Here is a 56,899-nt window from a genome sequence, read left to right as displayed (position 1 = left end):
TGCCGTGTTAGGTGTCGCCTTGCTGAATATACAGGAACAGTACAACTTTGCTGAAAGCCTTTTTTTTGGTTTTGGTGCAGCACTCGGTTTTACCCTTGTCATGGTAATTTTTGCAGGGCTACGTGAACGCTTAGCTTTAATGACGGTCCCTGCAACTTTTGTAGGGACACCTATCGCGTTTATAACCGCTGGTATTCTTTCGCTGGCATTTATGGGTTTTGCCGGACTTTATCATTAATCGAGGGAGAGCTATGTACGTTATTTCTGCCATTATTAGTTTGACTTCATTAGGTTTATGTTTAGGTCTTTTATTGGCCTTTGCGGCACGTTACTTAAAAGTTGAAAGTAGTCCTGTCGTTGATGAACTTGAAGCTTTAATGCCTGGATCACAGTGTGGTCAATGTGGCTTTCCCGGTTGCAGACCGGCTGCTGAGGCCGTTGCCAAGGGAGACGCACCCGTCACTTTATGTCCACCGGGAGGCAGTGCCTTGGCAGAACAGTTTGCCAGAATATTAGGAGTGGATATTGATTTAAGTGCCTTAGCAGAGCCTGAATTATTGGTGGCAAAAGTAAGTGAGGCTACTTGTACAGGATGTACGCGCTGTTTTAAAGTTTGTCCTACTGATGCGATTGTCGGCGCACCAAAACAAATTCATGCAGTTGTTGCTGATGCCTGTATAGGCTGTAAAAAATGTATAGCTGTATGTCCAACCGAATGCCTGCAAATGCACGCTGTTGAAGTGACCTTAAAAAACTGGCATTGGCAAAAACCTGAAAAACCACAATGGGAGGCAGCGGCATGATCAGCTTGATGGATAAGCTTCGAATCAGGGGAGGGGTTCATGCTGCAGAGTGTAAAAGTTCAACCTCTGAAGTGTCAATTGCAACAGATTTTCCCCTGGCAAAAAAATTGTATATTCCTTTGCAGCAACATGTTGGTAAAGCAGCGGAACCCGTTGTAAAAGTAGGGGATAAGGTTTTAAAGGGGCAGCTATTAGCGCATAGCCAAGGTATGATTTCTGCGCCAGTTCATGCGCCAAGTTCCGGGCTTATTGCGGATATTAATTTTTATCCAGGCTCTCATCCATCGGCTTTGCCGATTCGCATGATTGTGCTAGCAACGGATGGTTTAGATGCCTGGGGAGAGCGTCAATGTGTGAGCGATCCCTTTGCCTTAGACCCTGAGGAGATTTCTTTACGCGTCGGTGCTGCTGGCATCGTTGGAATGGGCGGAGCAACGTTTCCTGCCGCTGTTAAATTAAATCTGGGTAGACAGAGTAATATTCATACACTCTTAATTAATGGTGGAGAGTGTGAACCTTATCTTACTTGTGATGACAGGCTTATGCAGGAAAGAGCTGATGACATAATTGATGGTATTCGTATTATGTTGCATGGTATGAATGCAAGGCATGCCAAGATAGGGATTGAAGACAATAAACCTGAGGCGATTAAAATCATGCGTAAGGCGTGTGAGCCTTATGACCATATTTATGTCATTACCGTGCCGACTCGCTACCCAATGGGTTGGGACAGACAGATGATTCGCTATGTTACCGGTAAAGAAGTGCCCGCCGGATCTCGAGCAACGGATGTAGGAGTGGTGATGCATAATGTTGCTACGGCCTACGCGATTCATAAAGCGATACGTAAAGGTGAGCCTTTAGTGAGTCGTATCGTGACTGTCAGTGGTGGCGCAACGATGGCACCGAAAAATATTGAAGTGCCTATAGGTACGTTGATTTCAGAATTATTTGCAGTTTGCCAGGTTGATGCGGCACAAACTGCACGTATTGTTATGGGTGGACCGATGATGGGTGATGCCTTACCGCATAGTGATCTGCCTATAGTGAAAGCAAGCAGTGGTGTATTAGCACTGAATGCTGATGAAATTAAATCAGGAACAGAACAACCGTGTATTCGTTGTGCGAGTTGTATACAGGCTTGTCCTGCAGGCCTGTTGCCCGTGGATATGGTCAATCGAATTCGTAGTAATCAGCTGGATGCGGCGGTTAGCATTGGTCTTAAAGATTGTATCAGTTGTGGTTCCTGTTCTTATGTGTGCCCCTCAAATATTCCGTTAGTACATTATTTCAAATATGCCACGGGTGAGTTAGTAGCTCGTCAGCAGGCGCAGCATAAAACGGAGCAAACAAATAAATTAATGGACGATCGCAATGCACGCATGGAAAGAATAGAGCGAGAACAGGCCGAGGAGGCTGCGCAACGTCAAGCTGAAAAAGAAGCACGGAAGCGAGCTAAAGCTGAAAAAGCAGCACGGGAGGCGGCAGAAGTATGAAAATAAAACCTGTTAGTGGACCACATACCCAAACAAATAATCAAGTTTCAGGCATTATGTTGCAGGTGATTATCGCTATTATTCCTGCGCTAGCTTTTGGCATCTATTTATTTGGCTGGCCTGCCTTAAACCTGGTTGTTATCACGCTTTTATCGGCCTTGATATTTGAGTATTTTTGCTTGCGTTTAGCAGGAAAATCCCCGCGAGTCTTATATGATTACTCAGCCGTATTGACTGGCTGTCTGGTGGCTATGACATTGCCGCCCTGGGCACCCTGGTGGATTGGCGTGGTCGGCTCAGGCATTGCCATTATTCTAGGTAAGCAAGTTTACGGTGGCTTAGGGCAAAATGTATTTAATCCTGCCATGTTGGCCAGGGTTGCCTTACTTATTTCTTTCCCTGTTGAAATGACCACCTGGGCAAATGTGACCCCGTTTTTCTCCGAGCAAGCTCCGAATTTTGTAGAAGGTTTAGAAATTACTTTTTTGGGATTGCAGCAAATGGACGCTTATACAGGAGCGACCCTATTAGGGCATGTAAAAACCGAGCTTTCACAAAATCACTTACTACCCGGGATCTTAAGGGGTGTTTATACAGAACAATCGAGCTGGTTTGGCTTTATGCGTGGAAGTTTAGGAGAAACATCTGCGATATTCCTGGCTCTAGGTGGTCTCTGGTTATTTTTTAAAGGTGTTATTAGTTGGCATATTCCGAGTGCTATGTTGTTCTCTGTGTGGATTATTTCAGCGATTTTCCACTGGTGGGACCCCGCACATTATTTGAATCCCTGGATACATATCAGTTCAGGGGCTTTGATATGTGCGGCTTTTTTTATAGCCACTGATTATGTGACTTCACCTAATTCAGCAGCAGGACAGATAGTGTTTGGGGTGTCTTGTGGACTATTAATTTTTATTATTCGTACCTGGGGTGCCTATCCTGAAGGTGCGGGTTTTGCAGTGTTGTTAATGAATGCTATGACGCCATTAATTGATCATTATATTAAGCCACGTATCTACGGCAGGAACCGTAAGGGTATGCCGCTGGAGTTAAAAGAATGAGTAAATTAGAGGAATTTAAAACCCGTATCAGCTATCAATCTTTACTGTTAGCAGGCTTTGCTTTATTGGCCAGTGCTTTATTAGGATTTGCTGACTATAACACGCGCGATGTTATTAAATTGCGTATGGAAGAAGATTTGCGTGCTTCATTAGCTGAAGTGATTCCTGCGAATATATATAACAATAACGTGCTTGAAGATATTGTTATTGTTTCTTCTAAAGACGATAAATTAGGTGCAGATGAAACCTCAGTCTATATGGCGCGTATGGATGGAAAAGTGAGTGCTGTGTCATTTCGTTTACAGGCTTTAGGTGGATATTCTGGTGCAATTAGTCTCATTATGGGTGTCGATAAAGAGGGTAATGTATTGGGTGTCAGGGTTATTTCGCATGCTGAAACGCCAGGCCTGGGGGATAAGATTGAAGTGAGTAAATCCGGTTGGATTTTGAATTTTAATGGCTACTCTTTGGATAATTTAAGTGTTGATCAATGGGCGGTGAAAAAAGACGGTGGTAAGTTTGATCAATTCAGTGGTGCGACAATTACGCCGAGAGCCATCGTAAATGCAGTACACCAAGGACTAGAGTTTTTTAAACAGCATCAGGCCGAGCTTTTGGCCGCATAACTTGTGGAAACGCTATGAGTATTTTCTCTGCAACAATTAGAAAAATAGGCCGCGATGGGATTTGGGATAATAATGTCGTTTTTAGTCAGAATTTAGCCTTGTGTCCATTATTGGCTGTAACGGGTACTGCGACTAATGGATTGGGCATGGGCATAGCGACTTTAGTGGTGCTGGTGTCTTCAAATGCAGTGGTATCGTTAAATCGTAAATTGATTTCTCCTGAAGTACGCATTCCTGTTTTTGTCTTATTAATCGCAACCCTGGTGACTTTAGTTGATATGAGTATGAATGCCTGGATGCATGAAATGCATAAAGTATTAGGTTTATTTATCCCATTAATCGTGACGAATTGCGCAATACTTGGGAGAGCGGAATCATTCGCTTCACGTCAGCCAGTACTGCATTCCATTTGGGATGGCTTGATGATGGGCATGGGCTTTACCTTGGTTTTGGTTATTTTAGGTGCTACGCGAGAAGTGACCTCAGCGGGTACCTTGTTTGCAAATGCATCGCTATTATTAGGTCAAAATTTTTCTTTTTTAGAGCTTACTCTGGTTTCTGATTATCAAGGATTTTTATTGATGGCTTTACCGCCCGGTGGCTTTATTATGCTGGGATTTATTATTGCAGGTAAACGCATGCTGGATAAAAAAATGGCTAATAGAGTAGTGCTTGTCCCAACAATTGAAGCAGCAGTCGTTAAAAGTTAAGGAGCTAAACATGAATGTAGGTGTGTGTTATGCCGAAGCCGATAGACAATTGTGGATGCGACTGGAAGTGCCTGATGACAGCGATATTGAAAAAGCTATTGAACTTTCTGGCATTTTACAACAATATCCGGAAATTGATTTGAGTACCCAAAAAGTAGGTATTTTTGGTAAATTGGCCAAGCTCAATGCCAAAATTCGGGAGGGAGATCGTATTGAAATTTATCGCAAGATTACAGTTGATCCCGCGCTTGTTGAGCGCAGAAACTCCGAATCTGACTAACTTATGTATATATGTATCTGTAAAGCGGTTACAGATCAGCAACTGGAAACCGCGATTAGTCAAGGGTTGTGCACCCGAAAACAGTTAATTCAATGTTTCGGTGTCGGGAGAGATTGTGGTAAATGTAATAAAGACGTTCATCAGTTACTACACTGTCATCACAGTCAAAAATTGATGAACGCATCGAATGAAACGACCATTTAATAAATTTCACAGGTGATTACTATGAAAGGCGATGAGAAAGTTATAAGCTATTTGAATCAGGCGCTAGAAAATGAACTAACGGCTATTAATCAGTATTTTCTTCATGCACGCATGTATAAAAACTGGGGTTTTAACAAGTTGAATGAAAAAGAGTATCACGAATCAATTGATGAGATGAAACATGCTGATCAACTTATTGAGCGTATTCTCTTTTTGGAAGGATTGCCTAATTTACAGAATATAGGCAGGATATTGATTGGTGAACATCCTCAGGAAATGCTGAGCTGTGATTTAAAACTGGAATATATTGCTGTTCCCTTATTGAGAGAAGCAATTGCCTATTGCGAAAGTGTCAGCGATTTTATAAGTCGGGACACTTTTCAGCATATTTTAGACAGTGAAGAAGAACATATTGACTGGCTGGAAACCCAGTTGGAGCTTATTGACAAAGTAGGTATACACAATTATTTACAATCGCAAATCTAGCACCCTCTATCAGGCTACTCCTGTTAAAAGTCGAGATTTTACGTCGGCCTGTTAATATTCCTACCTTTTCGGGTTGCATTTTTCTTCTCATGAAGCTTTGTGCTGGTTCGAACAGAACACTGTAACGCACAACCTTTATGAGAAACTTTGCTATGCGTATCTCCAAAACCAAGGAAGTTATTAATATCAGCCATGATAACTCACTTTGGTTACAATTCTGGCGCGATCAGCGTAATGATTTCCATCAATTGGCACTTAATCCACTGCTCAGCAAATTTTGGCCTGGTCTTGGCCTGGCTCCTGGAAGTCGGGTCTTTGTCCCTCTTTGCGGGAAAAGTTTAGATATGCTCTGGTTGCTTGAGCAAGGGCATGAAGTGATAGGTGTCGAATTAAGCCCCGTTGCCGTGCGTGCTTTCTTTCTGGAGAATCACTTGAAACCTGTTAAACAGCGAGTAGGTAAATTCACGCTCTGGAAACATGGCAAACTCAGTATTTTATGCGGTGATTATTTCTCTCTGACCCCGCTGGAATTAGGCGTATTTGATGCTGTTTATGATCTAGCAGCACTGACTGCTTTACCCGAAGATATTCGCCAACGTTATATTGTCCAGTTAAGATTAATCGTACCAGAAACTGCCATCATTTTTTTACTGACGACGGAGGATGCAGAAGAAAATCAAACTTTGAGTCAGGCATTAGGTGTAGATGAAGAAATTAATAACTTATATTCGGAAAATTTTGATATTGAATTAGTCTGTGTTGAAAGTGTTTTCGAATCTGCCCCTGATTTACTCCAGCAAACTGCAAAACGTGTTGAATATAAAGTGTATCAAGTTTCTGGACGACTAAAAAAATAGCCGGATTGTCTGTATTATCAGTTCAGTTCTATACTTCGTGTTTGGTCCATGATTCAGGATTCCTGCTAAGGTCGGATGACAACATGCCTGTTTTTCTAGACGGTTTTGAGTTTTCACACAGTCTGGCCCCATAGCTACCGTTGAATTTTCTCAGTAAAGAGGCTGTAAATTATTTTCTGTAAACAGCTACGACCCCTTTTTGCTCTTTTTGCTAGTTATTGGGAGCCAATGTGGAATCTGAAGGAAGCTCTAGCCAAATCGAGAGATAGTTGACCACTACAAATCGATCGGGAAAGGTAGCTAGGTGCAATCTAGCTGTTCGGGCCACCTGGCTCAAATGTTTTGGATAGTTGTAATAGCTTTTTACTTTGTATATGTATTTGTTCACTAACATTTTTATTCAGTCGTTCTAGCCAGCGTTGCGGTATTGATGCTAATCCATATCTGGCACCGGCAAGCATACCTACCAATGCGCCTGTGGTATCCGCATCATCCCCTTGATTCACCGTCGCTATCAGGCAGTCTTCAAAATTATCAGTCGTGAAAAAATAATGTAAAACCGTTTGCAGCGTATGCACAATGTAGGCAGAAGCCCTACCCGGGTAGGGGGTGTAGCCAAATTCAGGATATTGCCAGATGAGTTTAGCTGCCTCTTGCTGACAGTCCGAGAGATTACCGCCTTTAACCAGGTGTTGCACCATGCGTCCTAAAGACAAAGTAGCGGCATCAGATAAAGGGTTATTATGGGTGATATGGTTTTGTTGCAAGCTCCACTCGGTAAAATAATATGGGCTATTCAATGTTGCCAGTGCAACGGGTAGATTACGCATACAGGCACCGTTGCCGGCATCATCGACTCTTATTGAGCCAAATAATTCCCCTTGGTCACGATAACGTAGAATACCGCGTTGGCAGGTATCGCCAATATCGGGTGGATCAGAGTCCAGCCAGGCGACGAAGTTATCTGCAACCGCTGCAATATTCCAGCCTTGATGCTCAATAAGTGCCTGTCCGAGAGCCAGTGACATCTGCGTATCATCGGTCACTTGACCTGCTTCAAGGCCAAGCCAGCCCCCGCCGATAATATCCTTGTGTACTCCGTAGTGTTTTTGAATACGCTTGGGTGACATAAATTCCACCGTAGCACCCAGGGCATCACCACAGGCAAATCCCAGATAGGCAGATAATGCATGGTTTAAATAGGGTTCTGTTGTCATTTTTATGCCTTAACGTGTTATTTTTACCCGGTAATCACCGCCAATCACCAGATATTCAGCTTCACCATGCAAGGCATGGCGAGGCAGCAGTTCATTAAAAAAAACCAGTTTAACCATGGGCACTTCTACTTCAAGTATATAAGCACCAAATTCGGAGGCAATGCTGTGCTTATCGGTAAAAGAAGAGATGTTGTTGAACCGGAAGGTTTTATGCGGCGTGCCATCAATATTAATTAAGACATACTCATCTAAGGAATTAACTCCGCGGTAGAGGGTTTTATATTTTTCCGCGGGAAATTGAAAGTGTTCAATGATCCACTGACAAAATTCGTAGAGCAGGTCAAGTTGCATATAGATGCAGTTATTGTGATAGCGGCAATTCATTTTTTCTTCAATATAGGACGCCCAGGTTTTACCGATAAAACTGGCTATATTTTCTTTATGATAAGTGGGGAACAGGCCAAATCGACTTTCTACCCAGCCTTTAAATACTGCACCCTGGGCATTGTTTGAATCCAGGCCCCAATCCTGAATAAGTGTGAGATAGCTGCTTTTATAGCGCCGTCTCCCTGAAGAATCGTTGTGTAATCTCTGTTCGGTTTCAAAGCCAAAGACGACACACATATAATCTTGAAAGAGATGGCCACAGGCTAAGAGGGTGGTTTGCGTGCTTAATTTTTCAAATAAACCGGTGGCGGCTTCCCGAGTACCTGCAATATGTAATGACTCAGGCTGGTCATTAAAAGCCAGACTAGCAATATAGGCAGGCGATAAGCCAATTAAATTAGTACTATGTCCATATTGAGTGATATTCGGCATGGGTTAATTAGATTAGCCTTAGGTGAATAATAAGTATAGATCATTTTTGGCTCATGTAATATAACTTAACAAATATAGGGTTTTTAAAGATTGCAATATCAGAGTAGGGTATCTATTGCCTATTTTTAGAGAGGCACAAAGGTATGCGCTCACCTCAGTTCAGGATAAAAAACAGCGGCGATGTTTAATATTGGAAGTAGGGTGGGCCGCACGTCCCGACGCTGCTTTTATCGCAAAAAAACATCAAACAAAGTGCCAATTTGACAATTGAATAAACACCGCGCCTATCGTTGATGGCTTTGCGTTTTGCTCCGCCCATCCTACACTACAAACTATCTGGATTTCTTATCCCGAACTCAGGTTACACGAGACTATAACGGAAGCATTAAGCACTTGGTTCAAGTTCTTTAGCATAGCTCACGCATTCAAGAAATTCTTTGACATCCATATCAATAATTTCCAGGCCAATTTTCGCACAGTAACGCACTTCTTTAGGCGTTGGCGATTTATTGAGTACCCAGCCTCTTTTAGATTCCATTGCTCCATAAGTAATATCACTCATGACCATACGCTCAGAATCACGATTTAGCGGCATACCGAGTAATAGGTATTGTTTTCCTTTGCGATATTCCTTAAGAAAATCAGGAATCGCAAAACCACCCATTAATTCGGTAATGTAATCCACATAATCAGCATCGGAAGCTATGTAGTTAGCGTCTGGCAGAGGCGTGCCCATCGGTTTAAATAAAATGGGTAGCTTTGGATTAACTTGCTCCTGAGGGGTTTCGAAATAACTTTGACCATCATAAAAATAAAGTTTAAAACGAAAACCGGTAGAGACTCTTGCTATGCCACAAATCAGCAGATGCTCTTCCTTTGCGTAGCTTTGTTGTAGTTGAGTATCGCGATTGATGTCGATAATATAATTAGGCTTCCATTCTGCAAGCCAGTCATGTATAGCGGCACGAGTCCATTCGGTCTCTGCATACGTTCTATTAAAAAATTGGCCAAGAAAATTACGCCCTTTTTTTAATTCTTTATTCATCGCGGCACGCGGGAATTCATACATCAGCTTGGGTGCCATAGGCTTGCCATCATTCATTGCATAAATCAGGCTTTCGCTATCCGCCGGCATTGGTTTGCCAGTAGCCTTGTTAACGGCATCAAATAAAACACCTGGTCCAAGATAAGGAACAACTTTGTTGTCATATAGACCGCTAAGAATTTCTTCAATCACATTGGAAGACATAAATACTCCATATATTAAGGTAATAATAAAAGAGTGAAGCAAGTATCAATCCAATGTACGTAATTAAATTATGGATATTACCAAGTGAGAAGTAAGTCTTTATTTTATAGGAACTATATTTTCGATGTCTTGAAAGAACAGGTATGTGTTAAACGAAAAAATAGCCAGTATTTTTTGTCATGTTTAGCACAATCTAACAATATAGAGGATTTTGAGTCGCTTGCAGCGAAAGCATAGGCAAAATTGGGTGCTATATACTTAATATAAGACACGAAGAAAATGTAGTGCTTATATGTCTTATACATAACCCTACTGTTAATAAGCTTACAAGAAAACTCACAAAATGTTTGTTATGCCTCCATTAAAAATAGACTATTTAACATCTCATGAATAAAATAAATACTTATTATTCAATTGCTTATATGTTTTTTCATAGATTGGCACAGTGGTTGCATTAACTCTTGTGTGTTAACTTGAAGTCATTACAACAGGAGAAGACCATGGCGTTACGTCAATGTGCAATATACGGTAAAGGTGGTATAGGTAAATCAACAACAACTCAAAACCTGGTTGCAGCGATTGCTGAACAAGGTAAAAAAGTAATGATTGTTGGTTGCGATCCTAAAGCGGATTCTACACGTTTAATTTTACATTCAAAAGCCCAAACTACTATTATGAGTTTGGCTGCTGAAGCGGGTAGTGTTGAAGATTTAGAATTAGAAGATGTATTGAAAGCGGGTTACGGCGGCATCAAATGTGTTGAATCAGGTGGTCCTGAGCCAGGCGTTGGTTGTGCGGGTCGTGGTGTTATCACTGCTATTAACTTTCTTGAAGAGGAAGGCGCTTATGATGATGAACTTGATTTTGTATTTTATGATGTTCTTGGTGACGTTGTTTGTGGTGGTTTTGCCATGCCAATCCGTGAAAACAAGGCGCAAGAGATTTATATTGTTTGTTCAGGCGAAATGATGGCGATGTATGCGGCGAACAATATTGCTAAAGGTATCGTGAAATATGCGACCTCAGGTAGTGTTCGTTTAGCGGGTTTGATTTGTAACTCACGTAATACAGCGCGTGAAGATGAATTGATCATGGAATTAGCAAGCAAAATGAATACCACTATGATTCATTTCGTACCGCGTGACAATATCGTGCAGCGTGCTGAAATTCGTCGTATGACGGTTATTGAATATGATACGACTGCAAATCAAGCAGATGAGTATCGTGCTTTAGCTAATAAAATCATCAACAACACTGACTTCAGAATTCCTACGCCTATTACTATGGATGAATTAGAAGACTTGTTAATGAACTTCGGTTTAATGGACGAAGAAGATGAGTCTATCGTAGGTTTAACTGCGGCTGCGGAAGCTTAATTTTAATTAGGCTGTAACCAGAAGGGTGGGGGCATTGTCCTTGCCCTTCGCATCCTTAAAAAGCTAGTCGGGAGATTACCCGCGGCAATAGGAGAACATTATGTCTGCTTTAACAAAAGAAGAAACAGAAGCGCTGATTCAGGAAGTATTGGAAGTTTATCCTGAGAAAGCGAAAAAAGATCGTGCTAAACATTTAGCCGTCAATGATCAAAGTCTTGAGAAATCAAATAAATGTATTACTTCCAACCGTAAATCTCTACCTGGCGTTATGACCATTCGTGGTTGTGCGTATGCGGGATCCAAAGGGGTTGTTTGGGGACCTATTAAAGATATGATTCATATCTCTCATGGTCCGGTGGGTTGTGGTCAGTATTCTCGTGCAGGTCGTCGTAACTACTACGTAGGGACAACCGGGGTGAATACGTTCGGAACAATGAACTTTACTTCTGACTTTCAGGAGAAAGATATTGTTTTCGGTGGCGATAAAAAACTTGCTAAATTAATCGATGAGATTGAAGTTTTATTCCCTTTAAACAAGGGTATTTCTATTCAATCAGAATGCCCAATCGGTTTGATTGGTGATGATATTGAAGCGGTTGCCAAACAAAAGAAAAAAGAGCACGGTAAAACGGTTGTTCCAGTCCGTTGTGAAGGTTTCCGTGGGGTATCACAATCACTTGGTCACCATATTGCTAATGATGCAATTCGTGACTGGGTTTTAGAAAACCGAGATGGTGATGAAAGCTTTGCAACGACACCTTACGATATCGCTGTTATTGGCGATTACAATATTGGTGGTGATGCATGGGCTTCGCGTACCATTTTAGAAGAAATGGGACTACGTGTGGTCGCACAATGGTCTGGTGACGGTACCATTGCTGAAATTGAAAAAACACCTAAGGTTAAATTGAACCTGATCCATTGTTATCGTTCGATGAACTACATCGCGCGTCATATGGAAGAAAAATACAACATTCCCTGGATTGAATATAACTTTTTTGGTCCAACTAAAATTGCTGAATCATTACGTGCAATTGCAGCGCACTTTGATGACACCATCAAAGAAGGTGCTGAAAAAGTCATTAAGCGTTATGAGTCTGAGTATGAAGCCGTTATCGCTAAATACAAACCACGTTTACAAGGCAAACGTGTGATGTTGTATATCGGTGGACTACGCCCTCGTCATGTGATCGGTGCTTATGAAGACCTTGGCATGGAAGTAGTTGGAACAGGTTATGAGTTTGGTCATGGTGATGATTACGATCGTACTATTAAAGAAATGGGTAATGCTACGCTTTTATATGACGATGTAACAGGTTTTGAGTTTGAAGAATTCGTTAAGAAAGTGCAGCCTGATTTGGTGGGTTCTGGTGTTAAAGAAAAATACATCTTCCAAAAAATGGGTGTGCCATTCCGTCAAATGCACTCCTGGGATTATTCAGGTCCTTACCATGGTTATGATGGTTTTGCTATCTTTGCCCGTGATATGGATATGACCATTAATAACCCATGCTGGAGCAATGTTATAGCGCCTTGGCATAAAAAAGCGGCTAGTGATGAAGCAGTGATTGCAGCCAGCGCCTGATTTTCATGAAAGTAGGGTACGCATTGCGTACCTTATCGTTCACGAAAACAGTTACAGTCGGTACGTAGCGTACCCTAACAGTCTTTAGAACGTAGTCCACAGATTAGTGGCACGTAGGAGTCTATCATGAGCCAAGATGTAGAAAATATTAAAGCCAGTTATCCTTTATTCAGAAATGATGAATACAAGGCCAACTTGAAAAATAAACAGGATACTTACGAAGAAAAGCATCCAACGGAAAAAATTGATGAAGTTTTTCAATGGACAACGACAAAAGAATATCAAGAAGTTAACTTTAATCGTGAAGCTTTAACGGTCAACCCGGCTAAAGCTTGTCAACCATTAGGTGCGGTACTTTGTGCCTTAGGGTTTGAAAAAACCATGCCTTATGTACATGGTTCACAAGGTTGTGTCGCTTATTTCCGTACTTACTTTAACCGCCATTTTAAAGAACCCATTTCTTGTGTTTCTGATTCCATGACCGAAGATGCAGCGGTTTTTGGGGGTCAGAAAAATATGATGGATGGTCTTGAAAATGCTAAAGCATTGTACAAGCCTGACATGATTGCGGTATCAACCACGTGTATGGCAGAAGTTATTGGTGATGATTTAAATGCTTTCATCAATAATGCTAAAAAAGATGGCTATGTCGAACAGGAATATCCTACACCTTTTGCGCATACCCCTAGTTTCGTGGGTAGTCATACGACAGGTTGGGATAATATGTTTGAGGGTATCCTGAACTACTTTACCCGCAACTATATGGAAGATAAAGTCGTAGGTTCGAACGGTAAAATTAATATCGTACCGGGTTTTGAAACCTATTTAGGTAACTTCCGCGTTATGCACCGCATGATGAAAGAAATGGGTGTCGATTACACGCTGCTAAGTGATCCGACTGAGGTTTTAGATACACCCGCTGATGGTCAGTTCCGCATGTACGCCGGTGGCACGACTATGGATGAAGTAAAAGATGCGCCTAACGCGATTGATACTTTATTACTGCAGCCATGGCAATCGGACAAAACGAGAAAATACGTCAAAACCATGCTGCATCAGCCGGCAACGCCTATCAATATTCCCATGGGATTAGAGTGGACTGATGATTTTCTCATGACGGTTTCTGAATTAACGGGCAAGCCTATTCCAAAATCTTTGGAAGTTGAGCGTGGTCGTTTTATGGACATGATCACCGATTCACATGCCTGGTTACATGGTAAAAAATTCGCGCTTTATGGTGATGCTGACTATGTATTAGGTATGACTAAATTCCTGTTGGAATTAGGTGCAGAGCCCACCGATGTTTTATGTAATCATGCGAATAAACGCTGGAGAAAAGCGATAGAAAAAATCCTGGCAGATTCACCTTATGGACAAAACACTCAAGTGCATATAGGTAAAGATTTATGGCATTTCCGTTCTTTAGTCTTCACCAATAAACCAGACTTTATGATTGGAAACTCCTACGGTAAATTTATTGAGCGAGATACGCAGCATAAAGGTGAAGAGTTCCACGTGCCATTAATCCGTATTGGTTTCCCGATTTTTGATCGGCATCATTTACACCGTATGACCACGTTGGGATATGAAGGTGGTATGTACATCCTGACGACGCTGGTGAATGCAGTACTAGAGCAATTGGATAAAGAAACAATAGGTATGGGTACGACAGATTATAACTACGACCTGATACGTTAAGTCAGAGTACGGTCGGTGGATTTTAGTTATCGGATTAGAATTCATCGGCCCCCATTTTTTGGAGAGTGTTTATGCCCAGTATTATGCTGAGAATGAGAGAAGATGGGAAACTACTTTTCTATGTTGCAAAAAAAGATTTAGAAGAAACGGTTGAGTCAATTGAGTTTGATACACCCGATAAATGGGGCGGGGAAGTGGTTTTAGGCGATGATTCTCGCTATTATTTCGAGCCCATGAGTCCTCCGCCAAAGATTCCAATTACGTTACGCGCTAAGCGTGTAGATTAAACAGACTAGTATAAAAATCAAGCTTATACCTTAATATATTTCAGGAGTAATACAATGGCCAAAATTGGAATTTTCTTCGGAACTGATACTGGAAATACACGTAAAATAGCAAAAGAAATTGCTAAGAAAATAGGCGATGAAGCGGCTAAACCGCTCAACATAAATCGCGCAAATTTAACTGAAATGCTTGAATATGATTTTCTGATTTTAGGTTTGCCAACATTAGGTGATGGTGAATTACCTGGGTTGACCGCGGGTGCAGAATCTGAGAGCTGGGAAGAGTTTTTACCTGATCTAAGTAGTGAAGATTTAACGGGTAAAACCATTGCTCTTTATGGTTTGGGTGATCAAGTGGGCTATCCGGATAATTTTGTTGATGCTTTAGGCATTCTTTATGAAGAACTTGAAGACAGTGGTGCCAAATTTGTGGGTGCATGGTCTACAGAAGGATATGAATACCAAAGTTCTCGTGCAATTAATGATGATGATGAATTTTATGGTCTTGTATTAGATCAGGAAAATCAGAGAGATATGCACGAAGAAAGGTTGACTAAATGGGTTGAGTCAATCAAGCCGGAATTTGGACTTGCTTAAATTATTAAGTGTGATTACTGCATCATACAACTAATGGAGGAGGCTGATGGCCTTATATATTGAGCAAGCTGAATGTATATCCTGCGGTGACTGCGAACCAGTATGTCCTACTCGATCAATTAAAGAAGGGGCTATTGTTTTTGAAATTAACAAGCAAACCTGCAATGAGTGTCAAGACACCGGATATGATGTTCCTGAATGTGTACGTATGTGTCCTATTGTTAATTGTATTTTGCCTTTAATAGAGTAGTTTTTATGAACCAGTCAGTTTTGTCGCGAGAATTGGCTTTGAGTATCGGGCTAGCTGCAAGAGCTTTGCCCGATATTAAACCTAAACAACTGATTAATGCTTTAGTTAATAGTCTCAAGCTTCCTATAACGGAACAAAAACTTAAGTCACTTACGCTTAAAAGTTATCAGGGTGCGCTGAGTAAGCTATTGCATAAATCTTACAATTTAGATCTGCTAAGAAACTCATTAGCCTATTTGCACTCAGTTGAAAAAACTGATCTTCCGGAAATTTGTAGACCGCCAATAAAACCTTATCATGACGGTGACTTGCCTAATTCAATACGTGTTGCTATTGTGAGTGAAGATGGTGTTCATATTGACAGTGCATTCACTATTTGCGAGCAAGTTTATATCTATCAGGTTTCAGCCTTGAAACAACAGCTCATTCAGATTCGAGTGACTGATACACCTACTGCAAAAAAAGCAATACAGAAAAATCACTATCGCGCCGAACTGGTTCAGGATTGTCAGGTGCTATATTGTTCATCCATTGGCGGATTAGCGGCAGCTAAAGTCATTAAACATGGTGTACATCCATTGAAAGTAAATAGTATGGCAGTTATCACTGACATACTTGAGCAATTACAATTTGTTTTGTTAACATCCCCGCCGCCCTGGTTAGCAAAAGCCATGGGTGTGGTTAAGGATCCTTTAATCCATGCGCTAGAGGAAAAAACGCTATGATCAGTCAAGAAACACTCGCTCAAATCTCGCAAAAAATAATAGCTACTGGTATTGATGAAAGTATTATTACATTACTGCGCAGCGAATATTCTCCAGTACATTTTACGTATTGTAGTGATGATGATATTCCTAATAATGATCCCGTTTTAGAGCATGAGCACTTTAATCTTTATCTTATCGATGGTCATGATCATTGTATGTGCCTAACGAACAATTTTGAAAGCGCTACAGGTGTAGTCGTCGCAGAAATATATTCTGATTGAGTATTGTTGATGAGTAAATCTTCTTCAAATACACCCATTGCCGATTGTAGTTTGTGTCCTTTTCGATCTAAAACATTGCTTACCGGAAGATGTATGCCTGGCGATACCTGTTTGACTGTTGCAAGCGGTCGGCAGATTGACCGATTTTTTCGTATCAATCCACAGTATGCTCCACAGTATTTACACGATCCTTTTTGGGAAAGAAGAGCTATAGCCGTACGCTATTCGCCCCTGGCAACTTTATCGGCGGTCATGAATGATGAAGATGAAGTAGTCAGGCGTGCCGTGGCCTTTCGTTTACCTGTGCACCAGCTGAGTCAATTTATTGATGATCCCGATCGTGAGGTGAGAATGACTGTTGCGGATCGAATTAATCCGGAAAAACTGGAACTATTGGCGAATGATGTTGATTATATCGTGCGCTTGACCGTCGCAAAGCGATTGCCGCCCGGACGTTTATTCCGTTTTATTACCGATGACGATTTACAGGTTCGAAAAGCCGTAGCAGCGCGTTTGCCGGAAGTCAGCTTAGGGTTGATGAAACATGACAAAGACCCTGAAGTAAGGCGAATTATTGCGGAAAGAATTGCTGATGATGAAGCCATCGAGTTTCTAAATGATGAGGACTGGATGGTGCGCTATACTGCAGCCAGGCATGTACCCATATATGCATTGGATATCCTTTTAGTGGATGCTGAACCTGATATACGTAACCTTGCCGAACAAAGGTTAAATAAAACGAATTAGGATATTAAAGATGACTAAGCAAGCCGTCGAATTAAGTGGTCAAAAAGTCAGTGAATTATGCAAAAAGCTCATTCCTGGCAAAGATGATTTATCTTTATTAGCTAAAATACAGGCTTTGATCCCTGAGCATACTGTGCGTTTAGCCAGAACAGGTGATGAATGGTACAGAATTGGTGGTGTTGTTGATAGTAATGGCAATCGTATTGCCAAAGATTTAATTGAGTGGGTAGAGCGCACCTTTCTTGAATGTGGGCAGAATTTTCAAACACTGATTGATCATGTCCTGGAGCAGGAATATTTGGCCACTCGCCAAACGGGAAAAACGTTATACTTTGTTATTGAAACCGGTGCGTTAGCAGAAGATTTTATTCTCCTGGAAATAGATAAGACGCTCGAAGTAGTAGATCGATTATTAGTCAATGAAGAGGTATTGCCGGAAGACCTGGAAGATATTATTGATCCGTTAACGCCTGCGACTATTGATCGCTATAGTCTTGGGCATTCGCGTTATCAATATCGGCGTAAGACGGATATAAAAATCTTTATGCAGACGCTTAGTCAACACCATGCATTGGAGCATCCGGTACAGCGTTTTATGGACGACTGGAATCGTAGTAGCGCAGCAAAAACACTCTTTTCGCAAGACTGGATTATTCGTCCTTATCAGCATACAGGGAGATATCGAGAGCAAATTATTAATGCTGAGATCATTAATCTTCAGACAGGGCAATTACCCCATTTAGAAGATATGGTAGGCAAGCAGGGTAGTACTTTAAATAACTTATTAACGCGTTTTGACCGTCAGGCCGGTTACTCCTTTGCCTGGTTTTTCTATATGGTTAAAGGTAAGCTGGTTTCACCGTATAATGGCGAAGCTGTCTATCACGATATTACGGGTGATTTTGCTTATTTATCTGAACGTGATGAAGCCATACTACGAGACTGGATAGCTTCGCCGTATAATGTCTAGTTTATAACAGCCTGTAGGGTAATTGTTGTGAACCTTATTTTGAATAGCAGTATATTTATAATCTAGATAACAGCTTAGTTCCGTAGGTTGGGGAGAGATTGCGAACCCCAACAATCAATAGCTTACCTAGCCTCAGTGTTGGGGTTCATGCTTCACCCCACCCTTGTATATTAAACATATCTCTTAAACACAAGATTATTTAACACAAAACAATTATAGTAACCTGAGTTCGGGATAAGAAAAGGTGGGCAGTCTTTTGAAAATCTGAAAAAATAGAAACAACCAAGAATTTATTTTTTCTAAGACTGCCCAATGCTAAGTTTAACCCGATTATTTTGTGATGTAGATGATTTTTGTAAAACCTTTTTACCCCACTGGGAGAAAACCCAAATAGAAAACGGTGAAAAGAAAAGACGGAAAAAGCGTTGCATTAGCCCCAGTGAAATAATTACTTTGATTGTTTACTATCATCAGTCAGGGTATGACACATTTAAATGGTTTTATTTACGCTACTTGCCCAAAAACTTATCTAAAGCTTTCCCAAAGGTGCCGAGTTATAACCGTTTCATTGAATTATTGCCCGATATTATCGGTCCTTTAACGGCTTTTATGCAAACACGTTGTGGCCGAAGTGAAGGTATTGCATTTGTTGATTCAACACCCCTTTGCGTTTGTAAAAATATTCGTATTCCGCGCCATAAAACTTTCAAAGATGTGGCCCAACGAGGCAAGTCTTCTACGGGCTGGTTCTATGGGTTTAAATTACACATTATTGTGGATGATCGAGGGGAAATACTTTCTTTTTCAATCACGAAAGGGAATGTTGATGACCGTAAACCCGTACCAAAATTGGCTAAAAATCTGATTGGAAAGCTTTTTGGCGATAGAGGATATATTTCTAAAAAACTCACTGAACTTTTAGCAACCGATGATGTTGAGTTAATCACAACTCTCAAGAAAAATATGAAACCACGAGTCATAGCTGCTTTTGATGCACTTTTATTGAGAAAGCGTAGCATTATTGAAACTATCAATGATCAACTTAAAAATATTTTTCAGCTTGAGCACTCTAGACATCGTTCGCTTACGAATTATATGATCAATATTGTTGCTTGTTTAGTTGCTTATTCTTACCAGGAAAAAAAGCCTGCACTCAACTTACGTAGAGAAGATTTATTACCTTTGTTATGACGTCTTATCCCGAACTCAGGTTATAGTAATAACTGATTTTCTGGGGAAGCCGGCCCAACCTTAAGCTTTGAGCTTGCTCGTAGATTGGCTCCCCACCCTCGTCATCCATGCCGTGGAGTATCTGAGACCTGTAAGCTATGCTTCTGAGTCTGCATTCACAAGGACGGTAGGTGAAGTGTCAGGGTTGGGAAACCAGTGATCATTATAATACTTAATATGGGATAAAAAATGAATACTGTCGGAATTGATGTGAGTTGCAAGGAATTAGTTGTTGTCGTCATGGTTAATGGTAAGGCACGTAAAGCGAAATCCTTTGATAATACCCCTTTAGGTCATCAATCAATTATTCAGTCTTTAACAAAACTTAAAGGAGAAACAAAGGTTTGCATCGAGGCAACGTAACTTCTCATTATCCACTGGCAGCGGCCGCACGAATGACTTCCGATAACGGAGGAATCCCTTCTAACTTCAGTAAGCGACTTTTTAAATAACCCCAAAATGACATGCCGTGCTTTCGGCAGGTCTTCTTGAGACTGGCAAAAGTATCACGGGCTTTCCGCCCTGCATCACTTCGTGTACTCCCGCTGATTTTTCGTTTCTTGACGTAATCCCTTATATCCCGTTCGCTTAAATTGTTATGAAGTGGGAGGTAGGGTTTGTCGAGTACACGGAGGAGTTCATGTTGATTTTTCCCCATGCGCCCGAGAGCCTGGTTAAGCGTTTCGTAACAGGTTTTGGTGCTGCATAGGATTTGAAAGCGCTGCCTGATACTGCTCGCCTGTTCGGTAACAGGATTAAGTTTATAAGCTTTCAGGTCATGGTAAATCGACCAAAGCTAGTCGCGTGCGTCATCGACTGCCTTGGTATGGCTGTCATTTAAAGGAATCAGGCGATTAATTACTCGTTCGGCATGGATCCAGCACAAGGCATGATCAAAGACGTTAAACTGCCCTGCATCATCACTGATAATTGAAAAGTCAGAGGAAATGCCTTGGTCTAGCAGCCCTCCCATCAAAGCACCTTCCGTGACTATTTTTCTGTGCCGAGGTTTAACGATGCCTTGCTGATCCAGCCATTCGCACCAGTCAGGTGCCGTGTTAATGCAGACACTGATATTTTCCAGTGTCGCCAAGATTACAACAGACAGCTTATTTTGTGCCATGTATTCAATGGCACCTGTGTTCAATGTATAAAGCGTTGTTTTGCCTTGTGATAGACAGTTTAAAAAATTGATTCTGCTTTTACTTTCTGTACTACTGAACCAGGCAAAAAAATCATTGCCAATATGTGTGCAATAGCCATTTTGCCCTTTATGCCGTGCGCCAGTATCATCTGTATGAATATATTTAGAAACGGATAATCCCGTCTTCAGTAATTCATCTTTTTCGGCATGAAAGTCGTCCAGATCTTCTGTTAGTATATAACTGAGCTTACCGCTCGAAATATCGACGCCTAAATCACGAATTTGTTCCAGTAGTAATGGCTGTGTGACATGTTGGTGATGGTATTGATAGAGAATAAAGGCAATAAGGCTTTTACCAAAGCTACCTCCCTGAATGTCTTCGGGAAGCTGACCTAAAATCGTAAGACCCTCTGGCGTTATATATTCTGCTAAACGATAACGAATGTTATGAGTTTGAAAGGTAATATCCTGAATAACACGATCCTGATACCCTTTAAAGCGTGAACCCTCTGGGATTTCATCCGGCTGAATAATTTGGGTTTCATCTATTTTGAGGTTGCCTTTTTTACTGCGCCTTGGGCCTTTTTTCCTTTTTGATGAGGAGTCATCACTTCCTGGGGCACCCTCCTTATCCATTGTACTCGGTTTGATTTTAGGCTTTGTGGTTTCGCCTTTAAGCTTGAGTATCTCTTGTGCTAACTCATCAATCTGCTTTTGTTGCCAGGCAAGCATTTCCAATAACACATCGACTAGCGGTGTGCGATCTTCTTTGTTTATCTCTGGTAATTCAGGTTTAGGCGAGTTCATAGAATATATTGTAAAGCAACTTTTTAATATTTTCCCGTGGATAATGAGAAGTTTCGAGGCAACAGGCATCTATCATTTTGATTTAGCTGTCGCTCTTAGTCGAGCAGACGGTATTGAAGTGATGGTGATTAACCCCAAAGCTGCACACAACTTTGCTAAAGCCTTAATGACGCGCAGCAAAACCGATGCGATTGATGCAGAGAATTTAGCGATTTATGCTGAAAGAATGCCTTTTGAAGCCTGGGAGCGTCCAGCCGATGAATGTATTAGCTTAAGAGCGACTGCGCGTCGTATTGCCGCCTTAAGTAAGCAAAAAACACAAACTAAAAACCAGCTTCATGCTTTGGAATCAACAGTGGAAACACCCGTGCTAGTGATTGAACAGACAGAGCAGTTGATTGATATTTTAGACGCACAAATTAAAACCTTGCGCGACAGTGCACTTAATATCATTCATCAAAATGAAGATCTGAAGCAGGCTCATTCATTAATCACCGGCATCAAAGGGATTGCACAAGCCTCAGCGGTACAAATACTGAGTGAACTGATGATCTTGCCTAAGGATATGACTGCGCGGCAGTGGGTTGCTCATGCAGGGTTGGATCCAAGGATATTTGATTCAGGTAGTAGCGTATCTAAAAAGCCACGCATTAGCAAAGTGGGTAATAAATATATTCGTCAGGCCTTGTATATGCCAGCTTTGGTTGCCAGCCGATTCGAGCCGAATATTCAAGGCTATTATCATCACTTGATTGAGGATAATGGCTTAAAGAAAGTACAAGCGGTCTGTGCTGTGATGCGTAAATTATTACACGCCATCCATGGCATGTTACGTACTAACAAAAAATTCGATGGGGCTCGTTTTTATACGTTACCTATCACTATAAATGCATAAAAATATAAATTTTTATGCATTCACGCTTGCGTTTTAATAGAGTATCTACGCATAATACTTTCACAGTCTCTAAAGCTATTGCACTCCTTATCAAAAGTCGAAGTTAATAAATACTCATTCCTTAGTTAACTAGTTATTGCCTGCAATGCTTTTTCTAGATTATTAACAGTACGCTCTGTATTATGCAATTTATCCAGGCCAAATAAGCCTATGCGAAAAGTCTGAAAATCTTCTGGCTCATCACATTGTAAAGGGACTCCCGCCGCGATTTGCAAGCCCTGTTGTAAAAATGCCTTGCCGTTATGCAGGGTTACATCTTTAGTGTAATAAACGACAACGCCGGGTGCTTCAAAACCTTTTTCTGCAACACTTTTAAAGCCTTTACTCTTTAACAGGCTACGTACACTTTCGCCCAATACTAATTGTTCGGTACGCACTTTTTCAAAGCCATAGGCTTTAGTTTCTTGCATGGTTTTATGAAATTTTTCTAAAGCATCGGTCGGCATAGTAGCATGATAGGCATGACCGTCGTTTTCATAGGCTTGCATAATTTGTAGCCATTTTTTCAAATCACAGGCAAAACTGCTACTTGTACTCGATTCTACTTTTCCTAATGCGTCAGTATTCATCATCACCAGACCACAACAGGGTGAGGCACTCCAGCCTTTTTGCGGAGCGCTGATTAAAACATCGACCCCCGTGGACTTCATATCAACCCAAAGCGTACCGGAAGCAATGCAGTCTAAAACGAACAGGCCTCCGACAGCATGGACAGCATCGGCAACCGACTTTAAATAATCGTCAGGAAGTAGCATGCCTGATGAAGTTTCCACGTGAGGTGCAAACACAATATCAGGTTCTTCCCGTTGAATAGTCTCTACAACTTCTTCAATCGGGGGAGGAATAAAGGGAGCCTGATGGTCTTTATTCACAGGACGTGCTTTTAGTACAATAGATTCAGAAGCAATTTGTCCCATATCCAAAATTTGAGACCAACGGTAGCTAAACCAGCCATTACGAATAATCAGGCATTTTTTATCGGTCGCTAATTGACGCGCTACGGCTTCCATGCCATACGTACCACCGCCTGGCACCAGAGCAACAGCATCAGCATTGTAAACTTGTTTTAGTGTTGAAGAAATATCCTTCATGACACCTTGAAATTTTTGGGACATATGATTTAGTGAACGGTCAGTAAATACCACTGAATATTCAAGTAGTCCATCAGTATCAACATCAGGTAATAAACTAGGCATTATTTTTTTCAAATCTCAATGAGTTATATTTAAGTTAACAAAAGCAAGGCTTATGCCAAAACAGATGATAACGGTGGTGGGTTTGCAGTAAAAGTTATTTTCTTTCACTGGCGAGGTCAAAATATCGTTAATTATACCACCTGAAGGTCGTTTTTTATTTTTACACAGTACAGGTTTATAGTGAATCCTGTCGTATCTACATTATCAAAGCACCACTCAGGTAAATTGCTGTGTACTTGATTAAAAAAACAGGCTATTTATCCTTTTTTCGTTATTACCTGACTTGCAGTATTACTTATATGTATTTTTGGGAAAATACCAGGATCCATCTTTCATTTATCTGTTTTTATGAAACAGTCTATCTCCTTAATCTAGTGTAACAATTCATAAAAAAATGCTTTTACAGAGGTATAATCAGACTCAGCAAAGTTAGGGTTGACTTTACCTTTAATCTATATTAAGGATTAAAGGTGCGTCGTTTTTACTTGCTTGCAATTCGGTTAGTTCAGTAATTTGTTACCTTCTTTAGGAGGAGATCGATATGTTAAATGATTTCATATCCGGGCTTACATCGATGATAATTCTGTATCAAGAATGGTTAAATTTTCTTGGCGGTATTGATATACCCATAATTATCTTTCTGATTCTTGTCACTTTAATGTTTGTAGAAATGATCCTGGTCGTTTGTCTTGAATCCAGAACCAGAATGATCCAATCCTACATAACAAACATGGCTACTTTTGTGTTCAATAGTCTCATTTTATCGATACTATCTATTTCATCCTTATTAGTATTGGCAGAAAGTTATCAGCATAATGGATTGTTGAGTGCTTACAATCAACAGGATAAGCTTTTGTTTGCATTTATCCTGTTTGATCTAACACTTTACCTATGGCACAAAGCAAACCATAAATTTGATTGTCTGTGGTGGTTTCATAAAGTTCATCATTGTGATAAATCAATGAATTCCACGACCGCTTTTCGTGTACATTTTATAGAAGTGATCCTAAGCATTTTGGTTAAAGCACTGTTTATTTTCATCACAGGTATTGAAGCCTCTTTGGTTGCAATTTGTGAAGGTGTATCCACACTGTTTGTTATATTCCATCATTTAAACTTGCCAATTCGAGGCGAAAAATGGTTCAAATGGCTATTTATTGTCCCATCCTTACACCGAGTTCATCATTCTTCTCTGCGCAAAGAACATGATAGTAACTATGGGGCCGTTTTTTCTATATGGGATCGACTATTTAGAACGTTGAAAGAGACACGGCCAGATGAAATTGGCTTAATCAATGTTAAAACTCTAAGCTTTTTTGAATTATTAAAATTTGGGCTTTTACCTGATATATCCAGCCTGGCATCTGACTCAGGTAAAATGCCAAAACCAGAAAATATCAACTGGATGGTAGCTGAAGCGGCCTACTATTTTGCTGAGCATCGTGGTTTTGCTTCTGGTTTTGATCAATTAGACTGGTACAAAGCAGAGCAACAGATAAGAGAGTCCATTGAAATGCAGAAGATTCATCATGTAAGGGAATACACTGAAATGCAGAAGATTCGTGAGCCTCATTTTGACTTTTTTAAGCAGATTGGTCATGCGTTGGTAGCATTCAACAATCATATAACTCTGCAGCAGAAAGATCAAAATCAAGGACATCAGGGTATTACCTCATAGGACTAAAAGACGTTGTTCCTATAAGCGGCAAAATACCTGATTGCCATAAGGCTGCGTAAGATAATTTGCGCCGTTGTTGTGTATTTTCAGACGAGCGATAGAACGCTTTTGCGGCTTAGAATGTGCGAGGTCGGTCGGTGCCTGAAAACGCTTTATCAGAGACATAGTTATTGTAAAATCGATTTTATAACACCGCTGGTTTCCCGTTAGCATCTGCATAAAGAGATCTTAAGCACTTCAATATCAGCACAGTTGCTGGTACCTATACTTCCTCGCAGCAATGGCGTATTTTTTGCTTGAGTTTAGTTTTTCCAATCAAGACAGGACCTATTCTATGCGCTACGAACCTTATGAAGATGAATATGCCGCTGTACCTAATATGACAGATGCTGAACTTTTAGAATATTTCTTATACCGATTTTTTGAAACAGAGGAAATTTGGGGGCTAAAGGAGAATGCATTTAGTTGGGTAACGCGTGAGATTAATGGTCAAGTAACACAGCCGATATGGCCATATAAACGTTATGCAAACGAAGCCGCCGTGGGAGACTGGGAGGGTTTTGTACCCGTTGCAGAATCATTGGAGTTTTTTCTTGAAACCTCTTTACACCAATTGGTCGCACAGGATGTATTACTGGAGGTTATGCCGCGTAAATTTGAGGCAGGTTGTTTAATTAGCGCACAACGTCTGTGCGGCATTATGGAAGGCATGATGGAGTCGGGTGAATATACTTTAGATGGTTAGTTTGCGGGTTAATCTGCTTCACGTTTATCTTTGCCGTCAAACGCGGGTGAAAAAACGGCAAAAACAACATTGGCGTTAGGCGACGTATTTTCAACCCAATGATAGGTTCCTTTAGGGATATAAATCACATCACCTGCTTCCAGCTCTACTTTGTAATCTTTAAAATGAATAATGCTGGTGCCTGATAAGACTGAGACATTAAGATCATGAAAGTCATGGTAGTGCGGGGATTCTTTATTTTTCAAACGAATGATATGAGTGCTTGAGTCTCCATTTCGGGATAAATGATGAATAGTGATATTCTGTTCAAGCTCAACTGCTGACCATTCCGGCTGCGGGTAGATACCCTCTGGATAGACTAGCCTGGCCTGTTTTGTGGGCTGACAGGCAACTAAAAGTAAGGCGATTCCTGTAGATGCTATTAATTTCATAAGGCAGACTCTTTTAATGTCGTTAAATAAATAATTTTGTAAAAACATTGTCGCATTACTGCTCCGCTAATTCACTCATTTTGTCGTGTTTGCTACAAAATATTTTGCTATAAAACAAGCAAATTCAGTCTCTTATTAAGATGGCACATTGGTTGCTTTATCTCTTAATAAAAATAGAGGTGATGTGCATGAAATCGACAAAAGATATTGCAGAGTTATTAGACGAGCCTGCTTGTGAGCATAACAAAAAGGAGAAATCCGGTTGTGCTAAACCCAAGCCCGGATCGGCAGCCGGTGGTTGTGCTTTTGATGGTGCTCAGATAGCATTATTACCTATTGCTGATGTCGCACATATAGTGCATGGTCCTATCGCCTGCGCCGGGAGTTCATGGGATAACCGGGGCACACGATCATCGGGTGCGCAGTTGTACCGGATAGGTATGACCACTGATTTGACCGAGCAGGATATTATTATGGGGCGCAGTGAAAAGCGCTTGCTGCACTCTATTAAGCAGGCGATAGACAGTTATCAGCCACCTGCTGTGTTTATTTATAATACCTGTGTACCTGCCCTGGTTGGTGACGATCTCAACGCCGTGTGTAAATCGGCTGAAGAACTCTGGGGAGTGCCGGTTGTCCCGATAGATTGTGCGGGGTTCTATGGAACCAAAAATTTAGGTAACCGTATCGCAGGCGATGCGATGGTCAAACATGTGATAGGTACGCGTGAACCTGATAGTTTGCCCGTTGGTTCAGAGCGGGACGGCATCACAGTGCATGATGTCAATCTAGTCGGGGAATACAACATAGCCGGCGAATTCTGGCATGTTTTACCCTTGCTTGATGAACTCGGTTTACGCGTGCTATGTACTTTATCTGGCGATGCCCGTTTCCGCGAAGTACAAACCATGCATAAGGCCGAAGTCAATATGATGGTCTGTTCTAAAGCCATGGTTAACGTTGCCCGTAAATTACAAAGTAGCTATGGAACGCCCTGGTTTGAAGGCAGTTTCTATGGTATTACCGATACCAGTCAATCTTTACGTGATTTCGCCAGGGCTATTAATGATGCTGATTTAACGGCAAGAACGGAAGCTTTGATAGCGCGTGAAGAAGCAAGAATTAGAGAGCTACTGATTCCATGGAAAGAGCGATTAAACGGTAAACGGGTTTTATTATTTACCGGTGGCGTAAAAAGCTGGTCAGTCATTTCAGCCTTACAGGATTTAGGAATGGTTGTGGTCGCAACGGGAACTAAAAAATCTACCGAAGAAGACAAAGCGAGAATCCGTGAATTAATGGGCGAAGAAACGATGATGATCGATGATGGTAGCCCCAAAGCATTGTTGAAAGTGGTTAAGGACTATAAAGCTGACATACTTATTGCCGGCGGTCGAAACATGTATACCGCACTCAAAGCCAAAGTTCCTTTTTTAGATATTAATCAAGAACGCGAATTTGGCTACGCGGGTTATGCAGGGATGCTGGAGTTAGTCAGGCAATTATCATTAACAATTGAAAGTCCGGTTTGGCCAGCAGTGCGCGCGCGTGCACCGTGGAAATCAGAAAAGGTGGCTTAAGATGGTTGAAATCATTAAACGTAAAAAAGCGCTATCGGTTAATCCGCTAAAAGCGAGTCAGCCTATTGGTGGTTCGCTGGCAACCCTGGGTTTTAATCATGCAATACCTATGTTGCATGGCTCACAAGGGTGTACAGCGTTTGCAAAAGTCTTCTTTGTGCGTCATTTTCGTGAACCTATTCCTTTGCAAACAACCGCGATGGATCAGGGCAGTTCAGTCATGGGCGCTGATGAAAATGTAGTTGAAGGTCTAAAGAATATTGCCGAGAAAAGCAAGCCTGCTTTGATTACTGTGTTAACCACTGGTTTAGCTGAAACCCAAGGCGCAGATGTGCAGCGCAATGTGCTCGAATTTCGTGAAAAATATCCTGAATATGCTGATGTTGCCGTAGTCGCGGTGAATACCCCTGACTTTACGGGATGTGCAGAAACAGGATATGCCGCGACGGTGACAGAAATTATTCGTGTGACGGTTCCAGATGCAGAACAGGCAGGGACGACACCCGGTAGTCGAAAACATCAAGTCAATGTTTTGTGCAGTGCGATGCTGACGCCTGGTGACATAGAAGCCTTAACCTATCTGTTAGAGCAATTTGAGTTACGACCTGTGTTTGTACCCAATATTGCCGACTCTCTTGATGGTGCTTTAACTGAAGATGAATTTTCACCCGTAACCATTGGCGGTACGCCTGTTTCAGAAATGGCAACTTTAGGGGAAGCGAAGGCAACTCTGGTTATAGGGCCGTCAATGCACAAAGCCGGCGAACTCTTAGCACAGAAAACGGGGGTACCCAGTTACGAATTTGAACATCTATATGGATTAGCCGCGAATGACGCTTTGGTGCATGCATTGGCAAATATCAGTGTTCGTGAGGTGCCTGAACGTATAGAGCGCCAGCGTATGCAATTACAGGATGCCATGCTGGATACGCATTTTATGTTAGGTCAATTACGGGTTGCCTTAGCAGCGGATCCGGATCAACTCAATGCGTTTGCTTATTTTCTTAAAGAAATGGGCTCTGAAGTGGTTGCGGCAGTATCACCCAGTCCCGCCGCAAGTTTAGCCGGATTACCCGTAGCTCAGGTGAAGATTGGTGATTTGGAAGATCTGGAGTTGATTGCTAAAGAGCACAAAGCGCAATTAGTGATCGGTAATTCGCATGCGACAGCAACCGCTGAAAGGTTAGGTGTTCCGATTCTACGAGCAGGATTTCCGCAGTTCGATATTATCGGCGGTTACCAGAAAACATGGATAGGTTACCGCGGCTCTCGTCAGACACTGTTTGATTTAGCCAATTTGGTCATCAATTTTACACACGAGGAAATACCTGAGTATCACTCGGTGTATGCACAGAAACCTTTAAACGAGCAAACGCAGTCATGTCATTAACCAGACGTATGCAGGTCGTGCATAGTGAACAAGAGGAGTTGTCTATGAGTACTTCATTGAAAGTTGCTTTTGCAAGCACGGATATGAAACACGTTAATCAACATTTTGGATCAGCTAAATCCTTTGCTATTTATACGCTGAATCCCGATAAATTTGAATTTCTTGAAGCGGCGCAATTTGGTTCATTAGATCAGGATGGCAATGAAGATAAGCTCGCCGTCAAGTTTGATTTGTTGCAAGGTTGTGCTGCTGTGTATTGTCAGGCAGTCGGTGCTTCCGCTGTTAAACAGTTAGTTGCGCTCGGTATTCAGCCCGTTAAGGTCAATGATGATAGCCCAATAGAAAAGTTACTCGATGACCTGCAGAGCGAATTACGTGCAGGGCCTTCAAGTTGGCTGGCGCGTGCGATAAAGCAACAAAGTTCAGATGATCCTAAGCGATTTAATGACATGGCCGAAGAAGATTGGCAGGAATAAATTCGCAAAAAATAACATGCCCTGGTTCCCACGGTCTGCGTGGGAATTCGTACGAGAACGCTCAGCGTTCCGTGACGCAGAGCGTCACAAACTGTATTCCCACGCAGAGCGTGGGAACGAGATTATATAGCGTGTAACACAATCAAAAACAACCTGGAGAATTAACGTGAGTGCAGTCTTACAAGTAGTAGAAGAAAATGATCCATTTCTGGATAAATTTTTTGTTGGTGAAATGTTAAAACAGTTAAAAGCTTTAGATTCGTATGGGACTTATGATGGCTGGTCAAATGCAAAGATTCTTGATCCTTTAATTTTAACCAAAGAGCGTAAAAAAGAAATTCCTGTTATTGGCGATCCTGATGAGATTACTTTAGCCAGAGTCAAAGCTTATTATAGTGCGCTTGCAGCAACTTTAGAACATGAAACTAATCTGATGGCCGTCACCTTGGTAAATATTTCACATGAAGGCTTTGGGCGTGCTTTAGTCATGGTGGGCAAGTTAATTGTTATTGATAAAGTGTTACGTGATACGCATCGTTTTGGCTTTTCGAGTGTAGAAGCCATGTGTGAGCAAAGTGAAAAACTGATAGCTAAAGCGAAAGAGTTATTAGAAAAATACCCTGGTGCAGCGACTGACTAACGGAGACAACGATGAGCCCTGAAGAAATAAAAAAGCTTGAAAAGAACGTAAAAAAAACCAAACGCCTGGCGAGTGAACAGGCAATGGAGTTGCATGATTTGATTGAAGATAGCTTACCAGCAGCTTATAAAGACCTTATGGGCATTGCAGAGGCAACTTTTGAGGCCTGTAAAGCATGGGATGAAGCAAATCAGGCGTTGATGGCAGCTCAGTCAGAAACTGCATAGGAGAGAGCCATGGCAGATAATATTACCGGAGTAACCTTTGGCGGAACTGTATGGACGCCAGCGTATGTCTCTGATTTGAATCAAGAAACCTGTATAGGCTGTGGACGTTGTTTTAAAGTGTGTCCGCGTGATGTATTTGACTTGGTGGAAAAGTCTGAGGCACTTGACCCTGAAGATTTTGATGATGATTATGGGGATTTTGAAGATGATGACGAAAACAGTATGGTCATGAGTCTGAAAGATCGTATGGACTGTATCGGCTGTGAAGCCTGTTCAAAAGTCTGCCCTAAATCATGTTTTACGCACGAACATAAACAAGCAGCATAGAGGAATAATCATGCCTAGACCAGAAAAACACGTATTTGTTTGTACTCAAAGTCGTCCGGAAGGACACCCTAGAGGTTCATGTGGTATTAAGGGGTGTGCTGAGGTGATGAATGAGTTTATGACTCAGATGCAAACCCGCAATTTGTTTGAAAAGATAGCGCTGACCAATACAGGTTGCCTGGGGCCGTGCATGATGGGCTCAAGTGTACTCGTTTATCCAGAAGGCGTGATGTATGGAAAAGTTACGAAAGCGGATGTGAAAACCATTATCGAAGAACATTTGTTAGGCGGCAAACCAGTAGAAAAGCTCATCGTTCCAGCTGAGGTTTGGTAGACATGGCGGGTATGGGGTTAATCGATGAGGCAGTCATGTTTAGCCCAAATATGCCTGAATCAGTGAATGCATTACTTCAGTCTGCTGTTATTGCAAGCAGAAATGATAAGGTAAAAGCTGAAGCCTTGTTTATGCAAGCGTTCGATCTTGATTCACACTGTTTACAAAGTTATTTCGCCCTGTATAAATTTTATTTTTATCAGGCCCGTCTTAAGGAGTCTGAACATTTTATTATCGCAGGTCTTGAAGAAGCGGCCAGGCAGGGCGGTTTTCCGTCAGATTTTCATCGTTTATATCGTGAACAGTCGAAATGGGATTTGTATGCGAATGAAGCAACGTTGTTTTATTTATATACGTTAAAGGCACTCGCATTTATAAAACTTCGCTTAGATCAAAAAACGCAGGCGCATACTATTTTAGATATTATGCTGGAACTGGATCCTGAAGATCGCTCCGGGGCTTCAGTGATCATGGATCTGGCTAAAGGATTGAAGGAGGATAAGTGAACAGGGAAATTGAAGTACAAAATCAATTTAAAAAATACCAGGCACTTGGAAATCAGATTTGTCAGGAAATGCTAGGTGCTATCTTTAAACTTGGTTTTTCTTTTGATGATATTGCTGGCTGTCTTGTTTTTGATGGCGCCCAATTTTCTCTCACTAAAGATCCATATACTGCTGAAGAAAATCTGACCGGCTGTTGGTACGATGCACATAAGCAACGCATCGGGCAGATTCAGTTTAATAGTGATGCTTCCTTTTATGCGGAATACGACATTGTTAAGCCGCACCCAACCAGCAAGCAATGGTTTGTCGAAGCAATGAGCGCCTGGGGGAATGCCGATGGCATCAAAACGGAAGCTAAATTATTACCCGCTTTGGAATAGCCGATCATTATGGAAGATCCCAAGCGAATTTATGAATGTTTATTAGATTATTGCAGTAGTACAAAAATAATAGAACGTGTCAGTATCGGTTTAGTCTGGACAGTCTGCCAGACGCTTCAACATGAAGCCTTGCATTCCGGGCTGTCCATGACGCCTGTAGCCCCGACACGCACACTAAAATGGCCGGGAACACTTGCAGGTAAACCGCTAAAAGATGTCGCTCAAGGAATAATGCAATGGGAGCCCTACCAGGCAACAACGGCAATGGCAGCAATTAATTGCAGTATTAATCAGGGTTCAGACCTGCCCGAATGTGAGTTATTGACAGCGCAAAAAGGCTCGGCTAATTTAACAGTCTTTGAATATTTTTTACCGTTAATCCAGAATCAGAAAGTGGTTGTTATTGGCCATTACCCCGGGATTGAGCATTATATTGAGCAATATGGCTGGCAGGTTTTAGAACGTACACCTGTGACTGGTGACCTGCCTGATCCCGCCTGTGAATTTTTATTACCTGATGCAGACTGGATTTTCTTATCGGCAAGCAGTTTAGCCAATAAGACTTTTCCTCGCTTAGCTGAACTTTCACAGTCTGCTAAAACGGTATTAATGGGACCTACAGTGCCCTGGTTAGCTGAGTTGTATCAATTTGGTATTGATTATTTAGCAGGTGTAGAAGTGGTTGATCCACAGGCTTTATATCAAACCGCCGCTGAAGGCGGGGGTGTGCGTATTTTTGAAACAGGCGTTAGATATAAAGTTCTGGCTTTAACTGAAGAAAATAATTTACTTTGGTTCAAGAAAAAAATCGCAGCGACCTACACAAGAAAACAAACACTTTCGCAAGCGATGGATCAATGGTACAGCCAGGGAAATAATAAGCGTTTTCCTCAATATGCTGAATTACATGACACGAATCATCAGCTATCGCTTTTAGATAGCGGATATAAAACACTTTTTGATCAACAACAATCAACCTAGGCATTTTTGTGTCTTTAAACACTCACGCATATGGAAAATAATTCCCACCTCATTATTAGTTACAAGGGTGATATCAGTGCACTAGTCCTATTTTGCCAGCAACAAGAGGGCGATATCTGTTTTCCACCTTTACCCAAACTTTCCAGTATCGTTGAAGAACAAGACCGGGTTATGCAATCGATCGACCTATATCCAACACAGCTTATTAAAAAATTAAATGTACAACTGGATTTGGACGATGATTTACTGGTTGCAGAGCCTGGTTTTTACGAACAGGTTGAAACGCCGAAAGGGATAGTGACGGTGTATATGGCGCGCTTTAAGTTACTTGATCCTCCTCATGAATTGATGTTGCAAAGGCACTGTAAAATGCAGAATTTAACCGCGTTAAGAGGTGGCTCTCCCACTGAGATGGCCTTATTACGCAAAGCGTATAGTTATTTTATGGGTGATTAATAATGTATGAGCTAATGGATTTTGACCAGAGTGCCGGAACCTACATACCACCCTCAGGGCCTATTATTCCCGATGCAATGGACTGTATGCGTTGTGGCATGTGTTTAAGTTCATGTCCCACTTATCAACTTACTCAAGATGAACAAGAAGGTCCCCGGCAGCGTGTACGCACTTTAAGTCGTTTACTGGTTGGTCAAGAAACATTAAGTAACGAGGCTGTAGAGCATTTACAGAACTGTCTGCAGTGCCGTGCCTGTGAAGCCGTATGCCCCAGTAAAATGGATTATGGTGAACTATTTGACCAGGCACAGTTGCAGTTAGCAAGCCCGGAAACCAGGCATTTCTATGGGCGTATAGCCTTGAATCTGGTGGCTAAAAAGCGGTGGTTTAAGAGCGTACTGCCACTGGTGAAATTTTTCCAGCTCAGCGGTTTGCAAGCCTTATCGAGAAAACTGGGGATATTAGCGTTAATAGGCTTAAGCCGTGCCGATAATATTGCCCCCGTGCCTACTTTAAAGTGTTTAAAGCCAAACTATCCAGTAGCGGAAAAGCGAGGTGTCGTTGCTTTATTTAGTGGTTGTCTCTCTGATCATTTCGACCGTCAAACCTTAAACGACGCCATTCAGGTATTAAATGCCCTGGGCTATGAAGTGTTGGTTCCTGAGCGACAAAGCTGTTGCGGGGCTATGCATCTGCATAACGGCGAAGCAGAAAACGCAAAACAATTGATGCGTCATAACCTTAAGGTTTTTAATGCCTTATCGATGCAGGCTGTTATTTATTGCGCGACTGGCTGTGGCAGTCAATTGCAGGAATATCAGCATATTTTAGCGAATGATGAGCAAGAGTTGCTTGCTTTTCAAAGTAAATTGCAGGAAGTGAGCGAATTTATTAATCATAACTGGCCCGCAAATCTGGCATTAGAGCCTTGTGCCAAAGAGGTTCTGGTGCATGAGCCCTGTAGCCAGCGCAATGTCTTAAAAAACCAGTCTGCAGTGTATGCCATGTTAAGCAGAATACCTGAACTTGACGTGCGCGAACTTGCTGAAAATAACTTATGTTGCGGGGCGGCGGGTAGCTATATGTTAACCCACCCGGAAAATGCTGATGCACTGCGTTATTTAAAGTGGCAGCAAGTTGAGAGCAGAGGTGCGGACTATTTAGTAACCTCTAATATTGGTTGTGCTTTACAGCTAAAGACCGTTGCGCAAAGCAATACCCGTATCGAAATTATACATCCCGTCAGTTTGCTTGCCAGACAGATAAATAGAAAGATATAGGTCGTAGAGTATTAGTAATGGGCACGGGATAAAGCCCCTTTGCTTATCCTAAGACGGTTGCTTAAGTTTACCTGATTTTTGCCCATAACTCTCAGCTATATTCGTCATTCCTGCATGCTTTAAGCAGGAATCTCGTGGGGTAAGCAAAGATTCCCGATAAAGCTTGTGCCCACGCTTGACTGGGTAGACTTCGGGAATGACGAGACTCTTAATATACTGATATTTTGAATTTTATTTTAATATGGCTGTGAGTTGTACGTAATCAGGTAAGTTTAAGTCGTTAGCTTACAAAGTAAGTGTGAACATAGGCAACAGAGATATTTGCTCTGTATCACGACTTTCAGTCAATAATCGCAGCAGATTTAATCTGCGCAGAGACTGATTTGCCCACTGAAAGATCTAATGCATGGGCTGACCGGCTGGTTAACCGACAGAGTAAAATGGATTCTCCGACTTGAATTCTGGCGAGTGTTATTGCTGGATGTTCACCTGTTACCAGCTCATTGATGACCGCAGGTAATACATTGACAATACTACTTTTGGTTTGTGATTCTGTTTGCTCCAGCTCCAGAGTCAGACTGACATCGCGAGCAAGCACACGCAAACGCACTGAGCGGCCTATGGCAAAGCCCATATCTCTCATCCACAAACTGCCGCCAGGAAATTCGGCGCGCGCAAGATGCCATTGCTGATCACGTTCTGCAATAAAGGCTTTAAGCACGACACCGCTTTCCTCATTAAGCTGTATAGGTAGATCCAGGCGTGACAAGGTTTCGGTAAGTGAACCACTCGCAATCGCTTTGCCTTCTGTCATAACAACAAGGTGGTCGGCTAGACGTGCCATTTCATCGGCTGAATGCGTGACATACACAATGGGAATTTTTAGCTGGTCACGTAAGCGTTCCAGGAAGGGTAAAATCTCTTTTTTACGTGCCATGTCGAGTGCGGCGAGTGGCTCGTCCATAAGTAAAATACGAGGGTTAACCGCCAATGCGCGCGCAATAGCGACTCTTTGTCGTTCGCCGCCAGAAAGCCTGGCAGGTTTACGCTCTAATAAATGTCCAATGCCTAATAATTCAATGGAATGTTCCAGAGATGACGTTGAATTAGCCCCCGATACGCGCTGCATTCCATATTTCAAATTACCCAGTACGCTTAGATGCGGGAATAAACTGGCTTCTTGAAAGACATACCCTAGCGGACGCTTGTGGGTGGGTATAAACAGCCCGTTATTTTGCCAAACTTCACCGTTTATGCAAAGATGTCCGGCTGCTCGCTCAAGCCCCGCGATACATCTTAACAGGGTGGTTTTACCTGAGCCGGAGTGACCGAATAAAGCACTAACGCCATGGGAAGGAAGCGTAAGATCAACATCTAAAGAAAATTTATTGAAATCCAGCTTAAAGCAGGCGCTGATATTTTCGGTGCTCATATGCTAATCTTTCTTGTGCGGATTTATGGTATATAAGGCCAGCAATACCAAAAATGAGAAGCCCAGCATTAAGCCAGATAACTCATGCGCCTGGGTATATTCCATGGCCTCTACATAGTCATAAATCTGTACAGAAATAACACGCGTTACACCAGGAATATTACCGCCAATCATTAATACCACACCAAATTCACCAACGGTATGAGCAAAACCAAGAACCGTAGCGGTAAAAAATCCGGGCAAAGCTAAAGGAATAACGATAGTAAAAAAACGATCCCACGGTCCGGCACGCAAAGTCGCCGCGGCTTCTAAAGGGCCTTCACCAATGGCTTCAAAAGCATTTTGAATGGGCTGTACGACAAAAGGCAGGGAATAGAACACTGACGCAATAACAAGACCTGCAAAGGTAAAGGGTAAAGTGCCCAGGCCCAGGAATTGGGTAAGCTGACCTACTGGCCCATTTGGCCCCATACTCATTAATAAATAGAAGCCGAGGACGGAGGAAGGCAATACGATTGGTAAGGCAACAATCGCACCAATCACGCCTTTTAATCGTGATCTGGTTCGTGCCAGCCACCAGGCTATTGGCGTACCGATAAGCAGCAGCAGGCAGGTAACAATCGTCGCTAGTTTAAAAGTTAGAAAAATCGCAGTCAGATTGTCGGGGCTCAACATAACATTATGGGTTAATTCTACAGATGATAGCCATAGGATTTAATAATGTCAGTGGCTTTAGCTGATTTCAGGTAATCCATTAAAGTAGTCGCGGCAATATTATCTTTACCAGTAGTCAGGAGTACCGCATCCTGGCGTATAGGTTTATGTAACACAGCAGGCACAATCCACGCGGAACCTTTCGTTATTTTACCATGATCCATCACTTGTGAGAGTGCTACAAAGCCTAATTCTGCATTGCCTGTCGAGATAAATTGATAAGCCTGAGAAATATTTTCACCTTGAATTAATTTATTTTGCAGTTTAGACCAGACGCCTAGATTTTCCATTACTTCTTGAGCAGCAACACCATACGGAGCTAATTTTGGGTTAGCCATGGCTATATGCTGAAAGGAATTTTGTTGTAATATTTTGGCTTTGGCATCTATAAAATCGGGCTTGGCAGACCATAAAACGAGAGTGCCAAGCGCATAGGTGAAACGAGTCCCGGCAACAGCCATTCCGTCTTGTTCTAATTTTTCTGGTTTAAGAGAATCGGCTGATAGAAAAACCTGGAATGGTGCGCCATTTATAATTTGGGCAAACGCTTTGCCGGAAGAAGTGTAGGAAATTTGCGTCTTGTACCCCGTGTCTTGTTCAAACGCGCTGACAATCGCTTTCATTGGCGCAGTGAAATTAGATGCAACAGCGACACTGACACTGACAGATTCCGCAGCAGCAAAAGAACTCATTATGAGTGTAACGCTAGCAACTAATAGCGGAAGTAAACGATGACGGTTCATTTTTCTTTGCTCCTAAATGATGGGTACGTGAGAGCGGGGTACAGCAATCGGCAGCCGTACCCCGCTCTTTTCGACTAAACTCTCAGTAATGCTTTAACTAATCTTTCAGATAGCTGGTCTTCAGTAAATTGAGGTTCATTGGGTGGATACAATGAATTCTCATCAAACTCAAAACCATGTTCTTTAGCCAGTGCAAATAATTCTTTCATTTTTAAGCACTCTTTTAACTTCACCGCTATTTCAGGGTTGGCTTTTGCCATTGCTGAAAACTCTTTAATTGGAACGATTGACATTTACGCAGTCCTCTTCTTGTTGATAAAAATGGGTTTCAACAAAGGTAATAGCAAATATCGAACCAAAAAAAAGAGGGTGGGTATTTTGTTGGAAAATAAACTAAAAATAGCCAATAAATAGCCTATATATATCCATAAACTATTGAAACTATTAATTAATAATGATGCGGTCTTTTATGTCGGTAGTGCGACATAACACCGACAAAGCGGAGCTAAAACAGCCTGGTTTTTGTTGCAAATAAAACAATTTAGAATAAACACTACAGAAATAACGGTTATTTGTATTATCCACAAAACCGTGAAGCGGAGTAGCGTCACCCAACAAGTGACAAGCATTTATGATCATTATATTTTATATTCAGCTACTTCTAATTTCTAATCAGTAAACCCCCAGCTCTGCTGGGGGACTAGTAAAGTTTGACAATTACGGGAATCATCGTGAGTCTCCCTACCTGTGAACCGCCTAAAGTACAATAGATAAGGAAACAAACGATGAATACAGCAAATAGTTTAAATCATACAAAATGGGAATGTAAGTATCATATAGTTTGGATACACAAACATAGAAAGAAGAGTCTCTACAAGGATTTGAGGAAATATATTGGTACTACTCTAAAAGATTTAGCACTTCAAAATGAATGTAAAATTGAATAAAGGCATTTAATGCCAGATCATGTTCATATTTTAATCTCGATTCCTCCCAAATATTCAGTGTCACAGGTTGTTGGATTTATTAAAGGGAAAAGTGCTATATCGATTGCTCGAACCTATATGGGGAGAAGAAAGAATTTTACAGGGCAGAGTTTCTGGGCAAGAGGTTACTATGTTTCCACAGTGGGCAGAGATGAGGAAACGGTGAGAAATTATATTAAGCATCAAGAAGATGAGGATAAGCGAATAGACCAACTCGATTTATTTTAAGACACTGCCACCTTTAGGTGGTAAATGAATTAACCCGCTTCGAGCGGTTTACGATTACAAGCCTCCGGCTGTACCGGAGGTATTTGACTATAAAAAGTTGAATATTCTGCTTTATATTCTGAGCAGACTGAATATGCTGATTATGAAATAGTGGTCAATATTGACAAGCTATCAGATATTGAAACAAGCGCATAACTAGTGCATCAAATCGTTCGCAATCTCTCACTCGGACCGACATACAGCGGCGGCCGTTTATGTTACACGTTATGCTAAAAAGAACAGATATAATGAATAACATCGAAAATAGAATCAACGCCTCATTAGCTAAAGGAGCTGAGTATTTAGCAATGGGTGAAATTGCAGCTAATACCGGCTTAAGAGTGTGCAGAAATAATATGAGCAACTTTTGTAGGATGGGCAAAGGTCTTTTTCGTGCCCATCTTTATATAGTACAGCCATCAGTCTATCTGGGGTAGCTTGTTAGTCAATCACCTCGTAACAATGCAAATTTCGATAGCATAACTTTTAAAGTTAAAAGTGAATGAAAAATATATGTTTTTCCACAAAATTCGTATTCAATTGAGGTTTCTAGGATAAAGGTAAAACAGGTACTAACTTCAACCCTAACACTATTACTGATGGTTGTGAAAAGTACGAAAATGCGTTAATGCAAGACCTGACGATGTTCATTTCAGCTTTTCCCAAATATTGAGATTAACGGGGTTGGTTATAAATGACGAAAAAAATCAGATGATATACCCGTTAATTTAAGGAATTCGAAGCAACATGAAAAGCATCAGCATAAATATCCGATAAAGAAGCGCCCTTTAAAAAAGCCTGTCGCTTGGTATTATTCACCATATCAGGATGTCCACATAAGTAGACTCGCCAACCTTTCAAGTCAGGTAACTGACTGAAAGCCACTTCATTAGCTCGACCTGAAAATAGATGCTCAGGTGGCTCGCCACTGGAAATACAGGGGCGGTAATGAAAGTTACTATGAGCTTCAGCCAATGCCTGCATTTCTTCTACCCAGTACAAACCATTCAAATCACGGCTGCCGTGATACAAATAGATGTCACCGGTATGGCCTTGATGTAAAGCCTCGTTAATAATACCTGCTAACGGTGCCAGCCCGCTGCCTGTACCGATCAGTAATAAAGGTGACTCTGGTTTATCGGGCAGGTAGTAACATAAGCCCTGCGGCTCTGAAACGGCTAGGCGATCTCCTAATCTTAATTCCTCGTGTGCCCAGCCACTAAAGCGACCACCTGCCAGGCGACGAATATGAAAACTTAACTGCTTGCTATGTATACGATTATTAGCAATCGAATAGCTACGCATCAAGCCGTCATTCCGCTGTAAATTAACAAATTGCCCTGCATAATAATCCAGTGCTTCATCAAGGTCGAGAGTTAATAACAGCGTTTCGGCATTAAGAGTTTGCATGGCACTCACCGTGCCATGCGTTATGAACTCAGCATGATGACTGTAAGCAATACGCATAGCTTTTTGTGGGTAACAAAGACAGGCGAGAAAGTAGTTTTGTTTTTTTAAACCGTCTTTCAATCCATGCTGTGCTGCAGTTGAAGGGGGAGAATCCAAACTGCGCAACAAACAACTTTGACACACGCCTTGACGACAGCTGTGAGAAATATCAATTTGTTCACGTAATAAAGCATCAAGCAAAGATTCATCTGGTTGACACAAAATTAGCTGCTCACCTAATTGTATTTTTTGCCTCGTCATCACACTTGCCCAATTATTAACGATTTAATACGTCAGCGCGGGTACTTTCTGCAATGGCAGCGACCTGCTCAATCAATGCTTGTGGTACATTCAGTTCCTGTAGTGTTATTGCTAAATCTTCTACCACAGCATCAAAATGAGTGTCATCTAAGCCCATTTTGACAAATTTAGCATGTGCAGTACGCATATCAGTACCACTATAGTCATTTGGACCACCGAATGCCATGGTTAAAAAGGCTTTTTGTTTAGCTGCTTGCTGCTCCATGTCGGTGCTATCAAAGAAACGATTAATCCTATGGTCTGCTAATACCCGACGATAAAAAATATCCACGGCGGCATTAACCGCTGCTTCGCCACCTATTTGCTCAAATAAAGATCTGCTTGCTGTATTACTCATTAAAGTCACCTACCTAAATTTTTTAATATTATGCAAAAACTGCAACATTAGTATAGAATCGATATTGCGCTTTTTCAACATAAATATTATAAAAGATACTTAATGATACTGCAAACTCATTTATCAACGAGTGAAATAGGTTAGGTCATGTATAAACGCATGATTGCAAGACATGAATATCCCACTGGAATTTTCAAGTTATTTTTCTAAATCAACTCATAAGCTTGACTACATAGACAAATAAGTTACATAAGGTCTGTAAACCATAAGGATCGGTTGATATAAACTAATTTAAATTGGTTTATATCAACCGATCTCGAATAGCCATCCCGCGCTGAAAATCCTGGAGTGTGCGGAGCCTAAGCGAAGTGAAGATTTTTAGTCCGTCATAGCGATAGGGCTGGGTGTTATCTCGGAACGTCTTTTTGTGTAGAGAAAATACAAGGCTTTCCGACATCGCGTCAAGTCGTTTGAGGTAGCCAAATGAAAATCCATTTAGGGTTTTTATAGATGGATGTAGGGTGAATCAGGACAACGTAGTTTTTAATCAGTCCCGTTAAGCTTTTGCCGCGTTGTGGGCAGAATGCCCAAAATATGCTTTCGTAAGCGTAGGGACTCTCCGCATGCACATCTATTTCCTAGATGCATATTGCTATACAAAAATAGCCCGGTAGGGTGGGCAGGTTTTTTTGCCCAGCTTTTTTATCGGCCAATGCTGGGCAAACGGTAACGCTGTTTGCCCACCCTACGTTGAATATGGGAGGACGATGTTATGTCGAATTAGCACCGTGCAGATACACCGGGGGCTTGTTATTTCTTTACTGTGGTGACATTTTGATGACGGAATATTTTAATCAATGATGATTCTCGCGTCTGGTTACGCAATACACGAAAACGCTATCCATTTACAATTGATGCCTGGGTATTGTTGCCCGATCATCTTCATTGTATTTGGACCTTACCAGAAAATGATAACGATTTTTCGGTACGCTGGAATGGTATCAAAAGACAATTTACAAAGTCTGCAAAGGATAGCTTACACAAACCTGAATGGGTGAATGCCTCGAAACAAAAACATCGGGAAGGCACCATTTGGCAAAGACGTTTTTGGGAGCATCAAATCCGTGATGAAAATGATTACCAACGTCATATAAATTATATTCATTACAACCCGGTTAAGCACGGTCTGGTAAAAGCTGTGAGTGAATGGCCATATTCGACATTTCATCGCTATGTCAATCAGGGAATATACCCGGCGAATTGGGGTGGCAACAATTTAATTCAAGACGATGATATGAATTATGGTGAGTAGGGTGGGCAGGTTTTTTGCCCACCTTTTTTATCGACCAATGGTGGGCAAACGGTAAGGGCAACGTGTAGGATGGGCAAAGGTCTTTTTCGTGCCCATCTTTATGTAACACAGCCATCAGTCTATCTGGGATAGCTCACAAATTATAATGCCCAACTCAAAACCGGTGATCGCTACGTCTGCGATTATTGTGTTTCTGGGTATGTGGAATCAGTATCTATGGCCGATTCTGGTCATCCAGGGCCAGGAATACCGACCTGTTATACCAGGTATCCAGCAATTTTTTGGTCATACCAATTCCTGGGGCGAAATCATGGCGTACGCTACTTTAATTACATTACCGGTATTACTCGTTTTTATTTTCTTCCAGAGACGCATTGTTGAGTCTGTCGTTTCTTCAGGAATCAAAGGATAGATAATTAATTACTATATAAACGCTAAATACAAAGGATGAGCGGTGCATAAATTCGATTCTTTTCCTGACGCATTTATTTGGTAACTTGACCAATTGTAATCTGAAGGCTGTTTTACCATCCCTGCTATGACCGGGTTTAGTTCAATATTAAAACAGGTTAAGCTGGATCTCCGCTATCGCTATTTATTAACTATTGGCGGAATTGGCCCCATTCTGGCCCTGACCATCATGCTGGAGACCGGTAAAATTGAACGATTTCAAAAAGTAGGCAACTTTACTTCCCGCGAATTCAAGCAATAAATACTTATCCTGGGCATTTGTTGAAGCGGCCAATTTTGCGATCCGTTTTAACGACCAGGCGAAACGCTTTTATCAGCGTAAAATGACCAAACGCAATCGTGTGGTTGCCATCAAAGCAATTGCACACAAGTTAGCAAGGGCAAGTTATTATGTGATGCGGGATCAGGTTCCTTTTGATTCTGCCAAGTTATTTACTTAAAGGTTAGGGTTGAGCGGTTGAACCAGAATTGGGGTTGGCTAAAAACCACTTACTCTGATTGGCAGATCGCTCAACCGACTAAAAACGTTTTGTACACGGCAAAGTACAGACTGATACGCCCAAGCCTTGAACCACGAAGGGTCTGGTCCGTTTCGACGGAGAACCACAAGCTCTGTTGGCATTGATGCCATTGAACAAGGTTTGGCACCGATACAATCGGGGACTTAAAAAAGCCAGGGGCGCAGAAATCCTTCCCCTAGGGAAGCCCTGCAGCCTTGATCCTGATGGGTGACTGGAGCGCATCGGTAGATGGCGCTAACCACCAAACGAGAAGACGGGTGCGTAAGCTGGGTAATTGCCAGGACAAAACGAAACAAAACAAGGGAAGAATAAGCAAATAGACGAGTAAGGCACAAATTGATTTAAATGGATAACCTATGGACTTGTGGACGCGTTCTGTGGATCGGCCCGAGCAGAGACGTGTGGATAAACCATGGACAGCATCCATGCTGCCCACAGCTTACCCACACTCTCGGGCCTCGCGACACACGAAGTCCACAGGTTCAATAACAGGATGAATGGTTTTAAAAACAAAAACGGAATAAGGTTGTGCAAAAAAATCCAGACTTTGCTTGAAGGATTTTTTTGGCCTATTGACAACGGCAGGCTAATGGGTGACCTCAGTTATTCCTTTCCTGAGGCGGATAGCAAAATTCACCAGGTAGGCAGAGTTTAAGGCCGCCACCAATCATTGAAATATATAACAAATCAATTGCTTATAATCAGTTGATATCATCCAACAGATTAATGTGTCACTGGTAGCGGTATCAAACTCTACCCTTTGTTCAGTGTAAAATCATTCATTTTCCCCGCACAAAGTATTATTAATATCGCATTGAGGTGTAATGTGAGCATCTCGTTGTTCCTGGTTAAGGTTGTAAATCTCCTGGTTTGTCTGTGAATTGATAGAATCGCAACCACAGACCTGACTGGCACAGCAACTGCATCCAGCGAGTGCTTCGACCAGTAAGATTTGATCCATACCGCTCATCTTTGAGATACCATCGCAAGCTTTACCTAACAGTTGAATTTGATCGCTGGCTGAAGGGTTGAAATTGTCACCTTGTCCTATCCCCAAAGTCGTACACAGCGTCGCATCACAACTATAGCCAACTTGTGTATCGGAAATGACTGTACTGTTGTCATAGGATGAACAGACTTTGGAACATATGGCTTCGTCTGGATTGATTATAGAATTGCTGTCGTCATAAAGTTCGCAACCTTTGCTACCCGGTAGGTCAGGTACACAGGCTCCATCGGGTATTTCTATAGGTCCACCATTAGGGTTATAGGCAGCCGACCAGACATTTTTAGAATGCCTTTTTCTAGTGTTAGCCATGGATTTAGACAGGGCATTGGTAGGTGGGTCATTGGCATCACAATTCTGGTCTGACTGACCAATTTGAAAAGGGCCATCGTAAACAGGACATTTACATTCCATCAAATTTCGTCCCTGAGCATCTTTTTCTCCTGTGGTATAACAGGGAGCTGTCATACATCCAGCATATAAGGCAGCATTTTTTCTTTTGCAGGACGTTGACGTATTACCTGAAGCAATATCTTGGGGCGACTGATAGTTTTGGATGAAAATGGGTGAAAACACGGAAATGGCATCTGCACCGGGTACCAGTAGATTCACATTGATCGCATCGCACACTGGAGGAACAATATCACCAGAAGCGCATTTCAAGCCATCTTTCCCGCAGACTTCGATGGTTTGTTGGTAAATGTCCAGATTTGATATCGCATTGATATCTACATAATAAGGTATCTTCGGGGATATGAGTTCTGTCGATAATTCGTAACAAGTACAATTTGCTACGACACCATCGCGTGAAAGTGTGCACGGTAGCGAAGGGTTATCTGGGTCATTTCCAGTGGGTTGGTCTGGTCCTGAGTAATAGCAAAGAGCATAAGAAAACTGTCTGCCGCCTGGAGGAAGACAGGCCAGAAAATTAGATTTTTCCAGCCAAATATTGGCGTAGGCTGGTCCAAAACGAGTGGTATCAGTGTCATTAAAAGAATAAACGTCGCTAATTTTGATACCGCGAAGAATATCTTTACTATAACGTTTACCATAGTTGCTGATATTTTTAGCAGAATTTCCAGCTTTATATGTTTTATCCATCGCCACTAGATCATTAGTGAATGTCAGCATCAGGGTCACGGATACTAGAAAATAAAAAGAAGAAGGTATATTCCAACAATTTAATAGTTTAATTTTCATGTTAATTTTCCTCAGGGTAGTGTATTAATTTTTATGTTTCTATAGATAAATCATCCTATTTTTTGTAAAGGTTAAATATTTAAGTGGATAGAGCGTTTAAATTTGTTTAGCTGATAACGACAATAAACTGGGTGCTCTCTTTATTTTAAAATAACCTGATTACGTACAACCTACAGTCATATTAAAAAATATTTTAAAATATCAGTATGTTAAGAGTCCCGTCATTCCCGAAGTCTACCCAGTCAAGCGTGGGCACAAGCTTTATCGGGAATCTTTGCTTACCCCACGAGATTCCTGCTAAAAACATGCAGGAATGACGAATATAGCTTAGAGTTATGGGTAATCAAATAAAATAATAACTCACTGCTCATCAGCGCACCGTAGATTGCCCTCAGACTCGGCAGCAGGAAAGCGGTTGCACAACTCCGAATTCCATTGTCAAGTGTAGCAGTTGCCATCAATTTTTTGGGCTTGTAGGAGCCTAATGTTTATTTACCAGAACAATGATTTCTGAAGGGCCTACATCTCTAATCTCTATATACTGTATGCCAGCAGCGTTTCTTTTTATCGTTTTTGAACTCCCTGTATTATTACCTCCAGAATAGTTAACGGTTCCTGCTTCCTCGGTATTGGCAACAGTAGTCATGTAACTGCCATCCGGATTTAGAGAGGCATCCACCAGAATGTCGGCTCCCCGCTTTTGACGGCCATGGGGATTTAGCACAATGACAATCTCCTCGTCATGCAATATACGTGAACAGGCAATTATTTCGCCGCCTGGGTACACATCGAAGGCCCTGCCCAAATAGCCCGGTAGGGTGGGCAGGTTTTTTTTGCCCACCTTTTTTTATCGACCAATGGTGGGCAAACGGTAAGGCTGTTTGCCCACCCTACGTTGGATGAGAGGACGTTATATTGAACTCAACCCGGTCCAGAGCAGGGATGGTAAAATAGCCGTCAGACTACAGCTGGTCAAGTTACCCAATAAATGCGTTAGAAAAAGAATCGAATTTATGTACCGCTCATCCTTTGTATTTAGCGCTAGCAAGTGAACCCGAAAAGAGGCGGGAAAATGACTGCGAACTATTTAAATATCAAGTCGAAGGAAAATTATTAGACGATATTCGATTTGCGGCAAAAAAAGGCATGATGCTCGGAAATGAAAGGTTTACAGCGGAAATTAAGAGCTTAACAGGGCACTGGATGACAGCAAAAAAAATGGGCAGACCTGTGGGTTGGCGAAAGGAAAAAGTAAATAAATAATTTAAGTTAATCTGACCCAGTTACCTGTGAAGTGCAAGATGGTTGCATCAATATCTACTTAATGGAAGAGAAAATAGCTAACCAAAAATTTCAAATAATATATTAAGGAAATAAGAGAGGGGCAGCTTATAATGCTTCTACCAGTGAGACATTTAAGTGCAAAGGCGATATCACTCGAGTCTAACCCTTTCGATTGCTCTTTCGATGGGTGAATTCAAGTTACCAGTTATTCGAAGCCAGTGCCGAGCTTGCGATGGGGAGATTATTTCATTGCTGCATGGTATAGGGAATCCACTTAATCACTTGTTCGGCAGCTTAAAGAGAGAGGAGGTTAGTCATGGGGAAATGGACGCTTTGGCTCCTGATCGCGCTGGGCCTTTTGGTTAACCATATCGCCGGACCACTCCTTGGCCAAAATGTTTGGAGCGCAAGAACCACGACCATTGGGACAGTCCCACCTCGTTTAGCGAAACAAGAGCGCCCGATGGCAAATATTTGTAAGTTCGATACTTCGGGACATAAAGTCAGCATCGTCACGGTTGAGCCGGGCGTCCAACTTGAGGTCCTGGATTGGGGCGGCATAGGCGAAACTTTGGTTTTGCTCGCTGGACTTGGAGACAACGTGCACGTATTCGATGAGTTTGCATACCAGTTCAACGATCGTTTCCATGTCATCGGCATTACGCGTCGAGGTTTCGGGCGCTCAAGCCAGCCTGTATACGGCTATGACATTGAAACGAGGGCGCGCGACGACATTGCTGTCCTCGACAAGATGAACATACGCGAGGCCATATTTGTTGGGCACTCCATTGCCGGAACGGAACTGAACGAGATTGGTGCAGTCTATCCGGATCGCGTCAAGAAGCTTGTCTACCTGGATGCATTAGATCTAGGGGCTGGTGGGTGGGCAGCACTCCCTCAACCGCCACCGTCCCCACCGGATACTGCCGCAGACCTGGAGTCGGTGCGACGTTTTGCCGCAGCCAATGCGCGCTTCAACGGATATCGAGCGCCGCTCGCAGCGATATGTAATTCAATCCGAACCGGTCCATCAGGAAGGGTCGTTGCAGCGATTACGCCTCCTGAAATTTCGCGCAAGATAATTGCTGGTTTACAAGAGGCTCAGTACGACCGCATCCAGGCTCCCGCGCTTGGCATTTTCAATGCCATAACACCTGATTACCGTCTTCCCTATTACTGGTATCTGGACCGTGCCACGCAAGAGAAATTCGATCGCGACATCAAACCGCTTGCGGAGTGGATAGCAGGAGCAATCCAGCGCTTCCGCACTGGCGTTCAGAACTCGCGAGTCATCAAACTACATGACACTAACCACTACGTATTCATCGTAGATGAAGCTTTGGTGGTTCGAGAAATGCGTAAGTTCTTGCTAGAAAAATGAATATTGTCGATGTGGCGTTAATCAGTATTCGAGTCTTACCTCATTGATTTAGAAAACCAGGTCAGTTTTTGGTTTATTTAATTCATGGTTGCTGGACTGGCCCTAGTAATGGTGTTTTAACAGGTGCAGCGAGTCCTATAAACACGACAATTTCATGTCCTCCAGGATTTTCCTGACCGGGAGGAAGCAAGCCAATTTCTTCATAATTATTGACTGCCCAGACATTACCTGAAGTATCAATTTGGATGCCTGTTACGCGTTTCAAGGCATCGCTGATATAACCAGTATCTAGTGAAAAAGGTTCACCCGTATGCACACCCGGCGGACAGTTTTGCTCTTTTACACCACATAAATGCATAATTCGCTTACCTGCAAAGTTAGCAACCCAGACATTGTCATTCCCATCGACAGCAATACCCCAGGGCCAGCGCAAACCATCTCGCGGCATATCAGCAGTTTTCCCGAAAGTAGTTACCTCACGAGTCTCACCAAGATGACGAATCAGCGTTACCGCAGCGGCGCTATTTTTCGAACCATCAGAGCCAATAACATGATCCTCAGAAAGAATGGCAGGGCAAGGTGGGTTAGGTAGTCCTGCATCGGAAAACCAGAGATTACCCTCACTATCTGCAGCAATTCCCATCGGTCGTTTAATATTGTCCCCCGAGATATACTCGCCTACTTTTATACCATTATGATCCAGCTCAAGCACATTGCTGGTTCCGTTACCTGTCACCCAGACATGCCTCTGGTGATCTATTGCAACATCAAAGGGTTTGCCAAATTCTTCAGCTGGAAATGGGTAATTCTCGACCCTGTCAGGATCACCCTGTGGAAAGCGAGTGATACTACTCAGCATTCGGCTAGTTCCAGGAATTGGCCGACTGGAGCAGTTTGCAACCCAAATATTACCAGCCAGATCTGAAATGATACCTTGCGGCTGTAGTAAATTACCCGATCCATCATAACCATAACCGCCAGGCACATTGTTTTGCGGATCACCATCTGGAAGTGAAAGCCTTGTTCCATCCGAACTGAATTTGGATACACTGACAGCCAGTAATTCAGGATCTTCAGTGCAGTTAGGCGTCTTAAAACCGAAGCTAGATATCCATGCGTTATTCTCCGGCCCTACGGCAATGCCGAAACCTGCGCCGTACAGTCCGCCTGAGTTTAACCCACTGCCATCAGTAGTACCGTAAGGTGATCCTGGTGCATTGCTACCGGTGGGTGTTAATTTGTAAACTTTAGTACTGCCACAGAGAGGGGGTTCTGGTGTTTGTTTATCACTGAACTGAAAATTATTATTTATCCAGGCATTACCCTTTGCATCAAATGCAATGTTCCCGGGACCACTTAATTGACCATCCGCTTTATAACGAACTGCCAATACCCAGGCATTCGGTTTAACACCATTTACTTTTGGAACATCTGGCTTCAGATCGGGACGAAGCGCTGGCTGATATTGTGTTGATAACAATGACACAATAAAGCGTTCTACCACTTGTGACCCGGGGGACTTGGCTATAATAGTCATCGCTGCAAAGGTATTTTCTGGTTCTGGAGCCAGTGGGGGTTTTGCAGCGCTGAATAAAGCAGCACAATTTTTCGTATGTTGTACACAGGCATCCAGCATATTGGCCAGCGAATTAAAAATCTGCAGGGTAAAAGTAAACTTGCCATTAGGTTCTGATTTGAGTAATTCTGTAACTTCGCCGTTACTCAAATCAGCCAATTTTTGTGCAGTACCGGCCGCATTTTTCAATCCCGGATTTTTGCCGCTGATGCTTTTTCCATCAGTATACTGCGCCATAGCGTAGGCTGTAGCAACAGTACTGAGTGGGGTAATATAAACTTTCTCTGGAATGTTTGAAGTATCCAGAACCGCAGCCAGCTTAACTGGATTATGAGCTACCCCTCTTTTTTGCCCTTCTGCTATCAGGTAAAGCACACGACCTGATTTATGCTTATTCTTATGACGTAACAGCTTTTGTAATTTTGAATGCGATTTATAGTGGATCTCGTAATATCCATGTTCATCTGTCGTCGCTTTACTCAGGAGCACGCCCATACTGACCCCCGCGAGGTATAAACTTACATCAGCATTAGCAATGGGGGTGTTACCACTAAGAACATAACCCGAAATATGCTTTAACGCCTTATCATGCGCATACACATTTGAGCCCAAAAAGAAACTTAATACTAAGTAAATAAATAGATTTCTAAAACGTCTGTAAGGCATTATGGACTCCTCAAGAAAGATTTAATCTAACACTGTTTTTATACCGAATTGTAAAGCATATTTTTTTATAAAAGTCTAGCCCAGTTTTCAATATTAAGCAAATTGAGCAATGTTTGAATATCTGGAATAACTGGGCTCAGGGAATAACTGAATTTTAGCTACAAACGTACGAGGGACACTTTGGAAAGGTCGGTTTAAATCCTGCCTGGTGCAAGAACAAAATTACCTTTTACACTTTTATCGTAATATTGAACTCAACCCGGTCAGAGCAGGAATGGTAAAACGGCCGTCAGATTATAGCTGGTCAAGTTACCCAATAAATGCGTTAGGAAAAGAATCGACTTTATGTACCGCTCATCCTTTGTATTTAGCATTAGAGACTGTGAAAGTATTATGCGTAGATTGGGGTAAAGCATGAACCCCAACACTGAGGCTAGGTAAGCTCGGTAGGGTGGGCAGGCTTTTTTGCCCACCGTGTTTATCGGTAAATGGTGGGCAAACGGTAAAGCTGTTTGCCCACCCTACGTTGGATGAGAGGACGTCGTTATGTCGAATTACCGCCGTGCGGATACACCGGGGGCTTGTTATTTTTTTACTGTGGTGACATTTCGACGAAGGAATATTTTAACCGATGAGGGTTTTCGTGTCTGCTTACGCAATGCGCTAAGCAATACACGAAAACGCTATCCTTTTACAATTGAAGCCTGGGTATTGTTGCCCGATCATCTTCATTGTATTTGGACATTGCCGGAAAATGATAACGATTTTTCGGTACGCTGCAGCCCGGTAGGGTGGGCAGGCTTTTTTGCCCACCTTGTGTATCGGCAAAAGGTGGGCAAACGGTAAAGCTGTTTGCCCACCCTACGTTGGATGAGAGGACGTTGTTATGTCGAATTACCGTCGTGCGGATACACCGGGGGCTTGATATTTCTTTACTGTGGTGACATTTCGACGACGGAATATTTTACCGATGAGGATTCTCGTGCCTGGTTACGCAATGCGCTAGGCAATACACGAAAATGCTATCCATTTACAATTGATACCTGGGTAATGATGACCAACCATGTGCATCTGCTGTGTACGCCGAAAGCCCATAATGCAGTTAGTTTAATGATGCAATCACTGGGCAGTCAGTATGTACGCTATTTCAATTTTAGCTATAAACGAACCGGGTCGCTTTGGGAAGGTCGGTTTAAATCCTGCCTGGTGCAAGAAGACAATTTCCTTTTACACCTTTATCGTTATATTGAACTCAACCCGGTCAGAGCGGGGATGGTAAAACAGCCGTCAGATTACAGTTGGTCAAGTTAACCAATATATGCGTTAAGAAAAGAATCGTCTTTATGTACCGCTCATCCTTTGTAGTTAGCGTTAGCGAGTGAACCCTAAAAGAGACGAGAAAATTACCGTGCATTATTTAAATATCCAGTCGAAGGACAATTATTGGACGATATTCGAATTGCGGCAAAAAAAGGCATGGAGCTCGGAAATGAACAGTTTACAGCGGAAATTGAGCGCTTAACAGGGCGCAGGATGACAGCAAAAAAATGGGCAGACCTGTGGGTTGGCGGAAGGAAAAATTAAATAAATAATTTAAGTTTACTCTGAGCACTACAGACAGCCGTTATCTGTTGTGCTATAAATAAATTCATAAACATAACCTAAAATATTACGAGTCAGTTTTATGAGTCAACATGAAATAGCCAAAGCTAAAGCGGTAGCGACCTACAACACAGCAGCCGATTATTTCGATCATCCTGTCAGTTCTTTCTGGCATTGCTTTGGACGGCAAACCATTGAACGTATTGCTTTACGCCCCGGGGAATCTGTTTTGGATGTGTGTTCAGGCAGTGGTGGCTCTGCATTACCTGCCGCCGAGCAAGTTGGCCCGCATGGTAAAGTTATTGCTGCTGATCTTGCAGAACGTTTGATTGCGTTAGCGGAAGCCAAAGCCAGGGTTAAAAAACTCGAAAATATAGAATTTCGTGTTGCGGACATGCTTGATTTGGGATATCCAGATAGCAGTTTTGATGCAGTGGTTTGTGTGTTCGGCATCTTCTTCGTACCGGATATGACTGCAGCAGTTAAGGAGCTATGGCGTATGGTTAAACCCGGTGGCCGATTGGCAATTACTACTTGGGGGCCTGATCTTTTTGAGCCAGCCGATACTATTTTCTGGGATGCTATCGGCAACGTACGCGTAGATCTTCAGCGGAGCTTTAATCCGTGGGATCGCATTTCAAAACCATCTGGGTTAGGTGAATTATTCGTAAAAGCGGGTATAGATACTCATGATATTCAAGCGGTAAGTGGTATGCATTCTTTGAATTCAGCTGATGACTGGTGGGCAATTGCTATGGGTAGTGGCTATCGCGGAACGCTTGCGCAACTAGACGCTGAAACGTTTGAACAAGTGCGGAATGCCAATTTATCCTGTCTTTATCGAGAGCAGGTTAAGTCGATTAAGACAAATGTAGTTTATGCGGTTGCCACAAAACGGTGACAATTAATTAGACATTAAATGTCTTTTTGAGTTTGAAACTAGCGCGCTATCATGCCAGTTGCACCGTCAAATGGATGCGATATCCGCATCCATCAGGCCGTCTACTAAGCAATATCAGTTGTAGGTTGATTCTGCCGCTAGTCCTTCAATGCTGACTTAGAACGGCTCCAAACTTTGTTTTGTTCGTTGATCAGTTGTGACACCACACTTGTTGGATGTAAGTCTATTCCACCTTTTACAATACAGGCTAAAGATCTGCGCCCCATTTTAAGATGCATACCTTATTTCGTGCACGCTCCTAAGTTCCATTTCGATTACCGCCGTTTCTGCTGGCGCCACTGTAGCATATCCAGAAGGCTATCGTAACTGGCTGCATGTCAAAGTATGTTGATCAAACCCGGTCATACGCTCGAAAATCCTTTTCAGGGGCTGCATCATATATATGCCAATAAATTAGCTGAAAAAGGCTTAAAAAAAGATAAAGTTGAGCATCTACAAATTGATTCGGTTTGGTCATTGAACGTAATGGTGACCATGTGAAGGCGTTAACGCCACAATATCCGGCAAGATATTTTTGTTATATGTTAATGGGATATGTTTCTTCCCAGTGTTCCAAACACTTTGACAAATTCCCCTTCAGTTTTGGAATATAAGTTGACCTTGCACGGCATCGGCAGCATCTTTGCGTGATTGCCAACGGATAATGCCATCGGCAATTTAATTTATGTTGCCGAGCGAGTGCGGGTACAGATTGCTTTGGGCACCAAAGAGCGGCAGGATAATCCGCTGCAGCGTTGGCTTTCGATTGAGACGCGTATCCAACACCTGCGGTGTGACTGGCATGATAGTCAGCTAGCTGGTGGAAATCCGGCCTTTGCCCTGTGAGAAGGGAAAAAGTAGGCGAAAGCAAGGGTGTCCAAAGAAACTCCCGGTAGCTACCCAACAGGGAAACACGGTTATTGGGAGCCAATGCGGAATCTGAAGGAAGCTCTAGCCAAATCGATCACCTAAACGAAAGTGAACCTTCGTAAGGCGGCAACAAGGGGATAAGGTGCCCGCGACCACCGAAGTCCAATATTCTCACCGTAACGTGTTGTTGTATTGAAGGTAGGTAGATCGAGAGATAGTTGACTATCTTACCCAGTGAAGAGCCGTCGGCTTTGGGTCGGAGTAACTGCGACTCCTTAAGCCCTAAGCGCTACAGTAATGTAGACGTTATGAACCGAGGGTTTTCAGATGAAGCCATAGTAATCGTAAAGTTTGGTGCCGATGAATTCATGGTGACATGAAGGAGGGTAAAACATCAAATCAGCAACAGGACGTTGGAGGTGAAGGGCGGAACACGTAAGCGGCCATGGCCGTTGATTATAAACTGATGGACTGAGATCAGCCTAACAGGAACAACCCTCTATTCGCGTCGTAAACAGTGAACGAATCGGTTGTGCGAGATTGAAGAAAGCCCATTGCAAAAGAAAGAAAAAAAGTGAAATGAACGAACACGACCTATTAATAGAGGAACCCAGACTTTTCGACCAGTTATGCTCAACCTTATACTTGGGCGTCGCTTTTAAACAGGTAAAGAAAAACAAAGGTAAACCCGGCATAGACGGAATAACCATTGCAGACTTTGAAACTCGTTTAGACGAAGAGCTAAGTCAGTTGCAAGAGGAACTCGCAAACTGGACTTATCAACCCTCGCCAGTCCGTCGAGTAGAAATAGCCAAGCCGGGAGGCAAAGGTGTACGACTACTCGGCATACCGACGGTACGGGATCGAGTGGTACAAACAATATTAAAGCTACTGCTGGAACCGGTCTTTGATCCGCATTTTTCACCGCACAGCTATGGATTTCGCCCAGGGCGAAGCCAGCACGAAGCGGTACAAGCGGCACAACAGATAGTGAACAGTGGCAAGCCCTACGTGGTGGATATAGATCTATCCAAGTTTTTTGATAGAATCCATCACGACAGGCTGATAGCCCGAATGGGCGAGAAAATATCCGACAAACGGATACTTCGCCTAGTCGGAAACATGTTGCGTAGCGGCGTCATGATCAATGGCATCGTCAACCCCAGCAAGGAAGGCGCAATGCAAGGGGGCTCACTCAGTCCCTTGCTGAGCAATATCGTTCTGGATGAACTGGATCAGGAATTGGAAAAACGTGGACTGGAATTTTGCAGGTACGCGGACGACTGTAATATCTTCGTAAAATCGCAAAAAGCGGCAGATCGAGTGATGGAAAAAGTCAGCCAATTCATCGAAAAGAAGCTGAAACTGAAAGTGAATCAGGAGAAAAGCCAGGTGGCTAAATCCGATGCGGTAAAGTTTTTAGGTTTTACCGTGGTTAAGGGGACAATTGCCATTGCGCATAAAGCCCTGCAAACAGCCATGAGTAAAATCGAAGCACTGACACCGCGAGGTACACATCAGACTCTGGATACATCACTGGACGAGATCAATCAATGGTATGTGGGCTGGTCAAATTACTACAGTTTGACTTACTACCCCTCACAATTGAATAAAATCGAAGCCCATATCAGGCGACGACTACGATCACGAATAGTCGATCAACAAAAGAGAAAACAGCATCTATATCGAAAACTGGCCAAACGGGGCGTACCACGAAAACAAGCATCAAAAGCCGTCTTTTCAAACAACAAACGGTGGCAACTCTCCAATGCGCGAGCAGTGACGAGGGCTTATCCGAACAGTTGGTTTATAAATCTGAAAGGGCAGGAAATACGATCCGACCGAAAGTTAGAGCATTGGTTTGAAGTTTCTCAATGGATACGTCTTGCGTGAGGAGCCGTGTACGGACCCGTACGCACGGTTCTGTGGGCAGACGGGAGCTGCGGCTCCCTCTGACCCGATAAGCCTATCGAACCCGGAATTTACCCGCATGAGTTAGCGGGTGTTGAACGACGTATCCAGCAGATTATTGTCTCGAACAAGGGCGAGAACGATTTATCTGTCTTGGGGTTTGTCGGTGGGGAGTGAAGGTAAATTTATGTTGCCACCTAAGCTGGCGGCATCTGCTAAAGTATATTTGTCCAATACCGCCATAAATGCCCGCTGCGCTTCGTATAGCGAGGCTTTGAGAAAACAGTTGCGGATCAGGAGGCAGTTGTTATTAGGTGTGTCGAAACACTCGACCAGATTCATATTTGCTTCGGTCTGCCGCACGACGTCGCCAACACCGATGGTAAAAGCAGGTCTGGCCAGCTGGATGCCGCCACCTTTGCCACGGGTCGAGATAATGAAGCCTTGGTTAGTCAAGCTATTTGCTACTTTTACCAAGTGATTGCGTGAAATTTGATGATAGTCGGCGATTTCGGCAATGGTTGCCATTCCCGGCTCCGGCAAGCGGGCAAGATAAATTAATAAGCGCAATGAAAGATCCGTGAATTGGGTAAGCTGCATTTTGATACTCCTTTAAATTTGCATGTTTTTGTTTGACTCTAAAAAGCATGATATAGGGGTTGACGATTTTATAATCAAGCAATAAGATGCATTTCAGATATATATTAAATTTCGGTGTATGGGTTTATATAGCATTAATCGATTACTTAAGACATATCTTAAATACTTTTTATACTATTTGGAGCAAAAATGTCACAACAAGATTCTTTATACGAACAAATAGGCGGTGAAGCCGCTGTTAATG

At 42.3% G+C, this 56,899-nt stretch carries 64 protein-coding genes and 2 pseudogenes (1 of these 66 cut by a window edge); 49 read left to right on the top strand and 17 right to left on the bottom strand.

All coding sequences use genetic code 11. From position 1 onward, the window contains the following. From rsxA to AU255_RS15045, 10 genes are all read left to right on the top strand, one after another. Positions 1-238: the end of an electron transport complex subunit RsxA gene (gene rsxA, locus AU255_RS15090; protein ID WP_080523762.1), read on the top strand. The gene continues 341 nt to the left of window position 1, outside the view; 238 of the gene's 579 nt are visible here — the last part of the coding sequence; the start codon falls outside the window, past its left edge; its stop codon occupies positions 236-238. A gap of 13 nt (positions 239-251) precedes the next feature. Beyond that, positions 252-803 (top strand): RnfABCDGE type electron transport complex subunit B, encoded by a 552-nt coding sequence (locus tag AU255_RS15085; protein ID WP_080523761.1) that lies wholly within the window; start codon positions 252-254, stop codon positions 801-803. Beyond that, positions 785-2,299, top strand: a complete 1,515-nt coding sequence (gene rsxC / locus AU255_RS15080; protein WP_408606492.1) for an electron transport complex subunit RsxC — start codon at positions 785-787, stop codon at positions 2,297-2,299. The genes AU255_RS15085 and rsxC overlap by 19 nt, the downstream gene beginning before the upstream one ends. Beyond that, on the top strand, positions 2,296-3,360 hold the full coding sequence (locus AU255_RS15075; protein WP_080523759.1) for an RnfABCDGE type electron transport complex subunit D: 1,065 nt from the start codon (positions 2,296-2,298) through the stop codon (positions 3,358-3,360). The genes rsxC and AU255_RS15075 overlap by 4 nt, the downstream gene beginning before the upstream one ends. Next, the gene (gene rsxG / locus AU255_RS15070; RefSeq protein ID WP_080523758.1) at positions 3,357-3,986 is read left to right on the top strand and encodes an electron transport complex subunit RsxG; all 630 of its coding nucleotides are present in this window, start codon (positions 3,357-3,359) and stop codon (positions 3,984-3,986) included. Before AU255_RS15075 ends, rsxG begins: the two co-directional genes overlap by 4 nt. A gap of 14 nt (positions 3,987-4,000) precedes the next feature. Next, positions 4,001-4,696: an electron transport complex subunit E gene (locus tag AU255_RS15065; protein WP_080523757.1), complete on the top strand. Its 696-nt coding sequence runs from the start codon at positions 4,001-4,003 to the stop codon at positions 4,694-4,696. A gap of 10 nt (positions 4,697-4,706) precedes the next feature. Next, positions 4,707-4,976: an RnfH family protein gene (locus tag AU255_RS15060; protein WP_080523756.1), complete on the top strand. Its 270-nt coding sequence runs from the start codon at positions 4,707-4,709 to the stop codon at positions 4,974-4,976. Between the two features lie 3 nt (positions 4,977-4,979). Continuing rightward, the gene (locus tag AU255_RS15055) at positions 4,980-5,180 is read left to right on the top strand and encodes a (2Fe-2S)-binding protein (RefSeq protein WP_080523755.1); all 201 of its coding nucleotides are present in this window, start codon (positions 4,980-4,982) and stop codon (positions 5,178-5,180) included. Positions 5,181-5,201: 21 nt separating this feature from the next. After that, positions 5,202-5,666, top strand: coding sequence for a bacterioferritin (bfr, locus tag AU255_RS15050; protein ID WP_080523754.1), 465 nt, complete (start codon positions 5,202-5,204; stop codon positions 5,664-5,666). Between the two features lie 152 nt (positions 5,667-5,818). Then, a complete protein-coding gene (locus tag AU255_RS15045) occupies positions 5,819-6,523 on the top strand; it encodes a thiopurine S-methyltransferase (protein ID WP_080523753.1) in 705 nt (234 codons plus the stop codon). Positions 6,524-6,834: 311 nt separating this feature from the next. Here the strand turns inward: AU255_RS15045 and draG are convergent, their stop codons facing one another. The 3 genes from draG to AU255_RS15030 all read right to left on the bottom strand — a co-directional run bounded on the left by draG (position 6,835) and on the right by AU255_RS15030 (position 9,808). Then, positions 6,835-7,740, bottom strand: coding sequence for an ADP-ribosyl-[dinitrogen reductase] hydrolase (gene draG, locus AU255_RS15040; RefSeq protein ID WP_080523752.1), 906 nt, complete (start codon positions 7,738-7,740; stop codon positions 6,835-6,837). Between the two features lie 9 nt (positions 7,741-7,749). Then, positions 7,750-8,559 (bottom strand): NAD(+)--dinitrogen-reductase ADP-D-ribosyltransferase, encoded by an 810-nt coding sequence (locus tag AU255_RS15035; RefSeq protein WP_080523751.1) that lies wholly within the window; start codon positions 8,557-8,559, stop codon positions 7,750-7,752. A 385-nt stretch (positions 8,560-8,944) separates the two neighbouring features. Then, positions 8,945-9,808: an SIR2 family protein gene (locus AU255_RS15030; protein ID WP_080523750.1), complete on the bottom strand. Its 864-nt coding sequence runs from the start codon at positions 9,806-9,808 to the stop codon at positions 8,945-8,947. Positions 9,809-10,308: 500 nt separating this feature from the next. Between AU255_RS15030 and nifH the strand changes: the two genes are divergently transcribed. The 12 genes from nifH to AU255_RS19880 all read left to right on the top strand — a co-directional run bounded on the left by nifH (position 10,309) and on the right by AU255_RS19880 (position 19,896). Continuing rightward, on the top strand, positions 10,309-11,184 hold the full coding sequence (gene nifH / locus AU255_RS15025; RefSeq protein WP_080523749.1) for a nitrogenase iron protein: 876 nt from the start codon (positions 10,309-10,311) through the stop codon (positions 11,182-11,184). A 100-nt stretch (positions 11,185-11,284) separates the two neighbouring features. Next, a complete protein-coding gene (gene nifD, locus AU255_RS15020; RefSeq protein ID WP_080523748.1) occupies positions 11,285-12,769 on the top strand; it encodes a nitrogenase molybdenum-iron protein alpha chain in 1,485 nt (494 codons plus the stop codon). Between the two features lie 126 nt (positions 12,770-12,895). Beyond that, on the top strand, positions 12,896-14,467 hold the full coding sequence (nifK, locus tag AU255_RS15015) for a nitrogenase molybdenum-iron protein subunit beta (RefSeq protein ID WP_080523747.1): 1,572 nt from the start codon (positions 12,896-12,898) through the stop codon (positions 14,465-14,467). Positions 14,468-14,538: 71 nt separating this feature from the next. Beyond that, entirely contained in the window at positions 14,539-14,754 is a 216-nt protein-coding gene (gene nifT / locus AU255_RS15010) for a putative nitrogen fixation protein NifT (RefSeq protein ID WP_080523746.1), read from the top strand. Between the two features lie 54 nt (positions 14,755-14,808). Next, the gene (locus AU255_RS15005) at positions 14,809-15,348 is read left to right on the top strand and encodes a flavodoxin (RefSeq protein ID WP_080523745.1); all 540 of its coding nucleotides are present in this window, start codon (positions 14,809-14,811) and stop codon (positions 15,346-15,348) included. Positions 15,349-15,394: 46 nt separating this feature from the next. Next, positions 15,395-15,598 carry a 4Fe-4S binding protein gene (locus AU255_RS15000; RefSeq protein ID WP_080523744.1) on the top strand — a complete coding sequence of 68 codons (204 nt, stop codon included), beginning with the start codon at positions 15,395-15,397 and terminating at the stop codon, positions 15,596-15,598. A gap of 5 nt (positions 15,599-15,603) precedes the next feature. Next, entirely contained in the window at positions 15,604-16,323 is a 720-nt protein-coding gene (locus AU255_RS14995; protein WP_080523743.1) for a dinitrogenase iron-molybdenum cofactor N-terminal domain-containing protein, read from the top strand. Beyond that, a complete protein-coding gene (locus tag AU255_RS14990) occupies positions 16,320-16,586 on the top strand; it encodes a DUF6129 family protein (RefSeq protein ID WP_080523742.1) in 267 nt (88 codons plus the stop codon). Before AU255_RS14995 ends, AU255_RS14990 begins: the two co-directional genes overlap by 4 nt. Positions 16,587-16,595: 9 nt before the next feature. After that, positions 16,596-17,333 (top strand): 4Fe4S-binding leucine-rich repeat protein, encoded by a 738-nt coding sequence (locus tag AU255_RS14985; protein ID WP_080523741.1) that lies wholly within the window; start codon positions 16,596-16,598, stop codon positions 17,331-17,333. A 10-nt stretch (positions 17,334-17,343) separates the two neighbouring features. Then, on the top strand, positions 17,344-18,303 hold the full coding sequence (locus AU255_RS14980; protein ID WP_080523740.1) for a hypothetical protein: 960 nt from the start codon (positions 17,344-17,346) through the stop codon (positions 18,301-18,303). Between the two features lie 312 nt (positions 18,304-18,615). Further along, positions 18,616-19,494, top strand: a complete 879-nt coding sequence (locus tag AU255_RS14975) for an IS982 family transposase (RefSeq protein WP_080521034.1) — start codon at positions 18,616-18,618, stop codon at positions 19,492-19,494. A 228-nt stretch (positions 19,495-19,722) separates the two neighbouring features. Continuing rightward, positions 19,723-19,896, top strand: coding sequence for an IS110 family transposase (locus tag AU255_RS19880; RefSeq protein ID WP_143735989.1), 174 nt, complete (start codon positions 19,723-19,725; stop codon positions 19,894-19,896). A 7-nt stretch (positions 19,897-19,903) separates the two neighbouring features. Here AU255_RS19880 and AU255_RS20460 read toward each other — a convergent pair whose 3' ends face one another. Next, positions 19,904-20,245 carry an IS66 family transposase gene (locus AU255_RS20460; RefSeq protein ID WP_269844824.1) on the bottom strand — a complete coding sequence of 114 codons (342 nt, stop codon included), beginning with the start codon at positions 20,243-20,245 and terminating at the stop codon, positions 19,904-19,906. A gap of 84 nt (positions 20,246-20,329) precedes the next feature. Beyond that, on the bottom strand, positions 20,330-21,484 hold the full coding sequence (locus AU255_RS14970; protein ID WP_198942656.1) for a transposase: 1,155 nt from the start codon (positions 21,482-21,484) through the stop codon (positions 20,330-20,332). 43 nt (positions 21,485-21,527) lie between these two features. Here AU255_RS14970 and AU255_RS14965 point away from each other — a divergent pair, with 43 nt between their 5' ends. Further along, positions 21,528-22,379, top strand: a complete 852-nt coding sequence (locus tag AU255_RS14965) for an IS110 family RNA-guided transposase (protein WP_332889066.1) — start codon at positions 21,528-21,530, stop codon at positions 22,377-22,379. Positions 22,380-22,504: 125 nt separating this feature from the next. Here the strand turns inward: AU255_RS14965 and AU255_RS14960 are convergent, their stop codons facing one another. Beyond that, positions 22,505-23,635: an aminotransferase class V-fold PLP-dependent enzyme gene (locus AU255_RS14960; protein ID WP_080523739.1), complete on the bottom strand. Its 1,131-nt coding sequence runs from the start codon at positions 23,633-23,635 to the stop codon at positions 22,505-22,507. A gap of 541 nt (positions 23,636-24,176) precedes the next feature. On the opposite strand from AU255_RS14960, the gene AU255_RS14955 reads away from it, so the two are divergent. Continuing rightward, positions 24,177-25,313, top strand: coding sequence for a sterol desaturase family protein (locus AU255_RS14955; RefSeq protein WP_080523738.1), 1,137 nt, complete (start codon positions 24,177-24,179; stop codon positions 25,311-25,313). A gap of 334 nt (positions 25,314-25,647) precedes the next feature. Beyond that, the gene (locus AU255_RS14950) at positions 25,648-26,058 is read left to right on the top strand and encodes a DUF2750 domain-containing protein (RefSeq protein WP_080523737.1); all 411 of its coding nucleotides are present in this window, start codon (positions 25,648-25,650) and stop codon (positions 26,056-26,058) included. 8 nt (positions 26,059-26,066) lie between these two features. Here AU255_RS14950 and AU255_RS14945 read toward each other — a convergent pair whose 3' ends face one another. Further along, entirely contained in the window at positions 26,067-26,489 is a 423-nt protein-coding gene (locus AU255_RS14945) for a cupin domain-containing protein (protein ID WP_158083146.1), read from the bottom strand. A 188-nt stretch (positions 26,490-26,677) separates the two neighbouring features. On the opposite strand from AU255_RS14945, the gene nifE reads away from it, so the two are divergent. The 12 genes from nifE (at position 26,678) to AU255_RS14885 (ending at position 35,066) form a co-directional block, all read left to right on the top strand. Further along, positions 26,678-28,069, top strand: a complete 1,392-nt coding sequence (nifE, locus tag AU255_RS14940) for a nitrogenase iron-molybdenum cofactor biosynthesis protein NifE (RefSeq protein WP_080523735.1) — start codon at positions 26,678-26,680, stop codon at positions 28,067-28,069. 1 nt (position 28,070) lies between these two features. Then, positions 28,071-29,459 carry a nitrogenase iron-molybdenum cofactor biosynthesis protein NifN gene (nifN, locus tag AU255_RS14935; RefSeq protein ID WP_080523734.1) on the top strand — a complete coding sequence of 463 codons (1,389 nt, stop codon included), beginning with the start codon at positions 28,071-28,073 and terminating at the stop codon, positions 29,457-29,459. A 44-nt stretch (positions 29,460-29,503) separates the two neighbouring features. Further along, positions 29,504-29,935 (top strand): nitrogen fixation protein NifX, encoded by a 432-nt coding sequence (nifX, locus tag AU255_RS14930; protein ID WP_080524172.1) that lies wholly within the window; start codon positions 29,504-29,506, stop codon positions 29,933-29,935. Positions 29,936-30,101: 166 nt separating this feature from the next. Continuing rightward, complete coding sequence (locus tag AU255_RS14925) at positions 30,102-30,575, top strand: NifX-associated nitrogen fixation protein (RefSeq protein WP_233144698.1); 474 nt, start codon at positions 30,102-30,104, stop codon at positions 30,573-30,575. 11 nt (positions 30,576-30,586) lie between these two features. Beyond that, positions 30,587-30,802, top strand: a complete 216-nt coding sequence (locus tag AU255_RS14920; protein ID WP_080523733.1) for a CCE_0567 family metalloprotein — start codon at positions 30,587-30,589, stop codon at positions 30,800-30,802. Between the two features lie 9 nt (positions 30,803-30,811). After that, on the top strand, positions 30,812-31,129 hold the full coding sequence (gene fdxB / locus AU255_RS14915; protein WP_080523732.1) for a ferredoxin III, nif-specific: 318 nt from the start codon (positions 30,812-30,814) through the stop codon (positions 31,127-31,129). Between the two features lie 10 nt (positions 31,130-31,139). Beyond that, entirely contained in the window at positions 31,140-31,463 is a 324-nt protein-coding gene (locus AU255_RS14910; protein WP_080523731.1) for a (2Fe-2S) ferredoxin domain-containing protein, read from the top strand. Between the two features lie 11 nt (positions 31,464-31,474). Then, the gene (locus AU255_RS14905) at positions 31,475-31,969 is read left to right on the top strand and encodes a hypothetical protein (protein WP_332889065.1); all 495 of its coding nucleotides are present in this window, start codon (positions 31,475-31,477) and stop codon (positions 31,967-31,969) included. Beyond that, the gene (locus AU255_RS14900) at positions 31,966-32,349 is read left to right on the top strand and encodes a hypothetical protein (protein WP_233144697.1); all 384 of its coding nucleotides are present in this window, start codon (positions 31,966-31,968) and stop codon (positions 32,347-32,349) included. Before AU255_RS14905 ends, AU255_RS14900 begins: the two co-directional genes overlap by 4 nt. Before the next feature lie 9 nt (positions 32,350-32,358). After that, entirely contained in the window at positions 32,359-33,330 is a 972-nt protein-coding gene (locus AU255_RS14895; RefSeq protein ID WP_080523729.1) for a DUF364 domain-containing protein, read from the top strand. 30 nt (positions 33,331-33,360) lie between these two features. Continuing rightward, positions 33,361-33,786 (top strand): hypothetical protein, encoded by a 426-nt coding sequence (locus AU255_RS14890; RefSeq protein WP_080523728.1) that lies wholly within the window; start codon positions 33,361-33,363, stop codon positions 33,784-33,786. Positions 33,787-33,788: 2 nt separating this feature from the next. Further along, the gene (locus AU255_RS14885) at positions 33,789-35,066 is read left to right on the top strand and encodes a (Fe-S)-binding protein (protein ID WP_080523727.1); all 1,278 of its coding nucleotides are present in this window, start codon (positions 33,789-33,791) and stop codon (positions 35,064-35,066) included. A gap of 340 nt (positions 35,067-35,406) precedes the next feature. Here the strand turns inward: AU255_RS14885 and modC are convergent, their stop codons facing one another. From modC to AU255_RS14865, 4 genes are all read right to left on the bottom strand, one after another. After that, positions 35,407-36,498: a molybdenum ABC transporter ATP-binding protein gene (gene modC, locus AU255_RS14880; protein ID WP_080523726.1), complete on the bottom strand. Its 1,092-nt coding sequence runs from the start codon at positions 36,496-36,498 to the stop codon at positions 35,407-35,409. Positions 36,499-36,501: 3 nt separating this feature from the next. Then, entirely contained in the window at positions 36,502-37,173 is a 672-nt protein-coding gene (gene modB, locus AU255_RS14875) for a molybdate ABC transporter permease subunit (RefSeq protein ID WP_080523725.1), read from the bottom strand. A gap of 17 nt (positions 37,174-37,190) precedes the next feature. Beyond that, positions 37,191-37,955 (bottom strand): molybdate ABC transporter substrate-binding protein, encoded by a 765-nt coding sequence (gene modA, locus AU255_RS14870; protein ID WP_080523724.1) that lies wholly within the window; start codon positions 37,953-37,955, stop codon positions 37,191-37,193. A gap of 74 nt (positions 37,956-38,029) precedes the next feature. Beyond that, complete coding sequence (locus AU255_RS14865; RefSeq protein ID WP_080523723.1) at positions 38,030-38,248, bottom strand: Nif11-like leader peptide family natural product precursor; 219 nt, start codon at positions 38,246-38,248, stop codon at positions 38,030-38,032. Positions 38,249-38,740: 492 nt separating this feature from the next. On the opposite strand from AU255_RS14865, the pseudogene tnpA reads away from it, so the two are divergent. Both tnpA and AU255_RS14855 read left to right on the top strand, forming a co-directional pair. Beyond that, positions 38,741-39,169, top strand: a pseudogene (gene tnpA / locus AU255_RS14860) (IS200/IS605 family transposase). Positions 39,170-39,456: 287 nt separating this feature from the next. Next, on the top strand, positions 39,457-39,645 hold the full coding sequence (locus AU255_RS14855; RefSeq protein WP_143735988.1) for a hypothetical protein: 189 nt from the start codon (positions 39,457-39,459) through the stop codon (positions 39,643-39,645). A 286-nt stretch (positions 39,646-39,931) separates the two neighbouring features. Here the strand turns inward: AU255_RS14855 and AU255_RS14850 are convergent, their stop codons facing one another. Continuing rightward, positions 39,932-40,918, bottom strand: coding sequence for a 2Fe-2S iron-sulfur cluster-binding protein (locus tag AU255_RS14850; protein WP_080523721.1), 987 nt, complete (start codon positions 40,916-40,918; stop codon positions 39,932-39,934). Positions 40,919-40,934: 16 nt separating this feature from the next. Beyond that, positions 40,935-41,315: a group I truncated hemoglobin gene (locus tag AU255_RS14845; protein ID WP_080523720.1), complete on the bottom strand. Its 381-nt coding sequence runs from the start codon at positions 41,313-41,315 to the stop codon at positions 40,935-40,937. A gap of 823 nt (positions 41,316-42,138) precedes the next feature. On the opposite strand from AU255_RS14845, the pseudogene AU255_RS14840 reads away from it, so the two are divergent. The 3 genes and pseudogenes from AU255_RS14840 (at position 42,139) to AU255_RS14830 (ending at position 43,339) form a co-directional block, all read left to right on the top strand. Beyond that, a pseudogene (locus AU255_RS14840) lies at positions 42,139-42,627 on the top strand (REP-associated tyrosine transposase). A gap of 145 nt (positions 42,628-42,772) precedes the next feature. Next, positions 42,773-43,039, top strand: a complete 267-nt coding sequence (locus AU255_RS14835) for an ABC transporter permease subunit (RefSeq protein WP_080523718.1) — start codon at positions 42,773-42,775, stop codon at positions 43,037-43,039. 126 nt (positions 43,040-43,165) lie between these two features. Further along, the gene (locus AU255_RS14830) at positions 43,166-43,339 is read left to right on the top strand and encodes a transposase (protein ID WP_080523717.1); all 174 of its coding nucleotides are present in this window, start codon (positions 43,166-43,168) and stop codon (positions 43,337-43,339) included. Between the two features lie 1,055 nt (positions 43,340-44,394). Here AU255_RS14830 and AU255_RS14820 read toward each other — a convergent pair. Beyond that, positions 44,395-45,726 carry a hypothetical protein gene (locus AU255_RS14820; RefSeq protein WP_143735987.1) on the bottom strand — a complete coding sequence of 444 codons (1,332 nt, stop codon included), beginning with the start codon at positions 45,724-45,726 and terminating at the stop codon, positions 44,395-44,397. 580 nt (positions 45,727-46,306) lie between these two features. Next, a complete protein-coding gene (locus AU255_RS14815; protein WP_143735986.1) occupies positions 46,307-46,549 on the bottom strand; it encodes a hypothetical protein in 243 nt (80 codons plus the stop codon). A gap of 876 nt (positions 46,550-47,425) precedes the next feature. Here AU255_RS14815 and AU255_RS14805 point away from each other — a divergent pair. Continuing rightward, the gene (locus tag AU255_RS14805; RefSeq protein WP_080523712.1) at positions 47,426-48,490 is read left to right on the top strand and encodes an alpha/beta fold hydrolase; all 1,065 of its coding nucleotides are present in this window, start codon (positions 47,426-47,428) and stop codon (positions 48,488-48,490) included. 82 nt (positions 48,491-48,572) lie between these two features. Here AU255_RS14805 and AU255_RS14800 read toward each other — a convergent pair whose 3' ends face one another. Beyond that, complete coding sequence (locus tag AU255_RS14800; protein WP_080523711.1) at positions 48,573-50,732, bottom strand: NHL repeat-containing protein; 2,160 nt, start codon at positions 50,730-50,732, stop codon at positions 48,573-48,575. A gap of 546 nt (positions 50,733-51,278) precedes the next feature. Between AU255_RS14800 and AU255_RS14795 the strand changes: the two genes are divergently transcribed. The 6 genes from AU255_RS14795 to ltrA all read left to right on the top strand — a co-directional run bounded on the left by AU255_RS14795 (position 51,279) and on the right by ltrA (position 56,037). Next, positions 51,279-51,578, top strand: coding sequence for an REP-associated tyrosine transposase (locus tag AU255_RS14795; RefSeq protein WP_198942655.1), 300 nt, complete (start codon positions 51,279-51,281; stop codon positions 51,576-51,578). 75 nt (positions 51,579-51,653) lie between these two features. Then, positions 51,654-52,043, top strand: coding sequence for an REP-associated tyrosine transposase (locus AU255_RS19865; RefSeq protein WP_198942654.1), 390 nt, complete (start codon positions 51,654-51,656; stop codon positions 52,041-52,043). A 132-nt stretch (positions 52,044-52,175) separates the two neighbouring features. Beyond that, positions 52,176-52,316: a hypothetical protein gene (locus AU255_RS20160; RefSeq protein WP_158083144.1), complete on the top strand. Its 141-nt coding sequence runs from the start codon at positions 52,176-52,178 to the stop codon at positions 52,314-52,316. 100 nt (positions 52,317-52,416) lie between these two features. Next, on the top strand, positions 52,417-53,235 hold the full coding sequence (locus tag AU255_RS14785) for a class I SAM-dependent methyltransferase (RefSeq protein ID WP_080523710.1): 819 nt from the start codon (positions 52,417-52,419) through the stop codon (positions 53,233-53,235). A 384-nt stretch (positions 53,236-53,619) separates the two neighbouring features. Continuing rightward, the gene (locus AU255_RS20455; protein ID WP_198942653.1) at positions 53,620-53,775 is read left to right on the top strand and encodes a hypothetical protein; all 156 of its coding nucleotides are present in this window, start codon (positions 53,620-53,622) and stop codon (positions 53,773-53,775) included. Positions 53,776-54,723: 948 nt separating this feature from the next. Then, positions 54,724-56,037, top strand: coding sequence for a group II intron reverse transcriptase/maturase (gene ltrA, locus AU255_RS14775; RefSeq protein WP_080523708.1), 1,314 nt, complete (start codon positions 54,724-54,726; stop codon positions 56,035-56,037). Positions 56,038-56,199: 162 nt separating this feature from the next. Here ltrA and AU255_RS14770 read toward each other — a convergent pair whose 3' ends face one another. Next, positions 56,200-56,655, bottom strand: coding sequence for an RrF2 family transcriptional regulator (locus tag AU255_RS14770; protein ID WP_080523231.1), 456 nt, complete (start codon positions 56,653-56,655; stop codon positions 56,200-56,202). Positions 56,656-56,899: the final 244 nt, after the last annotated feature.

Origin of the sequence: Methyloprofundus sedimenti (assembly GCF_002072955.1) — a bacterium.
Taxonomy (GTDB): domain Bacteria; phylum Pseudomonadota; class Gammaproteobacteria; order Methylococcales; family Methylomonadaceae; genus Methyloprofundus; species Methyloprofundus sedimenti.
This window is presented reverse-complemented; position numbering and strand designations above follow the sequence as displayed.

Bases quoted from the DNA above. Each gene is read 5' to 3' on its own strand.
- AU255_RS15085 (WP_080523761.1), top strand. From the start codon at position 252: ATGTACGTTATTTCTGCCATTATTAGTTTGACTTCATTAGGTTTATGT.
- rsxC (WP_408606492.1), top strand. From the start codon at position 785: ATGGGAGGCAGCGGCATGATCAGCTTGATGGATAAGCTTCGAATCAGG.
- AU255_RS15075 (WP_080523759.1), top strand. From the start codon at position 2,296: ATGAAAATAAAACCTGTTAGTGGACCACATACCCAAACAAATAATCAA.
- rsxG (WP_080523758.1), top strand. From the start codon at position 3,357: ATGAGTAAATTAGAGGAATTTAAAACCCGTATCAGCTATCAATCTTTA.
- AU255_RS15065 (WP_080523757.1), top strand. From the start codon at position 4,001: ATGAGTATTTTCTCTGCAACAATTAGAAAAATAGGCCGCGATGGGATT.
- AU255_RS15060 (WP_080523756.1), top strand. From the start codon at position 4,707: ATGAATGTAGGTGTGTGTTATGCCGAAGCCGATAGACAATTGTGGATG.
- AU255_RS15055 (WP_080523755.1), top strand. From the start codon at position 4,980: ATGTATATATGTATCTGTAAAGCGGTTACAGATCAGCAACTGGAAACC.
- bfr (WP_080523754.1), top strand. From the start codon at position 5,202: ATGAAAGGCGATGAGAAAGTTATAAGCTATTTGAATCAGGCGCTAGAA.
- AU255_RS15045 (WP_080523753.1), top strand. From the start codon at position 5,819: ATGCGTATCTCCAAAACCAAGGAAGTTATTAATATCAGCCATGATAAC.
- draG (WP_080523752.1), bottom strand. From the start codon at position 7,740: ATGACAACAGAACCCTATTTAAACCATGCATTATCTGCCTATCTGGGA.
- AU255_RS15035 (WP_080523751.1), bottom strand. From the start codon at position 8,559: ATGCCGAATATCACTCAATATGGACATAGTACTAATTTAATTGGCTTA.
- AU255_RS15030 (WP_080523750.1), bottom strand. From the start codon at position 9,808: ATGTCTTCCAATGTGATTGAAGAAATTCTTAGCGGTCTATATGACAAC.
- nifH (WP_080523749.1), top strand. From the start codon at position 10,309: ATGGCGTTACGTCAATGTGCAATATACGGTAAAGGTGGTATAGGTAAA.
- nifD (WP_080523748.1), top strand. From the start codon at position 11,285: ATGTCTGCTTTAACAAAAGAAGAAACAGAAGCGCTGATTCAGGAAGTA.
- nifK (WP_080523747.1), top strand. From the start codon at position 12,896: ATGAGCCAAGATGTAGAAAATATTAAAGCCAGTTATCCTTTATTCAGA.
- nifT (WP_080523746.1), top strand. From the start codon at position 14,539: ATGCCCAGTATTATGCTGAGAATGAGAGAAGATGGGAAACTACTTTTC.
- AU255_RS15005 (WP_080523745.1), top strand. From the start codon at position 14,809: ATGGCCAAAATTGGAATTTTCTTCGGAACTGATACTGGAAATACACGT.
- AU255_RS15000 (WP_080523744.1), top strand. From the start codon at position 15,395: ATGGCCTTATATATTGAGCAAGCTGAATGTATATCCTGCGGTGACTGC.
- AU255_RS14995 (WP_080523743.1), top strand. From the start codon at position 15,604: ATGAACCAGTCAGTTTTGTCGCGAGAATTGGCTTTGAGTATCGGGCTA.
- AU255_RS14990 (WP_080523742.1), top strand. From the start codon at position 16,320: ATGATCAGTCAAGAAACACTCGCTCAAATCTCGCAAAAAATAATAGCT.
- AU255_RS14985 (WP_080523741.1), top strand. From the start codon at position 16,596: ATGAGTAAATCTTCTTCAAATACACCCATTGCCGATTGTAGTTTGTGT.
- AU255_RS14980 (WP_080523740.1), top strand. From the start codon at position 17,344: ATGACTAAGCAAGCCGTCGAATTAAGTGGTCAAAAAGTCAGTGAATTA.
- AU255_RS14975 (WP_080521034.1), top strand. From the start codon at position 18,616: ATGCTAAGTTTAACCCGATTATTTTGTGATGTAGATGATTTTTGTAAA.
- AU255_RS19880 (WP_143735989.1), top strand. From the start codon at position 19,723: ATGAATACTGTCGGAATTGATGTGAGTTGCAAGGAATTAGTTGTTGTC.
- AU255_RS14970 (WP_198942656.1), bottom strand. From the start codon at position 21,484: ATGAACTCGCCTAAACCTGAATTACCAGAGATAAACAAAGAAGATCGC.
- AU255_RS14965 (WP_332889066.1), top strand. From the start codon at position 21,528: ATGAGAAGTTTCGAGGCAACAGGCATCTATCATTTTGATTTAGCTGTC.
- AU255_RS14960 (WP_080523739.1), bottom strand. From the start codon at position 23,635: ATGCCTAGTTTATTACCTGATGTTGATACTGATGGACTACTTGAATAT.
- AU255_RS14955 (WP_080523738.1), top strand. From the start codon at position 24,177: ATGTTAAATGATTTCATATCCGGGCTTACATCGATGATAATTCTGTAT.
- AU255_RS14950 (WP_080523737.1), top strand. From the start codon at position 25,648: ATGCGCTACGAACCTTATGAAGATGAATATGCCGCTGTACCTAATATG.
- AU255_RS14945 (WP_158083146.1), bottom strand. From the start codon at position 26,489: ATGAAATTAATAGCATCTACAGGAATCGCCTTACTTTTAGTTGCCTGT.
- nifE (WP_080523735.1), top strand. From the start codon at position 26,678: ATGAAATCGACAAAAGATATTGCAGAGTTATTAGACGAGCCTGCTTGT.
- nifN (WP_080523734.1), top strand. From the start codon at position 28,071: ATGGTTGAAATCATTAAACGTAAAAAAGCGCTATCGGTTAATCCGCTA.
- nifX (WP_080524172.1), top strand. From the start codon at position 29,504: ATGAGTACTTCATTGAAAGTTGCTTTTGCAAGCACGGATATGAAACAC.
- AU255_RS14920 (WP_080523733.1), top strand. From the start codon at position 30,587: ATGAGCCCTGAAGAAATAAAAAAGCTTGAAAAGAACGTAAAAAAAACC.
- fdxB (WP_080523732.1), top strand. From the start codon at position 30,812: ATGGCAGATAATATTACCGGAGTAACCTTTGGCGGAACTGTATGGACG.
- AU255_RS14910 (WP_080523731.1), top strand. From the start codon at position 31,140: ATGCCTAGACCAGAAAAACACGTATTTGTTTGTACTCAAAGTCGTCCG.
- AU255_RS14905 (WP_332889065.1), top strand. From the start codon at position 31,475: ATGGGGTTAATCGATGAGGCAGTCATGTTTAGCCCAAATATGCCTGAA.
- AU255_RS14895 (WP_080523729.1), top strand. From the start codon at position 32,359: ATGGAAGATCCCAAGCGAATTTATGAATGTTTATTAGATTATTGCAGT.
- AU255_RS14890 (WP_080523728.1), top strand. From the start codon at position 33,361: ATGGAAAATAATTCCCACCTCATTATTAGTTACAAGGGTGATATCAGT.
- AU255_RS14885 (WP_080523727.1), top strand. From the start codon at position 33,789: ATGTATGAGCTAATGGATTTTGACCAGAGTGCCGGAACCTACATACCA.
- modC (WP_080523726.1), bottom strand. From the start codon at position 36,498: ATGAGCACCGAAAATATCAGCGCCTGCTTTAAGCTGGATTTCAATAAA.
- modB (WP_080523725.1), bottom strand. From the start codon at position 37,173: ATGTTGAGCCCCGACAATCTGACTGCGATTTTTCTAACTTTTAAACTA.
- modA (WP_080523724.1), bottom strand. From the start codon at position 37,955: ATGAACCGTCATCGTTTACTTCCGCTATTAGTTGCTAGCGTTACACTC.
- AU255_RS14865 (WP_080523723.1), bottom strand. From the start codon at position 38,248: ATGTCAATCGTTCCAATTAAAGAGTTTTCAGCAATGGCAAAAGCCAAC.
- AU255_RS14855 (WP_143735988.1), top strand. From the start codon at position 39,457: ATGAATAACATCGAAAATAGAATCAACGCCTCATTAGCTAAAGGAGCT.
- AU255_RS14850 (WP_080523721.1), bottom strand. From the start codon at position 40,918: ATGACGAGGCAAAAAATACAATTAGGTGAGCAGCTAATTTTGTGTCAA.
- AU255_RS14845 (WP_080523720.1), bottom strand. From the start codon at position 41,315: ATGAGTAATACAGCAAGCAGATCTTTATTTGAGCAAATAGGTGGCGAA.
- AU255_RS14835 (WP_080523718.1), top strand. From the start codon at position 42,773: ATGCCCAACTCAAAACCGGTGATCGCTACGTCTGCGATTATTGTGTTT.
- AU255_RS14830 (WP_080523717.1), top strand. From the start codon at position 43,166: ATGACCGGGTTTAGTTCAATATTAAAACAGGTTAAGCTGGATCTCCGC.
- AU255_RS14820 (WP_143735987.1), bottom strand. From the start codon at position 45,726: ATGGATAAAACATATAAAGCTGGAAATTCTGCTAAAAATATCAGCAAC.
- AU255_RS14805 (WP_080523712.1), top strand. From the start codon at position 47,426: ATGGGGAAATGGACGCTTTGGCTCCTGATCGCGCTGGGCCTTTTGGTT.
- AU255_RS14800 (WP_080523711.1), bottom strand. From the start codon at position 50,732: ATGCCTTACAGACGTTTTAGAAATCTATTTATTTACTTAGTATTAAGT.
- AU255_RS14795 (WP_198942655.1), top strand. From the start codon at position 51,279: ATGTCGAATTACCGCCGTGCGGATACACCGGGGGCTTGTTATTTTTTT.
- AU255_RS14785 (WP_080523710.1), top strand. From the start codon at position 52,417: ATGAGTCAACATGAAATAGCCAAAGCTAAAGCGGTAGCGACCTACAAC.
- AU255_RS20455 (WP_198942653.1), top strand. From the start codon at position 53,620: ATGTTGATCAAACCCGGTCATACGCTCGAAAATCCTTTTCAGGGGCTG.
- ltrA (WP_080523708.1), top strand. From the start codon at position 54,724: ATGAACGAACACGACCTATTAATAGAGGAACCCAGACTTTTCGACCAG.
- AU255_RS14770 (WP_080523231.1), bottom strand. From the start codon at position 56,655: ATGCAGCTTACCCAATTCACGGATCTTTCATTGCGCTTATTAATTTAT.